Origin of the sequence: Paenibacillus sp. GbtcB18 (assembly GCF_019091125.1) — a bacterium.
GTDB lineage: Bacteria > Bacillota > Bacilli > Paenibacillales > NBRC-103111 > Paenibacillus_F > Paenibacillus_F chitinolyticus.
Genome location: NZ_JAGXJX010000006.1, coordinates 288,357 through 346,027, shown reverse-complemented (window position 1 = coordinate 346,027; position 57,671 = coordinate 288,357). Strand labels below are relative to the sequence as shown.

At 55.9% G+C, this 57,671-nt stretch carries 49 protein-coding genes and 2 riboswitches (1 of these 51 only partly in view); of the genes, 12 read left to right on the top strand and 37 right to left on the bottom strand.

Annotated elements, in window-relative coordinates:
- Positions 1 to 23: 23 nt before the first annotated feature.
- The 7 genes from KVT34_RS31900 to KVT34_RS19320 all read right to left on the bottom strand — a co-directional run bounded on the left by KVT34_RS31900 (position 24) and on the right by KVT34_RS19320 (position 5,734).
- Entirely contained in the window at positions 24 to 1,049 is a 1,026-nt protein-coding gene (locus tag KVT34_RS31900) for a TolB-like translocation protein (RefSeq protein ID WP_254634994.1), read from the bottom strand.
- A 211-nt stretch (positions 1,050 to 1,260) separates the two neighbouring features.
- The gene (gene tsaD / locus KVT34_RS19345) at positions 1,261 to 2,286 is read right to left on the bottom strand and encodes a tRNA (adenosine(37)-N6)-threonylcarbamoyltransferase complex transferase subunit TsaD (protein WP_217560448.1); all 1,026 of its coding nucleotides are present in this window, start codon (positions 2,284 to 2,286) and stop codon (positions 1,261 to 1,263) included.
- A 47-nt stretch (positions 2,287 to 2,333) separates the two neighbouring features.
- Positions 2,334 to 2,777, bottom strand: coding sequence for a ribosomal protein S18-alanine N-acetyltransferase (gene rimI, locus KVT34_RS19340; protein WP_217560522.1), 444 nt, complete (start codon positions 2,775 to 2,777; stop codon positions 2,334 to 2,336).
- Between the two features lie 70 nt (positions 2,778 to 2,847).
- Positions 2,848 to 3,855, bottom strand: a complete 1,008-nt coding sequence (gene tsaB, locus KVT34_RS19335) for a tRNA (adenosine(37)-N6)-threonylcarbamoyltransferase complex dimerization subunit type 1 TsaB (protein ID WP_254634993.1) — start codon at positions 3,853 to 3,855, stop codon at positions 2,848 to 2,850.
- The gene (gene tsaE / locus KVT34_RS19330; RefSeq protein WP_217560446.1) at positions 3,852 to 4,325 is read right to left on the bottom strand and encodes a tRNA (adenosine(37)-N6)-threonylcarbamoyltransferase complex ATPase subunit type 1 TsaE; all 474 of its coding nucleotides are present in this window, start codon (positions 4,323 to 4,325) and stop codon (positions 3,852 to 3,854) included. Before tsaE ends, tsaB begins: the two co-directional genes overlap by 4 nt.
- Positions 4,326 to 4,340: 15 nt before the next feature.
- Positions 4,341 to 5,372: a thiamine-phosphate kinase gene (gene thiL, locus KVT34_RS19325; RefSeq protein WP_217560445.1), complete on the bottom strand. Its 1,032-nt coding sequence runs from the start codon at positions 5,370 to 5,372 to the stop codon at positions 4,341 to 4,343.
- A gap of 164 nt (positions 5,373 to 5,536) precedes the next feature.
- Positions 5,537 to 5,734 (bottom strand): hypothetical protein, encoded by a 198-nt coding sequence (locus KVT34_RS19320; RefSeq protein WP_217560521.1) that lies wholly within the window; start codon positions 5,732 to 5,734, stop codon positions 5,537 to 5,539.
- Positions 5,735 to 5,925: 191 nt separating this feature from the next.
- Between KVT34_RS19320 and ku the strand changes: the two genes are divergently transcribed.
- A complete protein-coding gene (gene ku / locus KVT34_RS19315; RefSeq protein WP_217560444.1) occupies positions 5,926 to 6,792 on the top strand; it encodes a non-homologous end joining protein Ku in 867 nt (288 codons plus the stop codon).
- 99 nt (positions 6,793 to 6,891) lie between these two features.
- Here the strand turns inward: ku and KVT34_RS19310 are convergent, their stop codons facing one another.
- Complete coding sequence (locus KVT34_RS19310) at positions 6,892 to 7,839, bottom strand: ATP-dependent DNA ligase (protein WP_217560443.1); 948 nt, start codon at positions 7,837 to 7,839, stop codon at positions 6,892 to 6,894.
- A gap of 157 nt (positions 7,840 to 7,996) precedes the next feature.
- Between KVT34_RS19310 and ligD the strand changes: the two genes are divergently transcribed.
- Together ligD and KVT34_RS19300 are read left to right on the top strand one after the other, a co-directional pair.
- On the top strand, positions 7,997 to 8,890 hold the full coding sequence (gene ligD / locus KVT34_RS19305) for a non-homologous end-joining DNA ligase (protein ID WP_217560442.1): 894 nt from the start codon (positions 7,997 to 7,999) through the stop codon (positions 8,888 to 8,890).
- A gap of 206 nt (positions 8,891 to 9,096) precedes the next feature.
- Positions 9,097 to 9,504 (top strand): hypothetical protein, encoded by a 408-nt coding sequence (locus tag KVT34_RS19300; RefSeq protein ID WP_217560441.1) that lies wholly within the window; start codon positions 9,097 to 9,099, stop codon positions 9,502 to 9,504.
- Between the two features lie 77 nt (positions 9,505 to 9,581).
- Here the strand turns inward: KVT34_RS19300 and cls are convergent, their stop codons facing one another.
- Positions 9,582 to 11,012 (bottom strand): cardiolipin synthase, encoded by a 1,431-nt coding sequence (cls, locus tag KVT34_RS19295; protein WP_217560439.1) that lies wholly within the window; start codon positions 11,010 to 11,012, stop codon positions 9,582 to 9,584.
- A 203-nt stretch (positions 11,013 to 11,215) separates the two neighbouring features.
- On the opposite strand from cls, the gene KVT34_RS19290 reads away from it, so the two are divergent.
- Entirely contained in the window at positions 11,216 to 11,962 is a 747-nt protein-coding gene (locus tag KVT34_RS19290; RefSeq protein ID WP_217560438.1) for an HAD family hydrolase, read from the top strand.
- Positions 11,963 to 12,218: 256 nt separating this feature from the next.
- Here the strand turns inward: KVT34_RS19290 and KVT34_RS19285 are convergent, their stop codons facing one another.
- From KVT34_RS19285 to KVT34_RS19275, 3 genes are all read right to left on the bottom strand, one after another.
- On the bottom strand, positions 12,219 to 13,703 hold the full coding sequence (locus KVT34_RS19285; RefSeq protein ID WP_217560437.1) for a glutamate synthase subunit beta: 1,485 nt from the start codon (positions 13,701 to 13,703) through the stop codon (positions 12,219 to 12,221).
- Between the two features lie 43 nt (positions 13,704 to 13,746).
- On the bottom strand, positions 13,747 to 18,336 hold the full coding sequence (gltB, locus tag KVT34_RS19280; protein WP_217560436.1) for a glutamate synthase large subunit: 4,590 nt from the start codon (positions 18,334 to 18,336) through the stop codon (positions 13,747 to 13,749).
- A 382-nt stretch (positions 18,337 to 18,718) separates the two neighbouring features.
- Positions 18,719 to 19,348, bottom strand: a complete 630-nt coding sequence (locus KVT34_RS19275; protein ID WP_217560435.1) for a YdcF family protein — start codon at positions 19,346 to 19,348, stop codon at positions 18,719 to 18,721.
- Positions 19,349 to 19,594: 246 nt separating this feature from the next.
- On the opposite strand from KVT34_RS19275, the gene KVT34_RS19270 reads away from it, so the two are divergent.
- The 6 genes from KVT34_RS19270 to KVT34_RS19245 all read left to right on the top strand — a co-directional run bounded on the left by KVT34_RS19270 (position 19,595) and on the right by KVT34_RS19245 (position 25,459).
- Positions 19,595 to 20,173: a thymidine kinase gene (locus tag KVT34_RS19270; RefSeq protein ID WP_042234117.1), complete on the top strand. Its 579-nt coding sequence runs from the start codon at positions 19,595 to 19,597 to the stop codon at positions 20,171 to 20,173.
- Between the two features lie 106 nt (positions 20,174 to 20,279).
- Positions 20,280 to 21,386 (top strand): MGDG synthase family glycosyltransferase, encoded by a 1,107-nt coding sequence (locus KVT34_RS19265; protein WP_217560434.1) that lies wholly within the window; start codon positions 20,280 to 20,282, stop codon positions 21,384 to 21,386.
- A gap of 249 nt (positions 21,387 to 21,635) precedes the next feature.
- Entirely contained in the window at positions 21,636 to 22,619 is a 984-nt protein-coding gene (locus KVT34_RS19260; protein WP_217560433.1) for a M23 family metallopeptidase, read from the top strand.
- Between the two features lies 1 nt (position 22,620).
- Complete coding sequence (locus KVT34_RS19255) at positions 22,621 to 23,061, top strand: bactofilin family protein (RefSeq protein ID WP_217560432.1); 441 nt, start codon at positions 22,621 to 22,623, stop codon at positions 23,059 to 23,061.
- A gap of 85 nt (positions 23,062 to 23,146) precedes the next feature.
- Positions 23,147 to 24,025, top strand: coding sequence for a DUF2935 domain-containing protein (locus tag KVT34_RS19250; RefSeq protein ID WP_217560431.1), 879 nt, complete (start codon positions 23,147 to 23,149; stop codon positions 24,023 to 24,025).
- An 84-nt stretch (positions 24,026 to 24,109) separates the two neighbouring features.
- Positions 24,110 to 25,459: a hydroxysqualene dehydroxylase gene (locus tag KVT34_RS19245; RefSeq protein ID WP_217560430.1), complete on the top strand. Its 1,350-nt coding sequence runs from the start codon at positions 24,110 to 24,112 to the stop codon at positions 25,457 to 25,459.
- 100 nt (positions 25,460 to 25,559) lie between these two features.
- On the opposite strand, the gene KVT34_RS19240 is transcribed toward KVT34_RS19245, so the two are convergent.
- From KVT34_RS19240 to KVT34_RS19195, 10 genes are all read right to left on the bottom strand, one after another.
- The gene (locus KVT34_RS19240) at positions 25,560 to 26,609 is read right to left on the bottom strand and encodes an ABC transporter substrate-binding protein (protein WP_217560429.1); all 1,050 of its coding nucleotides are present in this window, start codon (positions 26,607 to 26,609) and stop codon (positions 25,560 to 25,562) included.
- Positions 26,610 to 26,645: 36 nt separating this feature from the next.
- Positions 26,646 to 27,410 (bottom strand): ABC transporter permease, encoded by a 765-nt coding sequence (locus KVT34_RS19235; protein ID WP_254634991.1) that lies wholly within the window; start codon positions 27,408 to 27,410, stop codon positions 26,646 to 26,648.
- The gene (locus KVT34_RS19230; RefSeq protein WP_009674680.1) at positions 27,343 to 28,182 is read right to left on the bottom strand and encodes an ABC transporter ATP-binding protein; all 840 of its coding nucleotides are present in this window, start codon (positions 28,180 to 28,182) and stop codon (positions 27,343 to 27,345) included. The genes KVT34_RS19235 and KVT34_RS19230 overlap by 68 nt, the downstream gene beginning before the upstream one ends.
- A 213-nt stretch (positions 28,183 to 28,395) precedes the next feature.
- Complete coding sequence (locus KVT34_RS19225; RefSeq protein ID WP_217560428.1) at positions 28,396 to 28,557, bottom strand: hypothetical protein; 162 nt, start codon at positions 28,555 to 28,557, stop codon at positions 28,396 to 28,398.
- Between the two features lie 28 nt (positions 28,558 to 28,585).
- Complete coding sequence (locus tag KVT34_RS19220) at positions 28,586 to 30,940, bottom strand: histidine kinase (RefSeq protein WP_217560427.1); 2,355 nt, start codon at positions 30,938 to 30,940, stop codon at positions 28,586 to 28,588.
- Positions 30,941 to 31,282: 342 nt separating this feature from the next.
- A complete protein-coding gene (gene kdpC, locus KVT34_RS19215) occupies positions 31,283 to 31,900 on the bottom strand; it encodes a potassium-transporting ATPase subunit KdpC (protein ID WP_217560425.1) in 618 nt (205 codons plus the stop codon).
- A 136-nt stretch (positions 31,901 to 32,036) separates the two neighbouring features.
- Complete coding sequence (gene kdpB / locus KVT34_RS19210; protein ID WP_217560424.1) at positions 32,037 to 34,082, bottom strand: potassium-transporting ATPase subunit KdpB; 2,046 nt, start codon at positions 34,080 to 34,082, stop codon at positions 32,037 to 32,039.
- A gap of 20 nt (positions 34,083 to 34,102) precedes the next feature.
- Positions 34,103 to 35,782: a potassium-transporting ATPase subunit KdpA gene (gene kdpA / locus KVT34_RS19205; protein WP_217560422.1), complete on the bottom strand. Its 1,680-nt coding sequence runs from the start codon at positions 35,780 to 35,782 to the stop codon at positions 34,103 to 34,105.
- A 59-nt stretch (positions 35,783 to 35,841) separates the two neighbouring features.
- The gene (gene kdpF, locus KVT34_RS32755) at positions 35,842 to 35,916 is read right to left on the bottom strand and encodes a K(+)-transporting ATPase subunit F (RefSeq protein ID WP_009674691.1); all 75 of its coding nucleotides are present in this window, start codon (positions 35,914 to 35,916) and stop codon (positions 35,842 to 35,844) included.
- 190 nt (positions 35,917 to 36,106) lie between these two features.
- Positions 36,107 to 36,547 carry a hypothetical protein gene (locus tag KVT34_RS19195; RefSeq protein ID WP_217560420.1) on the bottom strand — a complete coding sequence of 147 codons (441 nt, stop codon included), beginning with the start codon at positions 36,545 to 36,547 and terminating at the stop codon, positions 36,107 to 36,109.
- Positions 36,548 to 36,664: 117 nt separating this feature from the next.
- Positions 36,665 to 36,845, bottom strand: a riboswitch (cyclic di-AMP (ydaO/yuaA leader).
- 108 nt (positions 36,846 to 36,953) lie between these two features.
- Positions 36,954 to 37,146, bottom strand: a riboswitch (cyclic di-AMP (ydaO/yuaA leader).
- Positions 37,147 to 37,408: 262 nt separating this feature from the next.
- Here KVT34_RS19195 and KVT34_RS19190 point away from each other — a divergent pair.
- A complete protein-coding gene (locus tag KVT34_RS19190; RefSeq protein WP_217560419.1) occupies positions 37,409 to 39,499 on the top strand; it encodes a carbon starvation CstA family protein in 2,091 nt (696 codons plus the stop codon).
- Positions 39,492 to 39,695, top strand: coding sequence for a YbdD/YjiX family protein (locus tag KVT34_RS19185; protein ID WP_042234145.1), 204 nt, complete (start codon positions 39,492 to 39,494; stop codon positions 39,693 to 39,695). The genes KVT34_RS19190 and KVT34_RS19185 overlap by 8 nt, the downstream gene beginning before the upstream one ends.
- A gap of 144 nt (positions 39,696 to 39,839) precedes the next feature.
- Here the strand turns inward: KVT34_RS19185 and KVT34_RS19180 are convergent, their stop codons facing one another.
- From KVT34_RS19180 to KVT34_RS19110, 15 genes are all read right to left on the bottom strand, one after another.
- A complete protein-coding gene (locus tag KVT34_RS19180) occupies positions 39,840 to 40,736 on the bottom strand; it encodes a YitT family protein (RefSeq protein WP_217560418.1) in 897 nt (298 codons plus the stop codon).
- A gap of 353 nt (positions 40,737 to 41,089) precedes the next feature.
- Positions 41,090 to 41,479, bottom strand: coding sequence for an MmcQ/YjbR family DNA-binding protein (locus KVT34_RS19175; RefSeq protein ID WP_217560417.1), 390 nt, complete (start codon positions 41,477 to 41,479; stop codon positions 41,090 to 41,092).
- Between the two features lie 221 nt (positions 41,480 to 41,700).
- Complete coding sequence (ptsP, locus tag KVT34_RS19170) at positions 41,701 to 43,419, bottom strand: phosphoenolpyruvate--protein phosphotransferase (protein WP_217560416.1); 1,719 nt, start codon at positions 43,417 to 43,419, stop codon at positions 41,701 to 41,703.
- Entirely contained in the window at positions 43,412 to 43,684 is a 273-nt protein-coding gene (locus KVT34_RS19165) for a phosphocarrier protein HPr (RefSeq protein ID WP_217560415.1), read from the bottom strand. The genes ptsP and KVT34_RS19165 overlap by 8 nt, the downstream gene beginning before the upstream one ends.
- 96 nt (positions 43,685 to 43,780) lie before the next feature.
- Positions 43,781 to 45,841 carry a glucose-specific PTS transporter subunit IIBC gene (gene ptsG, locus KVT34_RS19160; RefSeq protein WP_217560414.1) on the bottom strand — a complete coding sequence of 687 codons (2,061 nt, stop codon included), beginning with the start codon at positions 45,839 to 45,841 and terminating at the stop codon, positions 43,781 to 43,783.
- A 609-nt stretch (positions 45,842 to 46,450) separates the two neighbouring features.
- A complete protein-coding gene (locus KVT34_RS19155; protein ID WP_217560413.1) occupies positions 46,451 to 46,852 on the bottom strand; it encodes a 4Fe-4S dicluster domain-containing protein in 402 nt (133 codons plus the stop codon).
- On the bottom strand, positions 46,849 to 48,546 hold the full coding sequence (locus KVT34_RS19150; protein ID WP_217560412.1) for an FAD-dependent oxidoreductase: 1,698 nt from the start codon (positions 48,544 to 48,546) through the stop codon (positions 46,849 to 46,851). The genes KVT34_RS19155 and KVT34_RS19150 overlap by 4 nt, the downstream gene beginning before the upstream one ends.
- A gap of 94 nt (positions 48,547 to 48,640) precedes the next feature.
- Positions 48,641 to 49,657, bottom strand: a complete 1,017-nt coding sequence (locus tag KVT34_RS19145; RefSeq protein ID WP_217560410.1) for an ABC transporter substrate-binding protein — start codon at positions 49,655 to 49,657, stop codon at positions 48,641 to 48,643.
- A 79-nt stretch (positions 49,658 to 49,736) separates the two neighbouring features.
- Positions 49,737 to 50,588, bottom strand: coding sequence for an ABC transporter permease (locus tag KVT34_RS19140; RefSeq protein WP_217560409.1), 852 nt, complete (start codon positions 50,586 to 50,588; stop codon positions 49,737 to 49,739).
- 15 nt (positions 50,589 to 50,603) lie between these two features.
- Positions 50,604 to 51,455, bottom strand: a complete 852-nt coding sequence (locus KVT34_RS19135; protein ID WP_483311445.1) for an ABC transporter permease — start codon at positions 51,453 to 51,455, stop codon at positions 50,604 to 50,606.
- A 37-nt stretch (positions 51,456 to 51,492) separates the two neighbouring features.
- Entirely contained in the window at positions 51,493 to 52,269 is a 777-nt protein-coding gene (locus KVT34_RS19130; RefSeq protein ID WP_042234161.1) for an ABC transporter ATP-binding protein, read from the bottom strand.
- Between the two features lie 303 nt (positions 52,270 to 52,572).
- Positions 52,573 to 53,454, bottom strand: a complete 882-nt coding sequence (glcT, locus tag KVT34_RS19125) for a glucose PTS transporter transcription antiterminator GlcT (protein ID WP_217560408.1) — start codon at positions 53,452 to 53,454, stop codon at positions 52,573 to 52,575.
- Positions 53,455 to 53,563: 109 nt separating this feature from the next.
- Positions 53,564 to 55,330, bottom strand: coding sequence for a polysaccharide deacetylase family protein (locus tag KVT34_RS32620; RefSeq protein WP_309244108.1), 1,767 nt, complete (start codon positions 55,328 to 55,330; stop codon positions 53,564 to 53,566).
- Entirely contained in the window at positions 55,323 to 56,537 is a 1,215-nt protein-coding gene (locus tag KVT34_RS19115) for an MFS transporter (protein ID WP_217560407.1), read from the bottom strand. Before KVT34_RS19115 ends, KVT34_RS32620 begins: the two co-directional genes overlap by 8 nt.
- A 5-nt stretch (positions 56,538 to 56,542) precedes the next feature.
- Positions 56,543 to 57,671: the 3' portion of an MGDG synthase family glycosyltransferase gene (locus tag KVT34_RS19110; RefSeq protein ID WP_217560406.1), read on the bottom strand. 20 nt of this gene lie beyond the right edge of the window; only the last 1,129 of its 1,149 coding nucleotides appear in the window; its start codon lies beyond the right edge, outside the window; it ends in the stop codon at positions 56,543 to 56,545.

Here is a 57,671-nt window from a genome sequence, read left to right as displayed (position 1 = left end):
ATTCCCGAATTTCTACCCTTGAGTTACTTGGAAATCAGCATAAATTGATTGATAAACCCGGCCTTTTGAATAAAAATATCGTCCATTTGCTTGCTTTCAAAATCATAATAATAAATCCCTCTGGCCGATTTCGATTCGTCCGTACTGCTGGAACCAAGGAGATAAATTCCTTTGGCCTCTTGGCTGAGAAAAGCCCCGCTTCGCGCTTTTACCGGTAAATCCAGCTTTTCTCTTGTTCCCGATTTTAAATCGAGCATACTATAATCCAACGGTTCTTTATTGAAATAAGGTGAAGTGGCCAAAAAAAGTTTATCTCCCCGTGCAGATAGGGTGAGAACATCCTCTTTTTCCAGTTCAATGACTTTCTTCGTTTCCTTTGTTACGTTATCGATCTCAAAGATGGTTCGCTTGGATGCAGTCATGGGAGTTTGGGACTCATTTGCAGCCAAAAGATTGTTTCGGTCCTCTTCGTCCGAGAATCGGACTACGTAAGTCTTGTTGGTCTCCGGGTTAACAGAGATTCTCGAGTTCTGGGTGCTCTGATCGTCGTCGTCCAGAACGGTTAATTTTTTACCCTCTTTATCGTAAAACATCGTTTTTAGCATTCGTTCCCCATTCTTTACGGCCAGAAGTACCAAAGATCGATTGTCGGGAGTCGGCAAAATAAAATTGATGGCAAACAAATTGGAAGATAGCTGTTCGGTCGCAGCGGTTGATAAACGATAAACACTTAATTGATCACCTTTCTGCGTATTTGAAGAAGCCGGGTAATAGATCGAGCTATCCGTTAAAGAAAGAAAAGAGAGGGGTGATTGGGACGTATACGGAAGATTGCCGGCCTTGGTCAACTTCTTATCCGTAATTCCATATGAATAAATGTTCATGACCATCCCGTCTTTCGAATCTACACCGTTTACGTATTCCGTGTTTGTTAGGCTGATATAGTCATCCGCAGCTGTCTTTTCTTTACTTAAAGGTGTCGTAACAGTTATAGGTGAATGTTGAGGTTGCTGGCTGGTATTCGGTTTTTCAGCTGTACAACCTACCATTATCCCACTGGCAATTGTAAACAGTGAGAAGCACGTCTTCGTGCGGTTCAACCTATTAAAAAGCATAATAGTATCTGTCGTTCAAATTCAAAAAACATCTCCTTTTCCTCTCCTTCTATGAAATAGTATAGCGGCATTTTCTTACAAAAAAAACCAGCCCCAAAAACGTTTATCGTTTTAAGACTGGTTGTTTCATTCTTTTATGGCAAACTCAGTATCCCCACTTCTCCAGGCTCAGCACCGGCTCCGCCTTAAACTCCGGCCCCGTGATATCCCCGCGGTTCCACCTGAGGAACGCGGCGGCGCCGATCATTGCGGCATTGTCGGAGCAGAGGTCCATCGGCGGCAGCAGCAGAGGCACGCCAAGCTCTGCGCAGCGCTTCGTCAGCCCTTCGCGCAGTCCGCGGTTAGCCGCCACTCCTCCGGCCAGCAGAAGCTGCTTGGCGCCGTATTCCCGGACGGCCCGTGCGGCCTTCTCTACCAGCACGTCCACCACAGAGGACTGGAAGCCTTTGGCGACGTGGGCCGCCACGGGCTCCTCTCCGCGCATACGCGACTGGTTAAGGACGTTAAGCACCGCCGATTTCAAGCCGCTGAAGCTGAAATCGTAGGAGTCGTCCAGCCAGGCGCGGGGCATCGGAATTTCTCCGTCCACTTCCTGGGCCAGACGGTCGATGTGTGGGCCGCCCGGATAGGGCAGCTTCAAGGCCCGTGCCACTTTGTCGTACGCCTCTCCGGCCGCGTCGTCGCGCGTCTGGCCGATGATCTTGAAGCTTCCTTCGCTCTCCATATACACCAGCTCGGTGTGGCCGCCGGAAACGACAAGCGAAATCAGCGGATATTCCAGCTTGTGGACAAGCTGATTCGCATAAATATGCCCGGCGATATGATGGACGCCGATCAGGGGCAGGTCAAGCGAGAAAGCCAGCGCTTTCGCGGCCACTACGCCGACGAGCAGCGAACCGACCAGACCGGGCCCCTGGGTGACCGCGATAGCGGACATGTCTCTCATCGCCAGTCCCGCCTGATCGAGCGCTTCCTGCAAAATCCAGGTAATGCTCTCGACATGCTGGCGGGACGCGATTTCGGGCACGACGCCGCCGAAGCGCCGATGAGTTTCGATCTGGCTGGAAACCACATTGGACCGGATAACGGTCCCGTTCTCTATCACGGCTGCGGACGTCTCGTCGCAGCTTGTTTCAATGGCCAGAATGTACACAGGCTTTGTAGTGTTCATGACGTTTTTTCATTCCCTTTTATCAAATGCGAACAGGACGCCGCCGCTCAGGCGGGTTGATTCGTGTGGGGCAAATCCGCCCACATAATGATCGCGTCTTCGTTATTGTCGGTATAATAGCCTTTGCGGACGCCGGCATACTGGAAGCCCATTTTGTCGTAGAGGCGCTGAGCCACGTAATTCGACGCGCGGACCTCCAGGGTCATGCGGACCGCCCCCAGCGACCTTGCCTTGGATTGCAGCTGGTGGACAAGCGAAACGCCCAGCTTGCGGCCGCGGAAACGGCCGGATATCGCGATGTTCGTCACATGGGCCTCATCCATAATGAGCCACATGCCCCCGTACCCCGCTATGACCCCGTCTACCATCATCACCGTATAATGGGCAAAATGATTGCTCGTCAGCTCGTTGTGAAAAGCTCCCGCCGACCAGGGCGTCGTAAAGGCTTCCTGCTCGATTTCGCAAATGTGCGGGATGTCGTCCAGCCTCATCGCACGGAAAATCGGGGTAGAAACAGGCTGCTCCCATCTTCGTTCGTCCAAAGAGCCCCTCCCCTTTCCGTCAGGATTTGGCCTTAGCCATCAGATTCACTTCAGCTTCCGTAAGCTGGGTATAGTTCGGAACGAATGTATACTTGTCGATCGTTTCCCCGCGTTTTAACCGCCGCAAACCAAGCAGACCCACTTCGGCCGCCGTCAAATCGTAAGGGAGGACGCGCACAGGAACGCTCAGCTCTGCCGCGGCCTGACCGATCGTTTCTTCGAATAAAGAAGTCTCGCCGACGAAAACGATCTCCTTCGGCTTGGCAAACCCGGATGGCACGGCGAAAGTTCCGGCTTCGTCCGCGGACTGCGCCCCGGTCGTCGCTGCGGCTTCCGCTCCCGACGCAGCGTCCCCAATGTGCCGCGCAAAATCCGCCACGAGGCGGATGCCGTCCGGCTGAAGCCGGGCCCATCTGCTGCCTGTGTTGTCCGGTGCCACATCGCCGCTTGCGCCTGCAGAGCCCAAAAGCTGAGCGGCCGGTTCATTCCCTGCCGATGCGTAAAGCGCGGTAAATGCCTGCCCCCGCCTTGCATTCATCAGGGGCACGAACCAGCGCACGGCACCGTCCGAACCGGCACCCGCCGATTCCGCGAGCAAAGCCGTCCGCGCACCCAGCGCCAGCGCCTCCAGACTGGAGACGGCCGCAGCCGGAATGCCGAGCGACCAGGCGAACGTTTTCGCTGCGGTTACGGCAATCCGTACGCCGGTATAGGAACCCGGCCCCTGGCCCGCCACGACCGCGCTAAGATCGTTCGGCCGGATGCCGCTGGAAGCAAGCAGCTCCTGCAAGTGAGGCATGAGGTGAATGGAATGATTGCGCTCCACGATCGTGTGCTTTTCGGCGACTACTCGGCCGCCCTGAAGCAGGGCAACAGCCAGTGAAGCCGTGGACGTATCCAGTGCAAGCACATACCCGTTTTCGTCGAATCCGGACCGGCTGCTTTCACGACCTTCACTATCCCCCGCAACCGGAGAGTCCTGCGCCTTTACCCGCTCCCGCGTACTATTTTCGTTCCCGCTGCTCATACTAACCATCCGTTCTCTTTCAAATTTGCGCACCAGCTCTCGTAAGGCTCTCCGGTAGGATTCAAGCGGAACACCCGCTCGTCTCCCCCGCTGTGCTCGATATAAATTTCAAGCCGGTTCGGCGGCAATAGCTCCTCCACCAGACTCGCCCATTCAATCAAAGTCAAACCTTCCCCGTAAAAATATTCATCCAGCCCCAAATCCTCGGCTTCTTCCAAAGAAATCCGATAAACATCCATATGATAGAGAGGGAACTCTCGTCCCTCGTATTCTTTAATCAGCGTAAAAGTCGGGGAATTGACAACGCCTTGCACCCCGATCGATTTAGCCACCGCCTGCGAAAAACGCGTTTTGCCCGCGCCAAGATCGCCGTCCAGCGCGATTACGGCGCCGGGACCCGCAAGCACTGCCAGTTGGGCAGCCAATGCTTCCGTGTCCCGTTCGTCTGCGGCTTTATATTGGTAAGCCATCTCCGTCGCTTCCTCTCATTTCGCAGCAAAGTGATTGTAGCCCCGCTTCGGCAGCGGCTGCACAGTCCCGTCCGGACGCTGCAGCCGCACCCCTTCATCCGCGGCCGTCACACGTCCGATGACGTGCAAGGGCAGCCCCTCGCCCGAGAACGCCTCGCGCAGGGCTGCCAGATCCGCTTCTGCCGCCGTGCCCAGAAGCTGGTAGTCCTCGCCGCCGTACAGCACCCACTCCAGCGGGTCGGCGGCCAGCTTCTCCGCGCAGGCGCGAAGCCCTTCGGCCAGCGGCAGCTTCTCCTCCGCGATGAGGAGCCCGACTCCCGAAGCCTCGGCGATTTCGCCGGCTTCGCTCGCGAGCCCGTCGCTGATGTCGTTCAGCGCCCGGCACAAGCCCGTGCGCTGAAGCAGCTCCCCGGCCGCAGCCTGCGGCAGAGGCCGGGTGTGGGCGCGGACGAGCTCCGCGGCCTCTGCGGGGAGCTCGCCCCATAGCGCCGCGTCCGTGCCGCGGTGCAGGAGGTAGCTCAGCCCTGCGGCCGAGCCGCCGAGCGGCCCCGTCACGAAGACGGCGTCGCCCGGCTTCGCGCCGCTGCGCAGCAGGGCCCGGCCTGCGGGGACTTCGCCCAGAATCGTGACGGTCAGCACGATTCCGCCGCGCGTGGACGTCGTGTCGCCGCCGATGACGGCCACACCGAACAAGTCCGCGCACTCATACAATCCGGCGTAGATGCGCCGGATCTGTTCCGTGTCGGCATCCTTCGGCAAAGATAGCGCGACAAGCGCATAACGTGCTTTCGCGCCCATCGCGGCCATGTCGCTGATATTCGAAGCCATCGCCTTGAATCCGATGTCCTCGTCCCGCATCGTCACAGGCAGGAAATGAATCCCTTCGGTCATCGTGTCGCAAGAGGCGACAAGCTGCATGCCGGGAGACAGGGCGGTAACGGCCGCATCGTCTCCGATGCCGACCACCACTCCTTGCGAACGCATTCCGTCCGCTTGTTGTCTGTCCCCCGTCAGCAGGCGGATCAGGCCGAATTCGTCATGCTGCATAGATGCCGCTCCTCCGGTTTGGTTTGCCTCCTATTATAGCCCTCTATCCTCCCTCTAGCAACCGGGATATGCGTGTTGCGGCAAGGCGCGGGGGCTTTTTCGGGTCCTTCTCCGCCCAGCAAAAAAAGCGCCTGCATGTGCTTTCCTTCATGCAGGCGCCGTCCTTACTCTTGCTCATTATCCGTTACGGATTCGGGATATCCCATCGTATCCGTGGTGGTTTCCTCGATCAGACCGTTATGAACCGTAACCTGTCCGCCGCCGAGCCCTTCATTGATCATCCGGTCGATGTCCATGTAATAGTCGTCCCGGCCTTGATGGGTCCCGTCTTTGAGTTCTTTTTGCTGCTTGTCGTCTCCCATTTCATTCACCTCCACTCTCCGGAGTAAACCTGGCTCCGGTTAGCGTGGCACAAATCCGCCAAAAGCATTCATATCCGGCGAATTTTTTGGACATACTGATGCTAAAAAGAAGTTAGGTCACAGAGCGGCCGGTCCCGTGCGGATTCAATAAAATAAGCCCGTTACGCGGGCTCCCTAGGAGGTTTTCCCTCATGCATACGGTCTGGAAAGGCGCCATCAGCTTCGGTCTGGTGCACGTTCCCGTCAAAATGTTCTCGGCTACGGAAGAGAAAGACATCTCCATGCGTTACATTCACAAACGCTGCACCACCCCGCTTTCTTACGTAAGAAAATGCACCACCTGCGACACGGAAGTGGAGTGGGGAGAAATTACGAAGGGCTATGAATACGAGCCCGGCCGCTTCGTTCTTTTCGAGAAAGAAGAATTGGAGAAAATCTCCGGCGAAGCGACTAAAGAGATTAAAATCTTGGATTTTGTCAACTTGACCGACATCGATCCGATTTATTTTCAGAAGACGTACTACCTCTCCCCCGGAGATACGGGTGCCAACGCCTATAACCTGCTGCTCGAATCCATCAAACAGACCGGCAAAATCGGCATCGCCACCATTTCCATCCGTTCCAAGAGCAGTCTGGCGGCCGTCCGAGTTATCGATAACTGCATCGCTTTGGAGACGATATTTTATCCTGACGAGATTCGCGCGATCAGTCAGGTTCCCAATCTCCCCGAAGCCTCGAACGTCAATGACAAAGAGCTGACGATGGCCAAAATGCTGATCGAACAGTTGTCTACCCCATTCGAGCCGGAGAAATACCAGGACGAATACCGCACAGCGCTGATGGAAGCGATCCAGCAGAAAGTGGCCGGCGAAGAGGTCCAGGTCGCTCCGGAGCAGAAACGCACCAACGTGATCGACCTGATGTCCGCGCTGCAAGCGAGCCTCGAAGCCGTCAAGCCCGTCGCGGCGGACAAGTCGGACGCCAAGGCCAAAGCGAAGCCCAAAGCCGCGGCCAAACCGCGCAAGCCGAAGGAAAAGGCCAAGGAAACGGTATCCTGAGTGAGCCTTCTTCAAGAGAACGACAGCAGAAACGAGCCGCCGGCATCGGAGGAGGCTCGTTTTTTTCGGGCTGTTTTCAGAGGGGAGTGGGGACTGTCTTCACTTTTCCCGCAAAAAGGTGCATTCCTCAGGCGCGACGGACAGAAAAGCCTGGATACTCGGCTGCCTCAGGGTCAAATACCGGGTCCATTCCATGAACCGGATCTTCACGGTAAGCCGCGGCTGCAGCCAGGCAGCCTCCCTGCTCCGCTCCGGTTCGTTGACGAACGGCTTCTCCGGCACGATAAGAGGCCTTGTTAAAGCCGTCAGGTCGATCCAATCCTGGCGGCTCAGCTTGCCCGTCCCCGCGTGTCCGATGTACACAAGCCGCCCCTCTTCGTTGTACAACCCGAGCAGAATCGCGTTCACAACTCCCGAGCGATAAGTTACGCCCCCGATCACCGCGTTCACATCCTGGTAGTTTTTATGCTTGCGCCAGCGTTGATCTTTGCCTTTGAGCGCGTAGGTGCTCCCCAAGTCTTTGTACACGACTCCTTCCAAACCGTGCGCCTGGGCAATGCCGAACAGTTCTTCCGTCTGCGTAAAGCTTTGGACGATTTGGACCCGGTCATCTGGGATGACCAGTTCTTCAAGGAGCGCCTGTCTTTCCGACAGCGGCTTGTCGATGACCCATTCGTCGTTGCAATATAAGATGTCAAACAGCATGTAGACGACCGGAACCTTCTGCACGGAGCCCGCCAAAGATTTCCCGCTGCGCAAGCCGTCCCTTTTCATAACTTGATGAAAGGAAGGCTTCCCGTTTTCCAATGCGATTATTTCCCCGTCCAGAATGAATTTCCTCGCTTGGCAATAATCCGTGACGGCCTGATATTCCGGGTATTGGAGCGTTCTTTCGTTGAGCCTTCGGTTAAACAACCGCACGTCCGTTCCGTCATAGTAAGTGAGCACGCGGACCCCGTCCCATTTGAACTGGGCAATCCATTCCTCGCCCGAAGGCGCCCGTTCCGTGGAAACCGGCTCGAATGGAACAACCGGTGGTAGATTCATGTAAGGTGCCTCGCTTCCGGTACTTTTTACCTTCCATTATTACCAAAAGCTCCACGCGGAATCCCGTTTAGGGTCTTGTTCTGCCGCAAAGAATAGTCCGCCTCTTTTTCGTCCACAATGGGGATAAATGCTTGTACGTCCGGAAGGAGTGCGCAGGATGCCCTCAGGGTACAAAAAAACGCAAGGCACGATCATGGTCGAAGGGCAGGAGCTGACCATTACCAACCCCGAGAAGCCTCTCTGGCCTGAGGCGGGAATTACGAAGCTTGATTTTCTCCAAAAGCTGATTGAACTGTCCCCCTATTTGCTGCGCTACTGCAGAGACCGGCATTTGACGACGATCCGTTTCCCTCACGGCATTCACGACAAATCGTTTTACCAGAAAAATACCCCCGAGCCCGTTCCGGATTTCGTGAATCTCGCTCCGCTGGACGGCATCCGGTATGTGAATCTGGATTCGCTTCCGACGCTGATCTGGCTCGGCAACCTGGCCTGCCTGGAATTTCATCCTTCGTTCCACCGCATCGGGGAGACACTGCCGGCCGAGTGGCTCATAGATATCGACCCCAGCTTGGAAGTCGAACCGCGGATTATGGAAGCGGCTCACCTGATCGGAGAAGTGCTGGATTCGCTTCATATCCAGTCCGTGCCCAAAACGTCCGGAGCGACCGGCGTACAAATTTACGTGCCTATCCAGCACGGGTACACCTTCGAGCAGCTTCGCAAAATCGGCTATTTTATCGGCTCCTTCGTCGTCAAAAAATATCCGAAGCTGTTTACGATCGAGCGCCTGAAAAAGAATCGCGGCGATCTCATTTACTTCGATTACCTGCAGCACTGGTACGGCAAAACGCTCTCCGCCCCCTATACACCGCGGGCCAAAATCCACGGAACCGTCTCCACTCCGCTGCTTTGGGAGGAAGTCGAGCGGCGCTGTGATCCGAGAGATTTTACCCTGCACGTCATTGTGGAGCGAATCAAAAAGATGGGCGATCTGATCGAGAAGGTGCCTCCTCAGAACCTCGATGCCGTTTTGTCTCATCTGGAATAGCATGGCAGGCCGCTCGGCCCCCGGTAAGATCTTTCACTTTCCAGTGGAAGATCTTTTTGGCATGGAGTCTGCAACATTCTAAATTTTATTTTCCAATACTTGTATAGATGAGGTAAACTAATAACGACCATTAAATAACAATTTTGGATTCCGTATTTGAATGGTGTATTGATTTACTGAACCTTTATAGGGAGGCGATGGCTGCCATGAACTTTAAAGAGGCTTTGAGGGGCAGAACATTCATGCTGCTCGGTTTGCTGTTACTGCTGTTCGTTTCGTTTAAAATGGTTCCGCTGCTGGATGCCGGTCAGCCTACCTTTTGGCCCACCATAATTTTCGTTGTATGCATTCTGATGAACATATCGTGCGACATTTATTTATCCCCATTCCTTAAAAAACCGGATGAACGGATGAAAGCGATCCGGTCTCGAGCTTATTTCTATTCCTATTTTGCCACCCTGATTTATATTGCTGCGGCTGCGGTTCTTGTTCTAATGGAATTGACTCCAATTCCCGTTCCTCTGATTTTCTTGGATCTGGTCGGTTTTGCGGGCCTGACCCCCAACCTCCTCCTGATTCTGTTTTTCAAACGGTCCGCCAAGCTCTCATCGTGATGCTTTCGGATCTGTGCGCCAAAAAGCCCCGCATCACTTTTTTAAGTGAACAGGGCTTTTTACATTTGCCTTGCCTTTTAGAACAAAGGCGACAGCAATCTTCCCAGCACTTCTTTGCCGCGCTGGAAGCGGGAGCGTTTTTCGAACTCCGACAGGATGATCCGCTTGCTGTTTTTCAGATCCTCCAGGAAATCATGCTCCAGCCGCTCGATCGATTCTTTGTCGTAAAGGATAGCGTTCAGCTCGAAGTTGCTGTAAAAGCTGCGCATGTCCATATTGGCCGTCCCCACGGTGGCGAACAAATCGTCAATGATGGTCACCTTCGCATGCACGAATCCGGGCTGGTACTGATAGAATCTCACCCCTGTCTGCATGAGTTCATGAATATAGGACAGCGAAGCGTAATGGACGATCCAGGAATCGGGAATTTGCGGAAAAATGATTTTTACATCGACGCCGCTTATGGCCGCCGTTTTGAGCCCCATGATCAGACTCGCGTCGGGGATAAAGTACGGGGTCGTAATGTAGATCCGCTTCTTGGCCGTCGTAATGCCCCCGAAATAGGATTCTAAAATCGAGTCCCAATGGGCGTCGGGTCCGCTTGCCACGATTTGAACGGGCTTCTGGCCCTCACATGCGTGCTCGGGGAAAAAGTTCGTGTCCACCAGCTTTTGACGGCAAACAAATTCCCAATCGGACAAGAAAGTGCTCTGCAAATAGTACACGGAATCCCCTACAAGCTTCAGGTGGGTATCCCTCCAAAACCCGAGGACCGGATGCTTCCCAAGGTATTCGTCTCCTATGTTGATCCCGCCTACGAAACCGACCGTTCCGTCTACCACGATAATTTTGCGGTGATTGCGGTAGTTCATCCGTTTATCGAAAAAGGCAATGAAGGCCGGAAGAAAACAGTAGGTATCTATTCCCGCTTCGACAAATTCGCGTATGTAAGAGGAGGCCAGCTTGTAACTGCCGATTCCGTCATAAATGACGCGGACTTTAACGCCCTCGCGCGCTTTCCGGATAAGCAGTTCCTGAAATTTTTTGCCGGTGCCGTCGTGCCGTACGATATAAAACTCAAAATGAATATGGTGCTTCGCATTCTCCATCGCCGCGAACATAGCCTCGTATGCCGCCTCGGCGTTGGTCAGTACCTCCACCTCGTTGTTACGGGTAATCGGCGAGCTGGGAATGTTGCTCAGCAGCCCGAACAAACGCGGTTCTTTGACAATGCTGGGGACGGGATAATCCCGGCCTTTCTTCGTGTTCTCCAGCTCCCGGCGCATTTCCCGCTGCATTTCCCCGAGCACCCGCCGGTTTTTACGTTTCACGTGGCGGCGCTGCGAGTACTCTTTGGCCAGAAAATAATACATAATAAATCCGATAACCGGTAGGATAAACAATATCATAAGCCAGGCGACCGTTTTGTTCGGGTTTCGGAACTCCACCACAACGATCGTGACGATTTGGAAAATAAATAACAGCAGTGCAATGACAAGCCACAGCATCGGCCGGTTCTCCCCCTTCTCTATTCCATGGCCGGCCCTTGCCGGCCGGGATTGCCGTATCGTTAGGTTTTACGTACTCTTAATCCACTATTCGGACCCTATAAACATAAGCCGATCACATTGTCTTGTAAAGCTGGGTTATCTAAACCGGACATGGTATAATAATCGTTAAACCTATCTATAGAGACCAGGAGAGAAAGCACATGAGACAAACCATTTTGTTCGATCTGGATGACACCCTCATTCACTGCAACAAATATTTTAATGTCGTGATTCAGCAGTTCGTGGATACGATGCTGACCTGGTTCGCGGGCCATCGCCTTTCGGATGAAGACATTAAACACAAACAGCTTGAAATAGATTTGGCGGGTGTGGAAATCCACGGTTTCAAAGCGGAGCGTTTTCCGCAGTCGTTTATCGAAACGTATCATTTTTATTCCGATTTTTATGACAGAACTCCTCGAAAAGAAGAGGAAGAGTGGCTTTATCAGCTCGGCAACAGCGTCTACGAACATTCGATCGAACCATATCCGATGATGGACACGACTCTTCAATCCCTGACGGACCAGGGGCATGAGCTGTACCTGTACACAGGCGGCGACGCAACGATCCAGATGCGTAAAATCGAGGAAGCCGGGCTTCACCGCTACTTCGGCGAACGGATTTTCGTCGCGCTGCACAAAACCCGTGAATTTATGGAAACTCTTATCCATACCCAGCAGTTCGAGCGCGCCCGCACCTGGATGATCGGCAACTCCGTACGGACCGACGTCCTTCCGGCCATCGAGGCGGGGATCAACGCCATTCACATTCCGGCTCAGCTGGAGTGGAAATACAACATTGTCGATATTACCGCCACGCCGAAAGGCGCCTTCTTCACGCTGCCTTCCCTGACGGAAGTTCCGAAGGTCATATCCGACTACAGCGGCAAACAGGCCGTTAATCTGTAAAAAAGTTCAAACGCCTATAAAGCAACCTGCCCAGGCTGCTTTATAGGCGTTTTTGCCGTTTAGGGGACGGGCTTTGGGTCGACCACCGTCATTTGACATCGAGTACCGCGCGCCGGGAGCTTCACGCGGAGACGGAAGGAGCTTTCCGTCAGATGTGGCAGGGAAACGGGCAGTGTGGATGTCCGGACCGTTTCACGCCTATTCCCTATTCTTGCACGCAAAAAAGGAGCCATTCGGCTCCTTTTGTTAGTTTTCCTTATGGAAGGTTCGAGCTGCCCATCAAGAAACGGTCCACTTCGCGTGCCGCTTCCCGTCCTTCGTTGATGGCCCAGACGACCAGGCTCTGTCCGCGGCGAACGTCGCCGGCGGCGAAGATGCCTTCCACGTTCGTCTTGTACTTGCCGTACTGCGCTTTCGCATTCGAACGCACGTCTCTTTCAATGCCAAGCTGGTCGAGCAGACTCTGCTCGGGACCCGCAAAGCCCATGGCCAGGAAGACCAGCTGAGCCGGATAAACCTTCTCGCTGCCTTCCACTTCCTCAGGAACAAGACGGCCTTGATCATCGCTTCTCCAGCGGACTTTGACGGTTTTGAGCCCCGTCAGGTTGCCGTTCTCGTCGCCGACAAAGTTTTCACTCAGCGTCAGGTACTCGCGCGGATCTTTGCCATGGACGGCTTTCGCTTCCTCGTGGCCGTACTCCAGCTTGTAAACCTTCGGCCATTCCGGCCAAGGGTTGCTCACCGCACGGGTTTCCGGCGGCTTCTCGCGGTATTGGAACTGCACGACGCTTTTCGCTTTGTGGCGAACGGCGGTCGCCACGCAGTCGGTACCGGTATCGCCGCCGCCGATGACGATCACGTCTTTGCCTTCGGCGTTGATGTACTCGCCGTCGGCCAGGTTGGAATCGAGCAGACTCTTGGTGTTCTTATGCAGGAACTCCATCGCCGGGTAGATACCTTTAAACTCGCGTCCTTTAATATCCAGTTCACGGGGACGAGTAGCGCCGATAGCCAGAATAACGGCATCGAACTCTTCCTTCAACTGATCGACCGGCACATTTTTGCCGATTTCCGCATTGGTTACGAAGTTAACGCCTTCCGCCGCCAGCAGGTCTACCCGGCGCTGCACGAGATGCTTCTCGAGCTTCATGTTCGGGATGCCGTAGGTCAACAGTCCGCCGATCCGGTCGTCACGCTCGTAAACGGTCACGGTGTGACCCGCTTTGTTGAGCTGCGCCGCCGCCGCGAGTCCGGTCGGGCCGGAGCCGATGACGGCGACTTTCTTGCCCGTACGCGTTTTCGGCGGTTCCGGTACGATCCAGCCTTCTTCGAAACCGCGGTCAACGATCGCCTTCTCGATGTCCTTGATCGTAACCGGAGAATCGATCAGCCCCACCGTACAAGAGCCTTCGCATGGAGCGGGACAGACCCGGCCGGTGAATTCCGGGAAGTTGTTCGTCTTGTGGAGCCGGTCAAGGGCTTCGCGCCATTGACCGCGATAGACGAGGTCATTCCATTCCGGAATGAGGTTGTTTACCGGACAACCAGTCGTTGATCCGGCAATAATTTTGCCTGTATGACAATACGGAATGCCGCAGTCCATACAGCGCGCTCCCTGAACCTGCAGTTTCTCTTCGGAATTTTTGTTGTAAAATTCCTTCCAGTCCTGAATCCGCTGCAGAGGGGCGCGCTCGGCGGGCAGCTCGCGTTGAAACTCGATAAATCCGGTAGGTTTTCCCATTGCGCTTCCTCCATCGTATAGAATCTGTCCTGCTCGTTATGAATTAGTTACCGCCGACACGGGCCAGATCGCGCGTGTTTTCTTCGAACGCCTTCATAACGGCATCCTGCTGGCTCAGCCCGGATCTCTTCATCCGCTCGATAGCATCGAACATCCGTTTATAATCCTTCGGAATGACTTTTACGAATTTCCAGATATATTCATCCCAACGGCCCAGCACGCGGTGTGCGATCGAGCTGTCGGTAAAGGTTGCGTGATACTGAATCATCAGCTTCAGTTCGTTGATTTCGTAACTTTCTTCCACTTGCTCCAGCGACACCATCTCGGTGTTGCAGCGGCTGGCCATCGTGCCGTCCTCGTCGAGGACGTACGCTACGCCGCCGGACATCCCCGCCGCGAAGTTGCGGCCGGTCTTGCCGAGGATGACGACGCGTCCGCCCGTCATGTACTCGCAGCCGTGGTCGCCCACGCCTTCGACAACGACGCGCACGCCGGAGTTGCGGACAGCGAAGCGTTCGCCCGCGATACCGCGGATATACGCTTCCCCGTCGGTAGCGCCGTAGAAGCCCACGTTGCCGATGACGATGTTCTCTTCCGGCACGAATGTCGATTCGCTCGGCGGGAAGATGATGACTTTACCGCCGGACAATCCCTTGCCGACGTAATCGTTGGCGTCGCCTTCCAGCGACAAGGTCACGCCCTTCGGCACGAATGCGCCGAAGCTTTGGCCGGCGGAGCCGGTGAAATGCAGGCGGATCGTGTCGTGCGGGAGCCCTTTCGCGCCGTAACGGCGGGTCACTTCGCTGCCGAGAATCGTGCCGACAACCCGGTTCGTGTTGTTGATCGGCAGTTCGATGCGGACGTGATCCTGGTACTCCAGCGCAGGTTGACAGAGCGGAAGAATCTCGCGCATGTCGAGCGATTTCTCCAGGCCGTGATCCTGCTGCATCTGGTTGTAACGGCCGACCTCTTCCGGCATCTCCGGCTGGTGAAGCAGCGGGCTCAGATCGAGGCCTTGAAGCTTCCAGTGGCCCGCTTCTTCTTCCTGGGCCAGGAATTCGGTACGGCCGATCATCTCTTCCAGCGTGCGGAAGCCAAGCTCCGCCATCGTTTCGCGGACATCCTGCGCGATGAAGTGCATGAAGTTCACGACATGCTCCGGTTCGCCCATGAAATGCTTGCGAAGCTCCGGATTTTGCGTCGCTACGCCGACCGGGCACGTGTCGAGGTGACACACGCGCATCATGATGCAGCCCAGCGAGATGAGCGGAGCCGTGGAGAAGCCGTATTCCTCGGCTCCCAGCAGCGCTGCGACGATCACGTCGCGACCGGTCATCATTTTGCCGTCGGATTCCAGCACGACGCGGCTTCTCAGGTTGTTCAGGATGAGCGTCTGGTGAGCTTCGGCCAGGCCCAGCTCCCAAGGAAGTCCCGCGTGGCGGATGCTCGTCTGCGGCGAAGCGCCCGTACCGCCGTCGTAGCCGCTGATCAGGATAACGTCCGCCTTGCCCTTGGCCACGCCGGCCGCGATGGTGCCGACACCGACTTCGGAGACGAGCTTCACGCTGATGCGGGCCTGAGGGTTCGCATTCTTGAGATCGTGGATCAGTTCCGCCAGATCCTCGATGGAATAGATGTCATGGTGCGGAGGCGGGGAGATAAGGCCGACGCCGGCCGTCGTACCGCGCACTTCCGCTACCCAAGGGTATACTTTCTTGCCCGGCAGCTGCCCGCCTTCTCCCGGCTTGGCGCCTTGGGCCATCTTGATCTGAATCTCGTCGGCATTGACGAGGTAATTGCTCGTTACGCCGAACCGGCCGGAAGCTACCTGCTTGATGGAGCTTCTGCGCAGATCGCCGTTCTCATCCGGCGTGAAGCGGTTCGGATGCTCTCCGCCCTCGCCGGTGTTGCTGCGGCCGCCGATACGGTTCATGGCGATGGCAAGCGCTTCGTGCGCTTCCTTGCTGATGGAACCGAAAGACATGGCGCCGGTTTTGAACCGCTTGAAGATCGCTTCGATCGGCTCGACTTCCGACACCGGAACCGGCGAGCGGTCCGATTTCAGCTTAAGCAGTCCGCGCAGCGAAGCCGCTTTCTTGGACTCGCGGTTGATGAGCTCAGCGAATTTTTTGTACATGGAATAGTCATTGTTCCGCACCGCGGTTTGCAGCGAGTGGATCGTCTCCGGCGTGAACACGTGATCCTCGCCGTCCTGACGCCATTGCAGTTCTCCGCCGGCATCCAGAACACGGTCGCGTCCGTCACGCGGGGAATAAGCCCGCTCATGGCGATGCAGCGTCTCCTGCGCCACTCCGTCGAGGCCGATGCCTTCGACAGGCGTGTAGGTCCAGGTGAAGTAACGGTCCACGAATTCCTGGCTGAGGCCGACCGCTTCGAAAATCTGCGCGCCCCGGTAACTCTGGATGGTCGAAATCCCCATTTTCGCCAGGACTTTGACGACCCCTTTGGTCGATGCCTTGATGTAGTTATAGGAAGCTTTCTCTTCCGTGATATCTCTAATTTGACCGTGGCCGATCATATCTTTAAGCGTCTCGAAAGCGAGATACGGGTTGATCGCGCCCGCTCCATAGCCAAGCAGCAGAGCGAAATGATGCACTTCGCGCGGTTCGCCGGACTCGACGATCAGGCTCGCTTTGGTTCTTGTTCCCTGACGGATCAGATGATGGTGCAGGCCCGCAACGGCCAGCAGGGCCGGAATAGCCGCCTGTTCCCCGTCCATGTCTCTGTCGGAGAGGATCAGGAAAGTTGCTCCGTCTGCAATCGCTTCATCGGCAGCCGTGTACAGCTCCTCCATCGCCTGCTCAAGCCCTTGGCTTCCCGACGATGCCCGGAAGAGAGTCTTAAGCGTGACGGATTTAAAGCCCTCACGCTTGATGTGACGCAGCTTCGCCAGTTCCTCGTTGGAGATAACCGGAGTCGGAATCCGGATCTGACGACAACTTTCCGCTTCCGGACGGATCAGGTTGCGCTCCGGTCCGATCGTCGTCTCCTGCGCCGTGACGATTTCCTCGAAGTTGGAGTCGATCGGCGGGTTCGTTACTTGAGCGAACAACTGCTTGAAGTAGCTGTAAAGCAGCTGCGGACGTTCCGACAGAACGGCCAAAGGCGCGTCATACCCCATGGAACCGATCGGGTCGACGCCGGTTTTGGCCATCGGCTCAAGAAATTTACGGAGATACTCGAATGTGTATCCGAATGCCTGCTGGCGCTGAACGAGCAGATCGTGTTCCGGCTGCGGCTCGGAAGCGGCTTCCGGCAGTTCTCCGATGGAAACGAGATGCTTCTTGATCCATTCCTGGTAAGGCTGCTCGTTAACGATCTGTCCTTTGATCTCCTCATCGGTCAGAATGCGGCCTGCCACCGTATCGACGACAAGCATGCGTCCCGGCTGCAGACGTTCTTTGCGCGCAATGCGCTCCGGTTCGATGCTGAGCACGCCGACTTCGGATGAAAGGACGATAAGATCGTCATGCGTGACATAATAACGGGCCGGGCGAAGACCGTTGCGGTCAAGCAAGGCGCCGATAATGCGGCCGTCCGTGAACGAAATCGCGGCAGGACCGTCCCAAGGCTCCATCAAGGTGCTGTGGTATTCGTAAAAAGCGCGTTTGGCCGGATCCATCGTTTCATGCTTGGACCACGGCTCCGGAACCATCATCATGGCCGCGTGCGGCAAAGAACGTCCGGATAGCGTAAGGAATTCGAGCGTGTTATCGAGAATTTGAGAATCCGATCCGTCGTTATCGACAATCGGGAGCAGACTTTGGAAATTTTCACCGAACAAATCCGTTTGGATCATAGCTTGACGGGCGTGCATCCAGTTAACGTTGCCCCGCAGGGTATTGATTTCACCGTTGTGGATGACGTAGCGGTAAGGGTGGGCGCGTTCCCAGCTTGGAAAAGTGTTGGTACTGAAACGGGAGTGAACGAGGGCCATTGCTGTCTCGAAGGACGGGTCTTGCAGTTCCGTGTAATAAGCGTCTACCTGCTCGGGAGTGAGCATGCCTTTATATACGATGGTACGGCTGGATAAGCTGGGGAAGTAAAGCGGCGTGTTATCCAGGGCGCGGGTTTCATTCTCGATCCGCTTGCGGATGACATACAGTTTGCGTTCGAAGTTCAGTTCGTCCTGGATATCTCCGCTGCGGGCGATGAACAACTGACGCACGAAAGGCTCGGAAGCTTTGGCCGATTCGCCGAGAGTGGCATTCTCGGTAGGAACCGTTCGCCAGCCCAGGAACTGCTGGCCTTCCTCCTTGATAATCCGCTCCGCGATGCGCTCGCACTGCTGTCTGGCTTCCAGCTCTTGCGGGAGGAAAGCCATGCCGACGCCGTAAGTACCGGCTTCCGGCAGAGATATGTTTTCTTCGGCGCAAACCTTGCTGAGAAAACCGTGCGGAATCTGCAGCAGGATACCGGCGCCGTCACCCGTATTGGCTTCGCTGCCCTGGCCACCCCGGTGGTCCAGATTGCAAAGCACATTCAACGCCTGCCCGACGATTTCGTGGGAAGGCCTGCCTTTCATATTCGCAACAAAACCAATCCCGCAGGCATCATGCTCGAACCGCGGATCGTACAAACCTTGTTTGGAAGGGGAAGCGTTTCTGTTCATGATTGTGCAACCTTTCCTTTTGTTTATTTGGGTACATCAACGTTTCATGCCTGCATTAAAGGGGTGAAGTCCGGAAATACGCGCGTAACTTGCCAAATTCACCCGTATTTGTCCAAAAACCGAATCTTTTAGCGATTCGCCTCGATATTTTTCTATTATATTAACATTAGACTTTCTAGAGTGCAATTTAAAAAAAGGTTATGGGTTGAAAAAAAAATTTAATGGGAAACCCTGGACAGGGCTTGAAACTCAGAGATTCCGGGGGAAAATATCGTTTTTTTCGAATCTACAAATCTACCATTTAATGTTAGTTTACAAAATTTTCAAATCCGAAAGTTAACATGGACTTACCCTCGAAATGTTTGTGTTTGGACAGAAAGCATTAACCGATTCCGATCGTCTTTAAAAGGCGTTCGCCCATAAAATAAGTAATTCCGGCACATTCTCGCAGCGTATAATAGTAAATTTTCACGGGTTTGATCCGGACCGGCTTAGCCGTTACGTTCATGTTTAGACTCTTTGCCATAAGCAGGGAACGGTACGTATGAAAACCGTGCGTTACGATAATCGCCGTGTCCCACTTCTCCCTCTCCATGATCTTACGGCTGTTGTCCAAATTCTCTATCGTGGATGTGGATTCATCCTCCAAAAAGACCGCCGACTCCGGGATGCCTTTGCCGACGAGGTAGCTCCGCATCACACTGGCTTCCGTCGGTTCGCTTGTCGTCGTTCCGCCCGTTGCGATGATATTTTTGGCCAGTCCGCCGCGGTAAGCCTCAACAGCGGTATCCAGCCGCTCTTTCATCGCGTTGCTGGGCTTTCCGTTCCAGACGGCCGCGCCCAGAATAATGATCGTATCGCTCTCGGTAACATGGGAATTCTCGCCCACATAATAAATCCATCCGCTCATTCCTACTATATATAATAGGAGAGCTCCCATGCAGGACAAGACGCCGTACAACCATCGTTTCCATCGTTTGTTCTTCCGTCTGCCTTCCCGTACGGCCTTCATTCCGCCTTCATCCTGCCTCTCTTCTCCGGTACCGCTCCGCCGGACGGAGGCCCGTCCCGAACGGCCGTGTCTTTATTCTTCTATCATAACTTGACGTTATGAAGTTATCTACACAAAAAGGCAGGTTTTACCACTTTCCTCCATCTCTCGGATTCCGCTTCCATCCATGCCCTTTTTTCCGACGCATAAAACATGCTATGATAGCATATACCTGATGGTTTATTGGTAACAGAGAGGACGACACCTGTGGCTAAATTATATTTTCGATACGGAACCATGAACAGCGGTAAATCCATTGAAGTGCTGCGCACTGTTCACAACTACGAAGAACAGGGTAAGAAAGTATTACTCTTCACCCCCTCGGTGGATGACCGGAGCGGAGTCGGTATCGTTGCCTCCCGAATCGGTATGCAGAAGAGCGCCATCGTCATTCAAGACGGGGTAAATATGAAAGAACTTGCGGCCAAAGAACGGCCGAATTGTATTTTGATCGACGAAGCTCAATTTCTTAATGCCGGACAGATCGAACAGCTTGCCGAAATCGCGGACGACCTTAATATACCGGTTATCGCCTACGGGCTGCGGGCAGATTTTATGGGACAGCTTTTCGAAGGAAGCGCCAGTTTGTTCGCCATCGCCGATAAAATCGAGGAAATCAAAACCGTGTGCTGGTATTGCGATAAAAAAGCTACGATGAACATGCGCTGCAAAGACGGCGTCCCTATTTTTCACGGGGAGCAAATCCAGATCGGCGGCAACGAGAGCTACATTCCCGTCTGCCGGAAATGTTACACAGATAAGAAAAGAGAGGCGGGTCAGCACTGACCGCCGAACGCAGAATGCCCGATCCGGCGCCAGACCTCCATTCAGAATTCAGAGCCTGCACGCGCGCTTCCCGGCTATTTTGTCGATTAAGGAAAGGTGAGGTTTCTTGAGAAAAAAACGAATTCTGCTCCTTTCGGAGGGATTCGGATCCGGACATACCCAGGCGGCTCACGCATTAGCGTCCGCTCTGCGCAGGACGAATCCCGGGCTGATCATCCGCGTGCTGGAACTCGGTGCGTTTCTTCATCCGACGATAGCACCCTGGATCTTTACGGCTTATCGCAAAACAGTCGTTTCCCAACCGAAGCTGTACGGGAAGCTTTACCGCTCCCAGTCGAAAAAGCCGCTGAACGGTTTTTTGCAGCATGCCCTGCACCGCATTTTCTACCGCAAGGCGGAAGCCGTGATCGAGCAGCTGCGGCCGGACATTATCATCTGTACCCATCCTTTTCCGAACTTGATCGTATCGCGATTGAAGAAACAACATGGGCTCCATATCCCGCTCTGCACGCTGCTGACGGACTATGATGCCCACGGATCGTGGATCAACGATGAAGTGGACAGGTATTTCGTCTCGGCCCCCGACGTCAAACGCAGACTTGTGGCGAAAGGCGTTTCTTCCCGCAGAATCAAAGTGACGGGCCTGCCCGTTCACCCGAGTATCAGCGAGCAGTATTCGGTCGATGAGATTTACCTGGAGTTCGGGCTCCGGGATATGCCGACCGTGATGCTGATGGGCGGCGGCTGGGGCCTTCTCGACGAGAAGCTGCTGAAGCGCATCGTCCAGTGGCGCGACCGCGTCCAACTGCTCTTCTGTCTCGGCACGAACGAGAAGGCGCGCCAGCAGCTTCTGTCGAATGAGCTGTACCGGCATCCGAACATTCATCTGTTCGGGTACACCCGGGAGATCGGCAAGCTCATGGAGGTGTCCGACCTCCTGATCACCAAGCCGGGCGGCATGACCTGCACGGAGGCCATGATCAAAGGCGTGCCGATGCTTTTCTATAATCCGATTCCGGGCCAGGAGGAAGAGAACTGCCAATACTTCACGGAGCACGGCTACGGGGAGGAATTGACTTCCCTGAGTGAGCTGGACGGTTATTTCACCCGGTTTATGGAAAATAGGCGCGATAAAAATAAAAACACCCGTAAAGGCAGCAGCCGGCGCTTATCCAGCCTGTTCGCCAAAAGCGTCATGCAGATGCTGCGCTGACGTACTTGTGTCTTGGAATTCACACTATACTCACATCATATGGAAGAGCTATGACCACTCCTTCAAAAAGGGAGAAGTCAGAGCTCTTTTTTCGTTTACCTTCTTTTTTTCAGGTTCTGTTTTTAGCGTAAGAACAGGCATTTCAGCCTCTTTGCCCGTTATTTGTCCGAATTTATGCGGCATGTACGCCAAAAGTCCTGAATACAATTCGATAGGGGTTCGGTTTCGCGCGAAAGGAAGGTTCATCGCATGAAGACCAAAGAGGACAAGAAAGAACTGACGCTTATGTTCATTCCCGGCGCCGACAAGCGGGTCGTCCGTTTCAAGATTCCCCGCATCAGCCTGTATGCCGTTCCATCCGCCGCCGCCCTTGTCATCCTCGGCTTCTCCCTGACCATCTACGTCCAGAACACCAGCCACCGGAGCACAACGGAGCAGCTTACCGAAACGTTTACCGGTCAGGAAAAGCAGCTTACCGAACAGTTGATGCTGAAAGATTCGGAGCTTGAAAAGCTGCAGATCGAACTGATCGATTTATCCAAGCAGGCCGAGCAGTTCAAAAGCAAGCTGGAAGAAATCCGCAAGTTGGAGAATAAGATCAGTCCGGGCACTGCGGTTTCTTCCGGAAAAAACACTGCTGCCCCGCCTTCATCCCTTCCCGATGTCGGCGGCACGGAAATACCGGTCGGCACCCGCGAAATGAACGAACTGGCGGCGCAAACAAGGTCCAGCCTCTCCGGGATGATCGGCGACATCGACGGTCTCCTTGTCCAGTTGACGGAGAGCGAGCGGAAGCTGGAGGAAGCCCGCCGGCTGAAACGAATCACCCCCACCATCTGGCCGTCGGATTCCCGCACGGTCACCTCGGGTTTCGGGGTGAGGCAGGATCCTTTCACCGGGAGGCCCAATGTGCACACCGGCCTCGACATTGACGGCGAGTTGAACGATCCCGTCTATGCCGCTGCCGACGGCACGGTCACTGCGGCCGGTTACGATTCCCAACACGGGAATCATATCCGCATCGACCATACGAGAGGCATCGAAACCGAATACCTCCATCTGAACAAGATGGAGGTACAGACAGGCAGCACCGTCCGGAAGGGCCAAATTATCGGATGCGTCGGAACGACCGGACGCAGCACCGGGACACATCTGCATTACGAAGTCCACAAAAACGGCACGAAAATCAACCCCTCTCCTTACCTTATTTCCGATCGAAAGGATGATAACTGACATGGTATTCGATAAAAAACGGAATACGGACAACAAAACGACCGACACCATCATCGGAGAAAGCACGGTCTGCGAAGGAAAGATTATTTCGGAAGCCAGTCTTCGTATCGAAGGACAGGTGCTGGGAGACATCGAATGCTCAGGCGATATTGTCATCGGGGAAAATGCGGTCGTTCATTCATCCATCCAGGCAAGGGACGTCACGATAGCGGGTAAAGTCAAAGGCGATGTCGCGACAAAAGGCAAGCTGACCGTGATGAGCACCGGAGAATTGATCGGCAACATTCAGGTCCGGGCTTTCATCATGCAGGAAGGCGGCGTGTTCCAGGGAACGAGCACAATGACGGCTTCCGGGCAGGACGACAAAGCGCCGAGTCCGATCTCAAGCGCCCCTTCGGCCAAGAACCGCAAAGAAGAGCAGTCCCTCGCCAGCGCCAACTAACAGAAGGACTGCATCTAAGGCGCATCGTCGCGCGCACACCTTGCAGTCATCGGTCAGGCATACCAAAGAACGGGAGGTTTTTACGGTGGCCCCAACACCCAAGCTCAGCGTATGGACGGAGCACCGTTTCTGGCTAGGCATTCTTTATGATCATGCGACCTTCGTATGGCAGGCCCTCGCACCGAGCGAGCAGCCCCTTATTCAGACCGCAAACGGATTCCGCCAAGCTTTCGCCGCCCTTATCAAGCAAGTCGAACTGACTCCGCAGGATCTGCCGGTATCTTCACCGGTGATGATCAAGCTGGCCCAGGATATCCTACCGGCCGCAAGCGGCTACTACCAGTTCGAAGGACACATCCAAAGCCTGCGGATAAGCAACAAAATCGTACTGGAGCTGACTCCCTCTTACTTTAACGGCACGTTAATCGAGAACGAGGAATATCTCCGGCTGCTGTCATTCTGGACCCGGGGCGTCGAGGCGGAAGAATTGACGCTCTACGGACTGCTGGACATGTGGCTGGAGGATCAACTCGGCCATGCCGTTCTGCTCTGGGACCACCTGGACCCCGTAGAAATCGAATTGTCGGAGCAGGCCCGCCGGTATTCCAATACCTTTCAGGCTTACATGGTCAAAAATCGCGCCATGGGCGGCTATCTCCGCTTCACCCCTCCGGGTTTCCCGGCCCAGCGCCGTTTTGCGGCGGATGTGGCGGTAGCCATCATCAAGTTCTATGACTTTGTCGTTCAAGTCATCGACATGTATGTCGATGAAGAACTTCTCAGCCGCTTGACGCTCCGGTTCCTGGATCACCATCTGCCGGAAAGCTGCTATTTTCTCAATAAACTGGCCGTCTATGAACCGAACCTGAAGATTCCGGGCAACTGCTTTCTCTACAAGCCGATAGCACCCAATGAAAATATCCCGTACCCGCAGCTTATGCCTCCGCAGCCCCGGGAGGATTAATCCGCACTTCCCCGGGGTAAAGGGGTATAGATGCGGGTAAGGCCATGTCCCCCGCTTACTTACAGAAAAGAGGCGGTGGAGATCGTGAACGATTCGCAATTCGATACGCTTATTGTCGGTTCGGGCCTGGCGGGCCTTAGCTGCGCGTTTGAGCTAGCCGAACAAGGACAACGCGTACATATTATAGAAGCGGCGCCTTTCGCCGGAGGCCGAACATCGAACTGGTCGGATGCCGGTATGGAAGTCGAATCGGGCTTTCATAAATTTATCGGATTTTATGAAGCGCTCCCGAATCTGCTGAGAAGAGCAAGGATTAAACCGAACAGTATGCTGACTTGGGAAAAAACGTTCGAGATCCGGCTCCCCGACCGGGAAACGGCCGGAGAATTCGGAATCGCCCCTTTGAAATCCCCCATCAAAACGATTGCGGGAGCTTTCACCAACAACGATATTATTTCTCCGGCCGACAAAGCTTCCCTGATGCCCTTTGTGGCCGAGGGCCTCAAGCTGCTGTCGGAGAACCGGATGGAGCTGGATACGTACAGCGTAGCCGAATTCGCCCGCAAGCACGGCGTCAAGGACGAGGCGCTGCGCCATGTGCTGGGGCCGCTTACGTCCGGCGTGCTGTTCCTCCCGCCGGAGGACTATTCCGCGCTCGTCTTCTTCGGGCTTTTTGCGCCGGGGGTGCCGAAGTTTTACAAGATGCAGATCGGCGGGTTCAACGGCGGCATGACCGACGTCATGATCAACCCTCTGCTCGCGGCGCTGGAAAAAAGGGGCTGCCGGATCAGCCTGAGCACTCCGGCCGAGGGACTCAGCCTTGAAGACGGCCGAGTCACAGGCGTCTCCTTGCAGGAAGGCGGAACTCTGCGCGCCACTCATGTCGTCATCGCCACGGAAATCTCGGCGGCCAAGCGGCTGCTCCAGCCGCCTTTCGGAGGAGAGGCGTGGTATCAGCCTCTAGGGGAGCTGCCGACGATGCCCGACGTGACGATTCAGTTGGAGCTCAGCGAGCCGCTCCTTCCGCAGGACCGCGTTACTTTCGGTCCGGGCACGTGCATCGGCAGCTTCAGCGAGCAGTCGCGCACGACGTTTCCGCACCTACCCGGCCGCCTCTCCATGATCCTCTCACCCCCGGACGAATTCATCGACATGCCCGATGATCTCGTTTTCGAGCGGGTGTGCGCGGATGCGGACAAGCTCGGCCTCGACCTGCGCGCGAAGGCCAAGGATTACCGGGTGATCCGCAGACCGGATCACTTCTATTCCGTCCGACCCGGAAGCGAGAAGCTCCGCCCCGAGCAGCGCACGCCGGTGCCCGGCCTCGCCCTTGCCGGCGACTATACGCGCCAGCCGATGTTCGCGACGATGGAAGGCGCGGTCCTCTCGGGGCGTAAGGCGGCCGAAGCCGTGCTGGGCCGGGAGCTGAGCTGAGCCCAGGAGCAGGCCCTGCGTCACGAAGCGGACACCGCCTTCCAACCAAAAAGGACAGCCGAATAACCGGCTGTCCTTTTTTTCAACTCTTTTATAAAATTTACTTCTTCTCTTTCTTCACTTCGTCCAGAAGCGACAGATCCAGGAACTTGCTCAGATCCAGCTCTTCTTTCTTCACGTTCTTGATGAAGCCGGCATCGATCGAGACTTTTGCCATCTCTTCAATCGCTTCCTTGCTCACATCCGGCGTCAGATTGAGACGAGAGAGCGCCGCTTTGATCAGTTCGTTATCGAGCCCTTTCCCGCTCAGCTTTTTAAGCTGATTGTTAATCAGGTCGTAGGACTTATCGGGGTTGCTTTTGATGAAGTTAATGGCATCGATATTCGCCTGGATCGCGCCTTTGGCCATATCGCGGTGGTCTTTCAGGAACTTGTCGCCCGCGACCAGGATCGTAAGCGGGTAGTTGCCGTTGTTCGGCGGGATTTTGTCCCAATCCACGAGGATTTGACCGATGCCTTCCTTCTCCATCTGCGTTCCCCACGGTTCCGGGATAAGCGTAGCGTCGACTTCTTTCTGGCGCATCGCAACCAGCGTATCCGCCGGAGCGCGGGCGATAATCTCCACGCCGGATTTATCCGTCGTCACTTTCAGCCCTTCCTGCTGGAGAAGCAGGCGCAGCGAAATTTCGTTCGTGCTGCCGCGCGTCGGGATGGCGACGGTTTTGCCTACAAGATCTTTTACGCTCGAAATTCCCGCGTCTTTACGGACAGCCAATACGGCGCCGCCGTTGTTGGAACCGGAAATGACTTTGAAGTTTTTGCTTTTCAGGTATTGGTTGGTGGAGGGTCCGGGACCGACGAAGCCAAGGTCAATCTGATCCGTAGCCAGTGCGGTCGAAAAGTCCGAGCCGTTATCGAATGCCGTAACTTCCACTTTGACGCCCTCGCCCCAATACTTCTCGAAATATTTATTTTCGAGCGCCACATAACCGGCGGCATGCGTAACGTTTTTGAAAATACCGACGCGGACGGTTTCCGGCTTCTTGCCGTCGCCGCTTCCGCCGGAGCTTTTGGAATCCCCGCCGCCGCATGCGGTGAGCACCGTACCGACCAGCAGAATGAGTGCAAGCAGCCAAGCTGTTTTTTTCATTGTAAACTCCCCTTTATCTGTTCTTCTATTTCTTGCTTATTTGCCGCTTGTGGCAAGACCGTAGCGGAGCAGAATTTTATCTTCGAGCTTCTTAAAGCAGAGATGGTCGGAAATCGTGCCGAGCACCGCAATGATAATGACGATGCAAAGCATAAGCGCCGTATCCGCAATATCGCGGCCCTGCTGAAGCAATTGGCCCAGGCCGACGCCTTTGGCGATGAGTTCTCCGGCTACCAGCGCCCGCCAGGCGAACGCCCAGGCTACCCGCACCCCGTTGATGAGATGAGGGAAGGCGGCCGGAACCATGATCTGCCAGAACATTCGCAGCCCGTTGCCCGTGCCCATCGTCTGGGCCGCTTTCAAATAAATCGGCGGAATGTTCATAATGCCCGTACGGCTCGACATGGCCATCGTCCAGGTAGCCCCGAGCGCCGTGATGAAAATAACGGAGGTGTCCGTGAGTCCGAACCAGATGATCGCGAACGGCAGCCAGGCGATACTCGGAACCGTCTGCAAGGCAACGACGACAAATCCGAGCGTATCGTCCAGAAACCGGAAACGTGCGAAAAGAAAACCGAGCAAAGTCCCTACAACGAGGGAGATACAGAAGCCGGTCAGCAGCCGTCCGAGCGATCTCAGTGTCGCTTCCACAAGCTGTCCGTCCGTAAAACCGAGGCGGAAAGCGTCCAGGGTCTGGAACAGAGACGGGAATTTCCATCCCCATTCGAAAATTCTATATCCCGCCTCCCACGCTATCAGCAGAATCACGAGAAAAATCGTTCTTCTTAAGGCTGTACTCATCGCCCATCTCCTCCTTTACCACTTTCTCGAGCTCCTCGGCAAGCACGTCCATGATCGCACTCTCGACATGATGGATAACGGAGTCGGCATTATCGCGCGGGCGCGCGGCTTGCACGGCGAATTCCTTCTTGATCGTTCCCGGACGGGTCGACATGACGACGACGCGGTCGGACAGGATAACGGCTTCACGGATGTTGTGGGTAATAAACAAGATCGTTTTGCCGGTTTTCATCCAGATTTCTTCGAGTTCTTTATGCAAAATGAGACGAGTCTGTTCATCGAGCGCCGCGAAGGGCTCGTCCATGAGAAGAATTTCCGGGTCCATGGCAAGCGCACGTGCAATAGCGGCACGCTGCTTCATGCCTCCGGACAGCTCGTGCGGATAACGGTCCGCAAATTTGCTGAGGTGGACCGTCTTGATCTGCTCCATCGCTTTCTCGTACCGTTCCTTCTTCGGAATGCCCTTCTGCTTAAGGCCGAAGGCAACATTGTCGAGCACGGTCAGCCAAGGAAACAGCGCATGCTCCTGAAAAACGACGACGCGGTCGGAGCCCGGTCCGGTCACTTTCGTTCCATTCACTTCAATCGTACCTTCATCATAGCCTTCCAACCCGGCCACCATGTTGAGCACCGTCGACTTGCCGCAGCCCGAAGGGCCGAGCAGAGACACGAACTCGCCTTTTCTGATAGTCAGCGAAACATCGTCAATAGCGGTAAATGATCCGCTGCTGCGCTGCTTGAAGGTTTTGCGAACATGCTTGATTTGTATCATCGCTTGATCTCTCCTTCAGGCTCGGACGAAAGCAGAAGCTTCGTATATCCCGTTCCTATTCTTATACCAACTTATTTTATCGGAATTATGTAATTTGTCAACCTTTAATTGCATAAAATTCTAATAAAAAAAGCCCCTAACGGGGCGTTTCGGGGTGATAAAAGCCGGGTGGCCGCTTAAAGGGCGGTGCGTAATAATCGGCGGGCGCGCGGGTTATGTCGTGGCCGTATCTTCCGGCGTCTGAGCGCCGGGACTGCGGCCGGTTTCACACTGGGCGCTTGCCGGAGGCGGGGTTTCCGAGCGGAGGCAGGTATGCGTGCGGGGCTGATCGGGTGCGAGTGCGGCCTCCGCCGACGGCATCCGCGATCCTCGCACACCTGACGCTCCCGCCAACGCCAAGCGCTCATCCGCGGGTCCGGAGGCCCCGCCGGGCTTTGGCGGACTCGGACTCCGCCACGACGAGCACGTCCATGCTGCGCGCCCCGCGCATGATCCGTTTCACGATGGACCCGTGAAACAGCCGCTCCCACAGCGACTCGCGCGCCTGGCCGATGATGAGCTGCGTAGCGCTCAGCTCCAAGGCCCGCGCGAGCAGCCCGTCCGCGGTGCGCCTCCGCCCCGCGGCGCCTAGCACTTCGAAGCGGCCGCCGAGCCGCTCCGTCAAGGTCTGCAGCGCGGCGATCCGCGCTTCCTCATCGCCGGCGGCCGAGCCGCAGCGGATGTAAGCGACGTGCCAGCGCGCTTTCAACCGGTATGCGATGCGGAAGCCGCGGCGGATGATGCGCTCCGCGTGCTGGTTCAGCTTCACGCAGACGAAGATCACTTCCTCGCGCCGCCAAGGGCCGCGCAGGGAGCCGACGCGTTCCCACGCCTCCAGGCGTTCGTCCACGTCGTCGGCGATTTCGCGCAGCGCGAGTTCCCGCAGGGCAATCAGATTGACGGTTTTGAAAAAGTGGCCGAGCGCCTGATCCACTTTGTCCATCCCGTAAATCTTGCCCTCCTTCATGCGCTGCCGCAGCGTTTGCGGCGTGACGTCGATGAGCTCCACCTCATCGGCCAGCCGAAGGATGCTGTCCGGGACCGTTTCCCGGACCCGCACGCCCGTCAGCTGCTCGACGGCATCGTTCAAGCTTTCGAGGTGCTGGACGTTCACGGTTGAGATGACCGAAATGCCCGCATTGAGGATTTCCAGTATATCTTCGTATCTCTTCTTATTGACACTCTGCGGCACATTCGTGTGAGCCAGCTCATCCACAAGAACCAGATCCGGCATCCGTCGAATCACCGCTTCGGTATCCATTTCTTGCAGTTCGGTTCCCCGGTACGTACTGATTTTCCGGGGAATCAGCTCCAGATCGCCGATCTGATCCGCCGTTTCTTTACGACCATACAGCTCGAGAAGTCCGATGACCACATCAATATTTTTACGCAGCAGATCGTTGCCTTCCCGCAGCATGCTGTAGGTTTTGCCCACACCCGGCGCGGCTCCGATATAAACCTTGAAGCGGCCGCGCCGCGCTTTACTGATTTGACGCTCCATCTCCTGGGGACTGGGGCGGCGGTAAAGCTCGACCGGCTGCCGGGCATCGCTCTTTCGTTTGACGGGAAGAATCCGCTCTCCGTCCTTCTCCGCCCGGTCGGCAACCACGAACAGATCGATCCCTTGCAGACGGCTTACCGCATCGTTAAGCACCGAGCCCTGCCAAAACTCCTGCCAACGGCTGTGCTTGGAGTGGCCCAGCACGATCCGGGTCACTTTGCGGTCGATCCCGTAACGGATGAGCGCCTGGGCAAGCTTTCGCCTCCCCGGGAAAGGAAGTTCATCGAAAGTGCCGCCCACTTTCTCGACCAGCTTGATGATCGAACGGCGGAACGTAGCCGCATCCTTGGATAGAGCTTTCCCCGGGGCGGCAAAAGAAACGACGAATAAATCGCCGCTCAGCCGGTCCGCTATCTGCTGCCCCCGCCGGACATAGATCGACCCGTTCCAATGGTACTGGGCGGAAACCAAAATCCGCTCGTCGGCCCCCGAAGGTCCGGTCATCCCCATTTCCCCCCGGTGCTTCTCCAAAGATTCGTTGACTCCTTCCGCCACGAGCCTAAGGGCCAGCTCACGCAGCACGCCGATGTTCCCCCGTTCCAGCACCTTGCGCTCGTGCCACTGGCAGCCCTTCATCCCGCCTTCCTCAAGCCGGTTGAGAATCGTTTCAGGCGTGGCGTCGATAAGCCTCACTTCATCGGCCAGCTCCAGAGTATCCGTCGGCACCGTATGTTCCGCTACGATCCCCGTCATTTTGCGGGCAAGCTCACGCACTCCCTCCAATTCATACACGTTCACGGTTGCCAGCACGCTAATCCCTTTGCTCAGCAGAAATTTGATATCCTCCAGCCTCGTCGGGTAAAGTGCCCCCGGCCGGTTGCGATGAGCGAGTCCATCGGTCAGTACCACTTCCGGATTACGGGCAACAAGATCATCGAGCGGCAAGTCCTGCTGCCTCAGCCCATCCTTCCTCCATTCGATGCTTTCAACCCGTTCCAGCCCGCCGGCCTGTTCCATCGTCTCGGGGCGCCCCTCCATGGAAATCGCGCACAACACGACATCGATTCCCTGTTCCCGGAGTGTCTGCCCTTCCCGCAGCATGTGATACGTTTTCCCCGAACCGCTGACGGCCCCGATATAGATTTTCAGCCGGCCCCGGTGAATGTCCGAAATCGACAGCAAAATTTCTTCGGGCGTTTTTCTCCGGAAATTATCCATTCCCCGGCTCCCTTTCCGTTCCTTCTCCCTTATACCTCACATTATTCTCCCACGAAATTCCCGTTGTTCTGTAAGCATCATGCGATCTTTTAGCGAGACAAAACTTGATCGGGATCCTCTGCCCCAAAGGAAGCATATAAGGAGGCATATATAATAGTAGAAACACAATTTTTCTTACGAGTAAAATCCGCTTTCCCGCACTCCGAAAACTTGTAAAACGCATGCCCTCCTTACCGGAAAGAGCATGCGTTTATAAGTGGCTGCCAGCGGTCTCTGGAATCCTGCCGCGTCAAGAGCCTCTACCGTTACCGTATAAATGGCTCCCGATCTGGCGGTTACCGGTTATTTCCCGGCTAATTTCTTCACATCCAGGTTTAATTCCAGCACATTCACGCGAGGTTCGCCGAATAGGCCCAGATCGCGGCCGTCCGTGTTCTTTTTAACCAATTCCTGGAGCTGGGCGGTCGATATTCCCGTCATTTTGGCAATACGGGGAATCTGGACTTGGGCCGATTCCGGCGTAATATGAGGATCGAGGCCCGAAGCGGAGTTCGTGAGCAAGGAAATCGGCACCTGATTGACGGGCACGTCCGGATTTTCCTTTTTCCATGTATCCATGGATTCCTGCGTGCGTTTTACCAGTTCAGGGTTGGAAGGCGCATAGTTGTTGGAGCCCGAAGCTTCCGCTTTATACTCGATGGAGGAAACGCGGCCGTGGAAATATTTCGGATCCGCAAACAATTGCCCGATCAGCTCCGAACCGATGATTTCCCCCTGTTCGTTCTTAATGACGCTGCCGTTGGCCTGTTTGGGGAAAATGACCTGCGCCAGCCCTGTCGATAGGAGCGGGTATATGATTCCGCACAGGACGATTGATAATATGCTGATACGGACAGCGACAGACAAGACGGACCCGTTCCACTCGCCGTTTTCTTTAGGTACCGAAGCGCCTGGATTCATCCTTTTTCAATCCTCTCTCTTATACCGGGAGAAGCCCTTGAAAGGCATTCCCGGCATGTGGTTGTTCTTTGTTTCGGGGCACTTTCATGCCGTTTATATCCACGTGCATGTGCTTCCGTTTCCATGGAACAGGTTTCTAGATCCAGACATGGACGACAAGGTCAATGATCTTGATTCCGATAAAAGGAACGACGACCCCGCCCAGCCCGTAAACAAAAAGATTGCGGCTGAGCAGCTTTGTCGAGCTCATCGGGCGGTATTTGACACCCTTCATCGCAAGTGGAATGAGCAGCGGAATGATAACCGCGTTGAAAATAAGAGCGGACAGCACCGCCGACAGGGGCGACCCCAGCTTCATGATATTGAGAGCTTCCATCTGCGGGATCGCCAGCATGAACATCGCCGGAATGATCGCGAAATATTTGGCGATATCGTTGGCGATCGAGAAGGTGGTGAGCGCCCCGCGCGTCATCAGCAGCTGCTTGCCGATGCCGACCACTTCGATGATCTTGGACGGATCGGAGTCCAGATCGACCATGTTGGCTGCTTCCTTGGCGGCGATGGTGCCGCTGTTCATCGCGAGACCCACGTCGGCCTGGGCAAGCGCCGGGGCATCGTTCGTGCCGTCGCCGGTCATCGCGACCAGCTTGCCCTCCGCCTGCTCTTTACGGATCACGGCGATCTTATCCTCCGGCTTGCTTTCGGCGATAAAGCCGTCCACACCGGCTTCTTTGGCGATGGTAGCCGCCGTAAGCGGGTTGTCGCCGGTACACATGATCGTTTTGATCCCCATTTGGCGCAAGGTATCGAACCGTTCTTTCATGCCGGGCTTCACGGTATCTTTCAAGTAAATCAGGCCGTATACTTTTCCGTCCACGGCTACGGCGAGCGGAGTCCCGCCTTCCGTCGCGATCGCGTCTCCGTTGGCCTTAAGATCGGCGGGAACCGTTCCGCCCTGCTCCTGCACCCACCGGACGACGGCGTCCACGGCGCCTTTGCGCACTTTTCTGCCGTCTTTCAAGTCAATGCCGCTCATCCGTGTTTCCGCTTTGAAGTCGATGAACTCTCCGCCTTCCGCGAGAGAAGCCTCGTAAACCAGGTTCTGTTTCTTCATCAGCTCCAGCACGGAGCGTCCTTCCGGCGTTTCGTCTTTCACCGAGCTGACGGCCGCCCAAGCAGCCGCTTCACCCGTGGAGGCGCCGCCTACCGGGATAAATTCACTGGCCATCCGGTTTCCGAACGTGATGGTTCCCGTTTTGTCCAGAATGATCGTATTGATGTCTCCGGCCGCTTCGACCGCTTTCCCCGACATCGCCAGGACGTTGAACTGGGTGACCCGGTCCATCCCCGCGATCCCGATCGCCGACAGCAGAGCGCCAATCGTCGTCGGAATGAGGCAGACGAGCAGGGCGATCAGTACGGCCGTATCCAGCTCGACATTCACGAACCCCGCGATAGGCTTCAGCGTAACGACCACGATCAGAAAAATAAGCGTCAGCGTGATCAGCAGCGTGTTCAGCGCGATTTCGTTCGGTGTTTTCTGACGGGACGCTCCCTCGACGAGGGAAATCATCCGGTCGATGAACGATTCGCCGGGATCGCTCGTAATCCGTACCCGGATCGCGTCGCTCACGACTCGCGTCCCGCCCGTGACGGAGCTGAAATCGCCGCCCGCTTCTTTAATGACCGGCGCCGATTCCCCCGTGATCGCCGATTCATCGACGGAGGCCAGCCCTTCTATCACTTCCCCGTCTCCGGGGATCATTTCTCCCTGGGCGACGGTAACGACATCGCCCTTGCGGAGTTCCGTGGACGGAACGACTTTAATGCCGCTGCCGACCACTTTGTTGGCCTTAATTTCCTGCTTGGACTTTTTAAGCGAATCCGCCTGGGCTTTCCCCCTGCCCTCCGCCAGCGCCTCGGCAAAATTGGCGAACAGCACCGTGAAGAGCAAAATCAGAAACACGGTCAGGTTAAAACCGATCCGGTCCTGCGTTCCGAAGTAGCCCGGCAGAACCGTCATCAGAAGGACAATGAAGGTTCCGATTTCTACCACGAACATAACGGGATTTTTCATCATCGTAACCGGATTTAATTTAAGAAAGCTTTGCGCAACCGCCTGTTTGACGATATCCCCGCTCAGCATCGATTTACGTTTCGTTTGAGAAGCAGTTGAGCTCATCCGTTTTCACCCCATCGTTATTAACGCAATGTCAAATATTCGGCTACCGGACCGAGCGCGATTACCGGCAGGAAGGTGAGCGCCCCAATGATGACGACCGTACCTACCACGATTCCGGTAAACAAGGCATTGTCCGTGCGGAACGTTCCGATTGTTTCCGGAACCCACTGCTTGCGGCCCAGCGAGCCGGCCACACCCAAAAGGGCGATGATCGACACGTAACGGCCAAGCAGCATTACAATTCCTGTGGAAATGTTCCAGAACGGCGTATTGTCCGCCAGCCCCTCGAAGCCGGAGCCGTTATTGGCCGCCGACGACGTGAACTCGTACAGCACCTGGGAAATTCCGTGGAATCCCGGGTTGGTAACGGCGCCTTTGCCCAGCTCCGTCATGAAGGCGATCGCTGTCGGTGCCAGGATGATAAGCGGATGCGCCAGAATCGCGACGGCGATCAGTTTCATCTCGCGGGACTCGATTTTGCGTCCCAGAAACTCCGGCGTCCGGCCGACCATGAGGCCCGCCAGGAAGACCGCCAGAATCGCGTACATGAGCATATTGACCAGCCCGACTCCGTCGCCGCCGAATACGCAGTTCAGCATCATTTGAGCGAGCGGAACCATTCCGCCCAGCGGGGTGAGCGTGTCGTGCATATTGTTGACGGTTCCCGTCGTCGCCGCCGTCGTTACCGTGGTGAACAGCGCGGACTGGGCAATACCGAACCGCACCTCTTTGCCTTCCATACTGCCGATGGACGAATCCGCGCCAAGGGCGTTCAAGGCAGGGTTACCGGCCTTTTCCGAAAAGAAAGCGACCGATAGAAATACCAGGAACAAGGTCATCATCGCTGTGAAAATGACCCATCCCTGCTTCCGGTTCTTCGCAAACCGCCCGAAGGTATAGGTCAATGAGGCCGGAATGCACCACATCGACAGCATTTCAATCACGTTAGTCAGCGGAGACGGATTTTCAAACGGGTGCGAAGAGTTCACCCCGAAGAAACCGCCGCCGTTCGTGCCCAGATGCTTGATGGACACAAGCGACGCCACCGGACCGATGGCGATTTGCTGCTCCCCGCCTTCAAGCGTCTTCGCGGCCACGGTCGGATCCAGCGTTTGCGGCACCTTCAGGCCGACAAGCACGAGCGTAACCACGATAGCCAGCGGCAGCAGCAGGCGCGTGTGTCCTTTTACGAAATCCGCAAAAAAGTTGCCGATGGTGCTGCCTTTGGACGTCAGTCCGCGGATAAACGCAATCGCGACCACGATTCCCGTTACGGCGGACGTGAACATCATCATCATAATGACCGCCATCTGTGAGAAATAGGACAGGCCCGTTTCCCCGCTGTAGTGCTGCAGGTTGGTGTTCGTCATAAAGCTGATGATCGTATTGAACGACAGCGTCGCTTCCATATTGTCGATCCCGTTCGGGTTCAAAGGAAGAGCACGCTGCAGACGCAGGATCAGATACCCCACCGCCACCAGCACAAGGTTGGTCAGCACAAGGCTGCCCGCATACTTCTTCCACGTCATGCCCTTCTCGCTGCGGATGCCCGCAAGCTTGTAAATGGGTCTTTCCAGCCAGCCGAACCATTTGTCCGTCCGGTTTTTTTCATTCGAAAAAACATGATACATATAAGTTCCAAGCGGTTTCACCAGCAGGCAAAGCACCGCGATTACGATTACGATCTGCACAATCTCCATGGATTCCTATCCTCCTCAAACAACTCCGCGCTAGCAGTCACCGGCTGCCCGAAGGCGCCCTAAAATTTTTCGGGATGTATGAGCGCGTATATCAGATACAGGAAAAGCCCTGCCGTAAAAAGCGCGATAATCATCATATACGGCCGCCTTCCGAGCCTTGCACAACATGGTCGCACCAGGTCAGAAAACCGTAAAAGATGAAATAAATGACTGCCAACAGCAGAACCATATAAAGGTCCGTCATGTGTTTCGGCTCCTTTCTTTCCTATCTATAGGTTCATTTCATAGGTTCATTCATTATCGTTCGGACCGTGAATTAAATCGTTAGCGCAAAACTTCCTCGGGCACTTGGCCCGGTGCTGCTCCAAGCAGGAAAGAGACCTGACGGGTATTCGTATGCACCACATGGTCGGCGCCGAGCGCTTTATAAATCAGCCGCGGCGAGGCATTCGTTTTGACCACGAAAATCGTTCCGGTTGTCCAGCTTCGGACCATCTGAAGATACCGGCAGCAGAGCGGCAGGCTGTCTTCGAAAAGATAGACGTCACCGATGGGAAGTCCCGGGACTTCCCAGGCTTCGTGGTGCACGGTATCCACTTCCACGATGTGCCGGACTCCCAGCTTCTTCATCCGCTGTCCTTCCGCGGGGTTGTTCACAAGCGCCGCGAAGGGCCTGCGGTAAATATTCAGCAGTTTAATAAAGTTCTCGCCGGTGACATTCGGTGCGGAAACCAACGTATAGGTTTGGATCTTTCTCTCGTCCACTTTTTATCCCTCTTTCATGTTTTGGGCAGCAAAAAAAGAAGCCTGCGGAAGAGGAACTCTTCACGCGGCTTCTTGACGGTCACAGCCTAAAAAGACTATAGCCGAAGCGCGATAGCAGTCGCCTCTCTCGGTACGCTTACGAGGTTAGCTGTCGGATTCGGGCGTGAGAGTCGCCCTACCATTACGGCACGGATGCCGCTTCTGGATTCACCCCATGAGGACCGGGCCGTCAGGCCTGCAAGTCCTCGTTTGGTTCCCCCGTTTTCCGCTTGACACGGAAACTCAGCGATAAAAACGCATGTTCATTTGTTTGGCACATTTTTCATTTTCGGATGTTTTTGAACATAACAAAACCACAGCGAAACGAAGTCCCTGTGGTCGATGCCGATCACAAGCTTCTTCAACCCCTCCCGAACTCATGCGCTTACGAGGTTAGCTGTCGGATTCGGACGGTGAGAGTCGCCCTACCTGATTGCCGGGTCCATGGATTCCGGCGCTTCAGGATTCACCCCTGCAGACACGGCCCCGGCTCTCACACCGGATCAATGCTGCGATGGTTCCCCCGCTTCCCCGGTTGGGGAATTCAGCGAAAGCAAGAAACTGTTTTTTTCAATTGATGGAATGAATGTTACACCTCCGCACGTGCTTTGTAAAGATATGGCGAGATTGGTTTTAAACCGATTTAAGCCAAAGAAATCCCCTAATGCGCTTACATTTCTGCTTTTTGTGCGCTAGCTTGTTAATACGTCGAAAATCTCGCGTTTTTGAAAATGGTTTGGACATCCAGCCTCTTCCCACACCGGAAAAACCTGCTATACTACTTGTAAACGCTCCCATATTAACCAGTAAGGAGGCATGTTTATGAAAATCGGATGGAAATCAATCTTGCTCTGGGGGGTGATTTCCATTGTCGGCGCGTTTGCTTTTGGGCTTGTCGCACTTAATCGCGGCGAAACGATCAATGCCGCCTGGCTCGTTATCGCAGCCGTGAGCTGCTATGCGGTCGCCTACCGGTTCTACAGCCGTTTTCTCGCCCGTAAAGTTTTCGTGCTCGACGATAATCGGAAAACACCCGCAGAGCTAAACAACGACGGCAAGGACTATGTGCCGACGAACAAATGGGTGCTGTTCGGGCACCATTTCGCGGCCATTGCCGGCGCGGGCCCTCTCGTAGGCCCCGTACTTGCCGCCCAGATGGGCTATTTGCCCGGAACACTGTGGATTATTCTCGGCGTTATTCTGGGAGGCGCCGTCCAGGATTTCGTCATTCTTTTCGCTTCGACACGCAGAAACGGCAAATCGCTGGGCGATATGATCAAGGACGAGATCGGCAAAGTGACCGGCACGATCGCCATGCTCGGCATTCTGGGCATTATGATCATTCTTCTCGCCGTGCTCGGGCTCGTCGTCGTCAAAGCGCTGATCGGTAGCCCGTGGGGCATGTTCACGATTGCCGCCACCATTCCGATCGCCCTCCTGATGGGCGTGTATATGCGCTACATACGGCCCGGCCGAGTCGGGGAAGCTTCCCTTATCGGCGTCGTTCTGCTGATTCTGTCCCTCATCGGGGGCAAATTCGTCGCCGAGAGCGCCGTTCTGGCCCCGCTTTTCTCCTTCAGCGGGGAAACCATCGCTCTGATGATGATCGCCTACGGCTTTTTCGCTTCGGTCATGCCGGTCTGGCTGCTTCTGGCGCCACGCGACTATCTCAGCACGTTCCTCAAAGTCGGAACGATCATCGGACTCGCGCTCGGCATTATTTTCGTTCTGCCGGATCTGTCCATGCCGGCCACGACCCGGTTCATCGACGGAACCGGTCCCGTCTTCGCCGGGAACTTGTTCCCGTTCCTGTTCATCACCATCGCCTGCGGCTCCGTATCGGGCTTCCATGCGCTGATCTCCTCCGGAACGACGCCCAAAATGCTGGAGCGCGAATCCCACGCGCGTCCGATCGGCTACGGCGCGATGCTGGTCGAATCGTTCGTCGCCATCATGGCGCTGATCGCCGCCTGCATCATCACGCCCGGTACCTACTTCGCGATCAACTCGTCTGCGGCTGCCCTGGGCGGTACCGATGTGGCGACCGCGGCGGCAACCATCACGAACTGGGGCTTCACCATCACGCCCGAGCAGTTGACCACGCTATCCAAGAATATCGGCGAGAGTACCATCCTCTCGCGGACGGGCGGCGCGCCGACCTTCGCCATCGGCATGGCGCAAATCTTGTCCGGCGTGATCGGCGGCAAAACGATGATGGCGTTCTGGTACCACTTCGCCATCCTGTTCGAAGCGTTGTTCATCTTGACGACGATCGACGCAGGTACCCGCGTGGGCCGTTTCCTCATCCAGGATCTGCTGGGTTATGCCAGCAAGTCGCTGGGGGATACCCGGTCCACGGTCGGCAATCTGATCGCCACGGCCCTCTGCGTGGGAGGCTGGGGGTACTTCCTCTACCAAGGTGTTGTGGACCCTCTGGGAGGCATCAACTCCTTGTGGGCGCTCTTCGGCATCGCCAACCAGATGCTGGCCGGCATCGCGCTTGTGCTGGGGACGACAATTTTGTTCAAAATGGGCAAAAAGGCGTACGCCTGGGTCACGCTCCTGCCCACAACGTGGCTGCTTATCGTGACCATGTCCGCCGGCTGGCAGAAGCTGTTCCACGAGAAAGCGAACATCGGCTTTCTTTCTCACGCCAAGCAGTTCCAGAACGCGCTGGACAGCGGCAAAATCGTGGCCCCGGCCAAAACGGCCGCACAGATGAAGCAGATCGTGATGAACGATTACATCGACGCGGCCTTGTGCGGATTTTTCATGATCGTGGTGCTGATCGTGTTTATCTCGGCCATCCGCGTCTGGCTGAAGGCGATTTCGAACAAACCGCTGGATCTCTACGAAGCCCCGTATATCCCGCGCGGCGAGCAGGGCAGATCCGAGGCAACGAAATATGTTTAAGCGCCTGAAACTCATCTGGAGCTACCGCAATCAGTTTATCCATCTGATGGTGGGCGTCCCCCACTACGAGACCTATGTGGCTCATATGAAAAGCGCCCACAAAGACCAGCCTGTCCTGAGCCGGGCGGAGTTTTTCCGGCAAGCCCAGGACAACCGCTACGACGCCAAGGACGGGAAAATCTCCCGCTGCTGCTAGGTGTTTGCGGCGGCACGCCAAGGCGGCACGCCAAGGCGGCACGCCAAGGCGGCACGCCAAGGCGGCACAAAAAAACCAGCAGGCCATTACGGCCGCTGGTTTTTTCATGTTCCCGCGTTTGCGGGGAGAAGCTTTTGGCAAGGATCAGTGGATATCCTTCTTCTTGAATTGTCCGCCCTTCACATCGTGAATATTGCCGACGGCGATAAAGGCGTTTCCGTCCCATTCTTCGACGATGGATTTCAGCTTCGCTTCTTCCAGACGTGTAATGACGGTGAAAATCACCTTCTTGTCGTCGCCGGTATAAGCGCCTTCCCCATGAAGGTAAGTCACGCCACGGCCCAGACGCTGAGTCAGCGCATCGCCGATTTCTTTATATTTTTCACTGATGATCCATACGGATTTCGACTGATCGAGACCTTCGATCGTCACATCAATCATTTTCATCGCAATGTAATACGCAATCAGGGAATACATCGCATGATCCCAACCGAATACGAACCCGGCGCTGCCGAGAATGAACAGGTTGATGAACAAGACGATTTCACCGACGGAAAACGGTGATTTTTTATTGATCAGAATAGCTACGATCTCCGTACCGTCAAGGGAACCGCCCGAACGGATAACGAGCCCGATCCCGACGCCGAGAATAACCCCGCCGAAAACGGCGGCCAGCAGCGGATCGATTGTGACAGCCGGTACCGGATGAAGAAGGGAAGTGCCGACTGACATTGCGATAACACCGAACAACGTCGAAATGGCGAACGTTTTACCGATTTGTTTGTAACCCAGGAACAGAAAAGGAAGATTCAAAAGGGTCAAGAAAATACCGAGAGGAAGATGGAAAAAGTGGGACAGCATAATCGAAATACCGGTGATACCGCCGTCGATAATATTGTTGGGAACGAGGAAAACTTCCAACCCTATCGAAAATAAAGCCGCCCCTAGCGTAATAAATACGATTCGTTGCAGAAGCTTTGCCGCTGTAGCCGTACGTTTACCTGATTTCTCACCTTGAAAAGTCGATTTTTCTACACTCAATGGCCGACACCCCTTTAATTTGTATGTATCTAAAGTCTGCCTTAATCCGAAAAAGGAGCCTGTTTGCAACAGACTCCAGAACAGCGACCGGCAAACAAACATCGAATACATGTATTATACCATATTATTCGCCTAGGATCACTGAATTTACCGAAATACGGTCAAAAACGGCGATCGGCATTCTTGACAAGCGTTGCGGGAGTCTAACCGAAGCCTCTTTCATGTTCTCCTTCAAGAAGGAAAACACGGCACAAAACGCCTCTCTTTGAATCTGTTCCGGCCGCAAACTCTCGTCACAAGCTGTTTCATCAGCCATCAAGCCGGTTCAAGCTTCGCTTAGTTTTCCCGCGGTTTCAGCTTTCATTCCAATCCGAACCACTGTACTGCAGGATGTGCTGCTGCATTTTCTTGCTTAAACTGCCGCGGACCAGCATATAGGAAACGTCCACCATATCCATGATTTCCTGGGGGTCCAGGCTTCCGTCCAGCCGGACGGTATTCCAGTGGCGTTTGTTCATGTGATAACCGGGCCTTACCGCCTCCGGGTACTGCATACGCAGCAGCTCCGCTTCCTCCGGCGGACATTTTAGCGTTACACTTCCCTCACCCGGAGCCGCTCCCGAAGGCAGCAGAGCGAACATTTTACCTCCTACGCGGAGCACATCGGTCTCATTGTCGAAGGGACGGTCCGCGGTAGCCCCCGGTTTGGATAAAGCGTATTCCATAACCTCATCTGTATTCATGGCAAAATTGCCCCTTTCACGATAAAAGTTTTGTCTAACACCGGATTCGCTTCGTAAAGCGGAATTCCTTTTCGGCCAAAAAAAGAACACCCCTCGTCCGCCTCAGGCCTATGCCTTTCGACTTGTCAGGGGTGTTCTTGCCGTTGACTTTCAACCTATCCTTGCGGATGATAGTCCAAAAGCAGGCGCTTTTATAAGTAATCCGTCTGCCGATCTATGTTTTACGCTTTCGGCTGATGCCCGTTTACGAGCGCCACGACTTCTTCCGCCGTCGACAGCTCGATCGCGCGGGCGGCGAGCTCTCGCATCTCCGACAGGGAGAGCTTCACAATCTGGCTGCGCGCAGGCAGAATGGAAGTGGCGCTCATGCTGAACTCATCGAGACCGAGTCCGAGCAGAAGCGGAATCGCGGTCGTATCCCCCGCCATCTCGCCGCACATGCCGGCCCATTTGCCTTCGCGGTGTGCCGCGTCGATCACCATCTTAACCAGGCGCAGAATGGCCGGATTGTAAGGCTGATACAGATAAGAGACGCGTTCGTTCATCCGGTCTGCCGCCATCGTATATTGAATGAGGTCATTAGTACCGATGCTGAAAAAGTCCACTTCTTTGGCAAACTGGTCGGCCATGACAGCCGTCGACGGGATTTCCACCATGATACCGAGCTGAATCTCGTTGGATGCCGGCGTTCCCTCCGCCGCAAGTTTCGCCTTCTCTTCGAGAAGAAGCGCCTTCGCCTGACGGAACTCGTCCAGCGTAGCGATCATCGGGAACATAATCCGAAGCGAGCCGTGCACGCTGGCGCGCAGTAGGGCGCGCAGTTGGGTACGGAAGATGTCCTCGCGCTCCAGGCACAAGCGGATCGCCCGGAAGCCGAGGAACGGGTTCATCTCCTTCGGAAGCTGCAGATAAGGCAGCTCCTTGTCGCCGCCGATGTCCAACGTACGGACCACGACCGGCTTGCCTTCCATCTTCTCCAGGACCGCCTTGTACGCCTTGTACTGCTCTTCCTCGGTCGGCAGCTGATCGCGTCCCATATACAGGAATTCGGTCCGGTACAGGCCGACAGCCTCGCCGCCGTTCTCCAGCACGCCCGCCACGTCGGCAGGTGTGCCGATGTTCGCCGCAAGTTCGACATGGTGACCGTCCGGAGTCACCGTCGGCTCGTTGCGCAGCTTGGCCCATTCGGCACGCTGCTCCGCGTAGCGCTGCTGCTTCGCGCGGTATTCTTCGACCACCGCTGGCTCCGGATTGATCAGAACGTCGCCGTCCAATCCGTCCACAATCAACAGATCTCCGTCCTTGACAAGATCCAGCACGTTCTTCGTCCCGACGACGGCCGGGATTTCAAGCGAGCGCGCCATGATCGCGGAATGGGACGTGCGCCCGCCGATGTTGGTCGTAAAGCCTTTCACGTACGTGCGGTTAAGCTGGGCCGTATCCGACGGAGTCAAATCCTCCGCCACGACAACCGTCTCCTCCGAGATCGACGACGGGCTCACGAATTTGACGCCGAGCAAATGAGCGAGCACCCGCTTCGTCACATCGCGCATATCCGCCGCACGTTCCTTAAGATAGTCGCTGTTCATGTTCTCGAACATTTCGACGAACGTCATCGCAACTTCGTTCATCGCAAATTCCGCGTTAACCTTCTCGTCGCGGATTTTCGCTTTCACCGGATCGACCAGCTCGGGATCACCGAGCACAAGCAGGTGAGATTCGAAAATCTCCGCTTTCTCTTCTCCCATCTCCCGGAGCGTCTGTTCCTTGATAGCCTCGAGCTCGGCGCTGGATTTCTCCAGAGCCTGCTCGAATTTGGCAACCTCGGCTTCCGTATCCTCCACGGTTTTGCGGACGACGGTCAAGTCGGGGTGTTCCAGACGGAACGCCCGGGCGATGGCAATTCCCGCCGAAGCGGCAATGCCACGTATATTAGCCATGAAGCTCGCCCAGCCCTTCTTTAGTCATAATTTCTTCCAAAGCCGCGATCGCTTCCGCCGCATCTTCACCTTCTGCGGAGAAAGTAATTACATCGTTTTCTTCCAGCCCCAGGGAAAGCACGCCCAGAATCGATTTCATCGTCACTTTCTTGCCTTTGCTCTCGGCGAATACGTCCGCTTTGAATTTATTGGATGTGTTAACAAGTGCTGTAGCCGGACGTGCGTGAATTCCTGTATCGCTGGTCACTTTAAATGTTTTTTGCATAGTTGGTCATCTCCACTCAATAATTTAGTTGCTTCTTCTATCTTAACCGAAAAAGAGGGGGTTAGAAAAATACGGCCCTTCCTCCCCCGCACCTCTTTACTTAATCGTAATAATGTTTTTGTCGCCCGATTTAACGTCGCCTTGTTTATTCAAACGAATTTCAGTGCCTTCCGGCAGGTTCGTAAAAATAACCGGTGAGATGATGGAAGGAGCATGCTCTTTCACATAATCCAGGTCGACTTTCATGATCGGCTGGCCGGCTTCCACAATATCCCCTTCGGAAACGAGCACTTCAAAGCCTTGTCCTTTCAGTTTTACCGTGTTGACGCCGATATGAACCAGCAGTTCTTTACCCGCGTCGGACTGGATGCCGATGGCATGCTTACTCGGGAATACGTTGAAAATTTTGCCGTTTACCGGAGAAACAATCGTTCCGTTTTTCGGCAGGATAGCAAACCCGTCGCCCGTCATTTTCTGGGAAAAAACTTCGTCCGGAACGAGCGTGATATCCATCAGTTCGCCGTCAGCCGGAGCTACGATCGTTTCTTCTTTCATCAGCTCGCTGCCGCCCGTATCGGGAGATTCCACAACCGGCACGCTCGCCGTGGAAGGAATGCGGCCCGCCATAACGTCTTGAATCTGATTTTTCAAGGAATCGGAACGGGTTCCGAAAATAGCTTGTACATTGTTGCCGACTTCAAGAACGCCCGAAGCGCCCAGTTTTTTGAGACGCTCTTTGTCCACGACGCCTTTGTCTTTCACCTGAACACGCAGCCGCGTGATACAAGCGTCAAGGTTCGAAATGTTCGGCGCGCCGCCCAGTGCCGCGAGAATGCTGCTCGGCAGGTCGCCCGTACCGCTAGCATTGCTTGCGCCGCTGACGGGAGCATCGTCCGTATCGGCTTCCGTTTTCACTTCTTCGCGACCCGGCGTTCTCAGATTGAATTTCGTAATCGCGAAGCGGAACACCACATAGTAGATGACTGCGAAAACAAGGCCGACCAGAATCGCAAGCCACCACGGCGTGCGGTTCGGAAGGACGCCGAGCAGCAGGAAGTCGATCGAGCCGCCGGAGAACGTAAAGCCGAGCTTAACATCAAGCAGAGTCATAATCGCGAAGGACAGACCCGCGAGCAGAGCATGGAAAACGTAGAGAAGAGGGGCAACGAACAAGAACGAAAACTCGATCGGCTCCGTAATCCCCGTAAGGAAAGCCGTCAAAGCCGCGGAGCCCATAATACCGGCAACCAGCTTTTTGTTCTCGGGACGTGCCGTATGGTAAATGGCCAGACACGCGGCCGGCAGACCGAACATCATGAACGGGAAGTTACCGCTCATAAACGTACCGGCCGTAAGCGGTACGCCGTCTTTCAGCTGAGCGAAGAAGATTTTCATATCTCCGCGCACCAGAACGCCCGATTTATCAATATATTCCCCGAACTCGTACCAGAACGGCGCATTCCAGATGTGATGCAGACCGAACGGAATGAGAGAGCGGACACCGACCCCGAACAAGAAGGAAGCCAGAACCGGATTCGCATCGAGCACGGAACGGGAGAACGTGCTCAGTCCTTGCTGTACCGGAGGCCAGATAAAGATCAGGATAAGCCCGGTCAGCAGCGCGGCAAGGGAGGTAATGATCGGAACGAACCGCTTGCCCGCAAAAAAGCCGAGGTACGACGGAAGTTCGATTTTATGGTACCTCTTGTAAAGGAGCGCCGCTATGACACCCATGATAATCCCGCCGAAAACGCCCGTTTGCAGGGTCGGTATACCTAGCACGCTCGCGTAAGAAGGATCTTTCAGCGTCAGCGAGAAAGGGGTTACACCCGCCAGAACGCCCATGGTCACGTTCATAATCAAGTAACCGATCGTGGCTGCGATACCGGCAACGCCGTCTCCGCCCGCCAGACCGATCGCTACCCCGATGGCGAAAAGCAATGCCAGGTTCGCGAAAATAATGTCGCCTGCGCTCGACATGAGGTGAGCCGCAACCTGAAACCCGTTTCCGCTGAGGAAAGGCATAAGCTCAATCGTATCCGGGTTTTGCATGGCCGAACCGAACGCCAGCAGAAGGCCCGCGGCAGGAAGAATGGAAACCGGAAGCATGAGCGCCTTACCTACTTGTTGGAGCGCGCCGAAAACGCCTTTTAACATGTGCTTCACTTCCTTTATCTGGTCATAGTGTCTATGGATTATTCAACCCCACAGGCAAGGCCGAAACAGCAAAAAAGGCATAAGCAATCAAGGAATGCCGGAAGTAGCTGCCGGATAAGGGTTAATATAACCCAACTCGGAGCGTTTCCATTCATTCTCTTTCTTGCTCATGCCTGATCGTATCAGTCACACGCGCATATCGCCTGTTCAGTTGTATAATACCTAAGCTCCGTCATTATAGCATGACAAATCTCAACAGACAATACCATTTTTCACACTCTCATCCCGTCAAAAAGGAGACCTCCCGCACGGGAAATCTCCGGTTATAAAGCGGAAGTGGGTGCGTTCCGTGAAAGGAACGTCGCCCCTTCCAAAGGGGATATCGGTCTATAAGATACGTGCAAGATACCTGCAGGATACCTGCAAGATATCTGAAAAGCAGCTGCTTAAGTCGTCTGTGGAAGATAACTGCCGCTATAGCAGAAGCGGAGGGCCTTTCGGATCGGCCGGGTCGACCAGATCAGGCCGATCGGTCAGAGCGGTCGGATCGCTCGCCCGGTCGGATCGATAACCGCCTAAGGCGGCTATGCGGATTCGGGCGGCACAAGCCTAACCGGCGGGTTTCCGAGGATAGTCCGGAGTCAGAATAAACGCCGTCTCCTCCTCATCCAGAGGTGGCTGCAGGGGAAGCACCCGGTCGATAAACGGGGTCGTATCCAGCTTGGCAAGCTTGACGCGCCCCGGTCCCCAGCCGATCTTCTCTCTCCAGCTCCCGAGCACGCCGGATTCCGCAAGCTCCCGCTCATCGACGATTACGGACTCGTCGCCATATGGAGACACGTAGAGCGCGTCGACCGGACAGTAAACCTCGCAGATAAAGCAGGTCTGACAGTCGTTTTGCCGGGCGATAACCGGTACCCGGTCCGGTCCTTCGTCGAACACGTTCGTGGGGCAGACCTTGACGCACATGCTGCAGCCTACGCAGCGGGCGGTACTGACCAGCTCGATCATACCGGCGTCACCTCCCTCCGCACGGCATCTCCGCCGGACGGCTGAAGCGCTTCCTGTCCCCGCTGCCCCGTCGGCCCGGAATGCGCCGCCGGGGAAGGGTCCGGACGGGGCGGGACTTCCCCGCCTCCCTCGAACTTGACGCGGATGTCGTCCAGCCCCGACACGAGCAGGCGGCGCTGGTAGGCCGGATCGGTATGCGGGTATTCCGCGAGCGTGTGCATGCCGCGGGTTTCCCGCCTCGCCAATCCGGCGGTATGGATCCAGCGGGCCGCCGCCACCATGGCGGCCGCTTCTCGGGCACGGACGCGCTCCCTCGCATCCCCGCTGGGGATACCGCCCTGAACGAGGGGCCACAGTCCGTGCAGTCTTTGAAGAGACTCCCGGAGCACGGGCTCGCTTCGGAAGTAGTTGATCTCCAGCGGGAACACTTCCCGCTGGACAGCCCCGATAATCCCCGGGACATCCGTCATTGCGGATGTCCCCGGGGTCCCTGCGAGCCCGGCGCCGCCTGCCGGGCGGAGACTGCGCTGTCCGGTCCGGCCGCCCAGGGCCAGCGCATACCCCGCCGCGGCTCTGCCGGACCAGGTGCCGGACGAGATCGCCCACGAGGCGTTGAAAGCGCCGCCTCCGGATTGAGCGCCCGTGACTCTCTCCCGGGTGGCCGCATCGCCGGCGGCATAGAGCCCGGCCACGGTCGTCGAGCAGTCTTCGCCGACGAGCCGGATGCCGCCCGTTCCCCGCACGGTTCCCTCGTACCGGAGGGTCAGCGGGAACGGCTGCGTGAACGGGTCGATGCCGGCCCGGTCAAGCGGCAGGAAGAAGATCGCGTGCGAGCTGCGCAGGATCGCCCGCTTCTCCGGGGTGTCCGCCTTGTCCATGACGGCGTACACGGGCCCTTTGCTCAGCATCTTCGGGAGGAAATCGTGCGGCCTGGGCCCCTCCGAATGCAGCGGCGTGCCGTCCTCGGCATAGAAGGTCGCCCAGTTCAGCAGACGCCCCCGCGTGTTCGTGGCGAAGGCCGCGCTCGGCGCATACTGGCGGCTGAACTCCATGCCGGAGAGCTCCACGCCGAGCTCGGCGGCCATCAGCAAGCCGTCGCCGGTCAGGACGTTGCAGCCGAGGCCCTTGCTCAGGAAGGCGCAGCCTCCCGTGGCGATCACGACGGCGCCCGCCCGCACTTCCCAATCCCGGTCATCAAGCCGGGATACGCCTCTGGCTCCGCCGACGCCATGCTCGTCGACGAGAAGCTCCAAGGCCGGAGACTGGTCCAGGATGCGGGCCCCCGCCTTGATCACGGCCCGGCGCATAAGCTTCATGTACTCCGGCCCCTGGAGGTGGTCTCTCATGGGCACTCCGTTCTCGTCCCGGCGGAACGGGTAGCCCCAGGATTCCACCAATTCCAGGCTTTCGTACACCTGATCGAGCACGCCGTGAATCCAGGAAGGTTCGGACAGGAAGCCGCCTCCCTTCATTCTCTTCCTGACTGCTTCTTCCCTCAAAGCGGGATCGGGCGGCAGGTAAAGCAGATTGGTTCCTCCAGGCGCCGTCGCTCCGCTGGAACCGAGAAAGCCCTTGTCGGCCACGACTACCCTGGCACCGCGGGAAGCCGCACTCCATGCCGCCCAGGCGCCTGCGGGTCCGCCGCCGATCACCAGGACATCGGCCGTTAATTGAAGCGGCTGTTTCTGACTCATGGTTCTCCCTCCCTGTTCTGCCGCTTATTTTATCGCTGCCGGTTTTTACGCCGGTCGGCTTACCGGGCTTACCGGGCTTACCGAGCTTACCGGCTTATTTCACCAGCCAGTCATCGACTTTGAAATCCGTATCGGCCAATTTATCCTGGACCAGAAAATCTTTGGTCGCCTTTAGAGCCTGAATACCGCTGTCCGTGAACGACTCTCTCTGAATCCGGGAGACGGCGCTCGTTTTCTTAACTAAATCCAGCGGAGTTCCCGTATTCTCCACGACAAAAGCATAATAAGCGTCTTCCTGCGTTTTCAGATCATCCAGTGCTTTGATTCTGAGGTCATTCCACACTTTTGCGATATCCGGCACTCTCTTCAAATAACTCTCCGACACGACGGTTACGCCGGCGCCTACGAGAGCGGGATGATCCTTGGCGGCTTCGTCCAGAACGGGAAAGCCTTGGGGAATCATTTTGAGCCCGCGCACTTCCGTCGTGGCGATAGCATCCACCTCTCCTCTGACAAGAGCGGCATCCGCGTCTTCATCCAGCAGATGGATCAGTTGGACGTCTTTAATGCCCTGCTCTTTGAGCAGCCCCGCCAGATAGCGGTGCATATAGGAGCCTTTTTTCACGGAGACTTTCTTGCCCTTCAGATCGGCCAGCGTCGTCGGTCCGTTCTTCTTCCCGAGAATAAACGCATTGCTCCCGGAGGAATTCAGGGTGATGACTTTGGACGGCGCTCCTGCGGAACGGGCCAATATGGCCGGCGTATCGCCCAGCGAGCCGATATCGATCCGTCCGCTGATCAGCGATTCGCTCAAATCCGGACCGTTGGGAAAACCGACAAACTGCACGTCCGTGATCCCCAGTTTTTTCAGCTCCTCCTTCGCCCCGCCTTTGTAGAACCCCCAGCCTTCGGCGCCGCTCGGAAGGTTCAGCTTGTTCGCGCCGATATAGCCCACGCGCAGCACGGAAGACGCCTTGCCACCCGGGTCCGCTCCCCCGGACGGATCGGCCTCCGCCCTGCCGCAGGCCGAAGCCAGTAGAACCAGCACCGCCAGAAGCAGAACAAAGCCGATGAGATGCGTGTATTTTTTCGTGTATGCCGTATGTGTCATGCTTATCCCCCTCTGTTATGTAGAAATCCTCTCCGACATGCTTTTCGCCTCGCCCGACTTTAAGCGCGAACGGCACTTATCAGCCTTCAAAGCTGTCTCTCCACTGTAGCAGCTTCGCTTCCAGCAGCCTGACGAACGTATCCACAAGCTTGCCGACGACCGCAAACAGGATCACCCCGACGAAAATAATTTCCGTCGCCGAGTTCTGCTTCGCGAAGTTGATCAGGAAGCCGATGCCCGACTGGGAGCCGATCAGCTCCGCTACGACTAGCCCCAGCCAAGAAACGGCCAACGAAAGCCGCAGCCCGAGCAGGATGTTCGGCAGAGAAGCGGGAATGATCAGCCGGAGCAGCTGTTTGTACGGACTGAACCGCAGCACCTTGGCTACGTCGAACAGTTTGTTATCCACACTTCGGATGCCGAGGTAAGTGTGGACATAGAGCGGGAAGAAAGCTCCGTTCGCGATAATGAGCGTTTTGGACGTTTCTCCGAATCCGAACCAGAGGATAATCAGCGGAGCCGCCGCCAAGTGCGGAACGAGACGGATCATCTGCAGCGTCGGATCGAGCAGTTGCTCGGCTTTGCGGAAGTACCCGGTCAACAGACCGAACAACAGGCCGAGACTGCCCCCGAGCAGGAAGCCCGTTAAAGCCCGCCACAGCGAAATTCCCACATGCTCCGTCAGCTCTCCGCTTACGGCCAGCTCTTTGAGTGCCGCGCCGATCATCAGCGGAGTCGGCAGAAAAAACGTCGAAATCCAGCCGAAGTCGCCTGCCGCCTGCCACACAATGAGCACAAGCACCGGAAGAACGGCACCCAGGGCAAAATCGCCTGTCTTGGCTTTCAGCAGCGTTTGCCCGTATTTGCGCAGGCTTCCCGGCTGTTCATGTGTTCCGGTGAGACGTCGAAGCGCTTCCCCGCTACCGTTCATAGTCGCTCCCTCCTTTTACTTGCCTCCATAACTGTCCTGCCATTGCAGAAGGCGCCTTTCCAGCAGCCGGACCCCTGAATCCGCCGCCTTGCCGATCACGGCAAACAAGATAATGCCCACATACACCACGGCGGTTTTGTTAAACTGCCGGGCTTCCGACATCAGATAACCGAGCCCGGATGATGCCCCCATCAATTCGGCGACGACCAGTCCGAGCCAGGCGATGCCTAGCGACACTCTTAGGCCGAGAAAAATATTCGGGAGCGCCGACGGCACAATAAGACGCATCAGTTGTTGGAACGTGCTGAACCCCAGCACCCTCGTCACTTCAAACAATTTCTTGTCCGCGCCCCGGATCCCCAGAAAAGTATTGATATAAAGCGGGAAAAAGGCCCCTTTGGCAATTAACAGTACTTTCGAGGGCTCGCCGAATCCGAACCAGAGAATAAACAAGGGCGCGATCGCCAAATGGGGAATCATCCGGATCATCTGCACGGAGGGATCGAGCACTTTTTCCGTTCTGCGGAAAAAGCCGACCAGCATGCCCAGCAGAAGACCGAGTCCTCCTCCAAGCGCAAAACCTGCGGCCGCCCTCAGTATGCTGATGCCCACATTCTCCGCAAGCGCGCCGGATTCCAGCAGGCTGCGAAACGATTTGGCGATGGTCCATGGGGTCGGAAAAAGCAGCCGGGAGATATAGCCCGCGTCACCCAGCACCTGCCACAAAATGAGCGCGGCCGCAGGCACGATCGCTCCCAGCAGGAACGATTCCAGCCGCCGCCTCCGCTTGGAAGAGCCGGCGGGAGTCGGTACTGCCGGGACAGAGTCAGGAGAAGCAGCCAATAAAGTCGCGCCTGTACCTTGCAGCAGATTTGAAGGCTTGCTCATGATACCCCCTCCTTCGTCAAATTCCTGCGCTTTCAACGAGTTCGAGTTCATCCAGCTTCTCGAATTCGTTTAAAATTTTGTAGCGGATTTCCTGAAACGACGTGCTCGATTTCTTTCGCGGAAAAGGCAGATCCACCGGAACGATATTCCGGATCGCGCCGGGGCGCGGTTTGAGAATCACGACGCGGTTCGCAAGGAAAACCGCTTCATCAATGTCGTGCGTGACGAACACCATAGTCGTCCGGTTCGCCTGCCAGATATCCAGCAGCACCTCCTGCATATGCGCTCTTGTAAAAGCATCCAGCGCCCCGAAAGGCTCATCCAGCAGCAAAATTTTCGGATTCCGGAGCAGGGCGCGGGCAATGGAAACACGCTGGGCCATCCCGCCCGAAAGCTCCCTCGGATAAGACTTCTCGAAGCCCTGCAGCTTAACCAGCTCGATAAGGTTATCCACCTTGGCGCGTACTTGCGGGTCTTTGAGCGAGAGATCGGCCGCAATATTTTTCTCGACCGTCAGCCACGGGAACAGGCGCGGTTCCTGAAAAATAAACCCTTTATCAATGCCGGGCCCCGTCACTTCCTCGCCTCCAAGCCGGACGTTCCCGTTGTGATCGGTATCCAGACCCGCCACGATTTTCAGCAATGTGCTTTTTCCGCACCCGCTCGGGCCGATGACCGTTATAAACTCGCCCTCTTTTATATCCAGATTGATATCGTGCAAGGCATGGACGAGCCCCTTCTTCGTCTCAAAAGCCTTGTTCAGCCTTCCGACTTCGAGCAGCAGATTTCCCATCGTGCATCCCCTTTCGTTTTAGGAAAAAATAAAAAAAGCGCATGCCGTACGGACGATATCTCGCATCCGAATCGCAGGCGCTTCTAGTTGACTAGTCAGCAGGTTTCAATTGGAGTTTTTTATTTCACACTATTCTTATAGGATTAGACAAATATTATCACTATAGCCCAGATCGGTCAAGACTGTTTCTCAAATAAAATGAACCAAAAAAAACAGGCCGCACGCAGCCGCGCCAACCCGTTTTAATAACTCCGGTATTTTAGGGAGAACGATTTTGGCCGTAAAATGCAGGCGCTCCGGGAATCAACTGTCTCCTGCAGGCTTTTCCTTCTCCAAGGAATCGTCTTTCTGCATCAGACGGATCAGGTGCATAGTCAGGTAAACCGCCTCCGCTTCGTACACCGGCTGCCGCAGCCGGCGCTGCATGACTTTCATCAAAGTCCAGGCGATGGAGTAAATCTCCGGATACTGCTGCTTAAGCAGCTCGCCCAGCTTGTCCGGCTCGTGAACCGTTTCTTTGCGCTTCGTCCGTTCTATGGCAAAACGGAGGTGGCGCAGAAGCCGGGAATACGCGATGGTGCTGCGATCGATCGTAATATGCATCTGCCTCTCGATCAGGCTAATGAGCTCTCCGATCAGGCGGGAGTATTCATTGACCTCCGATACCGGCCGGTTCGTGATCGCGCCATGAATATGAAGCGTTACGAAACCGACCTCCGCCGGCGGCAGATGCACGTTCATTTTATCGTTAATCGTACGGATGACATAGCTCGCTATGGCGTATTCCTTGGGATAGAGCTCGCGGGTTTCGAGCAGAAACGGATTTTGCAGCACGATACCCTGCTCCAGCCGTTTAATCGCAAACGCGATATGGTCCGTCAAGGCAATATGAATATGTTCATTCAGCGGCGCCCCGGCATGCTCCGAGATATACAAAATCACCTCGTTCATGACCTCGATCAGCTTCTCGTCGATTTGGGGAATCAGCTGCTGGTATTGTTCTTTTTCTTTTTCATTGGTCAAAATGAAGAGCTTCTCGACCGCTTCCGAAGGAATGCGATCTTTGGCCTTCCGGTTAAACCCGATGCCTTTACCGATCACCACAACTTCCCGATAGTCGGGATGCGCCGCAATGATCACATTGTTATTCAGCACCTTGACCACTTCTATGCCGCTGTTCTTCACTTCCGCACCTCTTCCGTGCCCCTGTTGATTCCTCCAGATTACTAGAAAAAGGCGCTTACATCAAGCTGCCGGAACAAAAGCAAGCAGGCAATCCCCGGACTCCCGGAAATTACCCGCCTTTTCCCGCCACTCCGTCCGGAAGCTCTTGAAGAACGGCACCGTAAGCTTCCTCCGGGTAATAAGCGCCGGAGGAAGGCTCTGCCGCGCTCAATCCGGGAGCATAACGTTTTTTCATCTGGCTGGTCGACATCGCGATAATACGCGGATTCAGCCGGGCCGTGTTCTCCTGCAGGCGTCCGAACCCACCGGGATGAAGCATCCCGAGCAGAACACGCAGGTACAGTGTCGAGGACCAGCGCCACAGGCGGTTATGCAGCGGCAGGACGGTAAATCCGAACTGCTTGGTGCCGCGGTGGATCATGGAAATACCGTACACGCCCTTTAGATCGGCAAGGGCCGGGTCCGTCAGCAGGCGGTGGGCCAGTCTGGGCATGGAATTGCCCATGGCCCGGATCATCTGCACGGCCAGCTTCATCATGGAGGAGTTTTGCGATCCGGCTTGGCGCAGCCATTCGTTGTCGAGATGGAGCTCCGCCACCTTGTCGCCCGGGCGGATGATCTCCCCGTCCTCGAGAACCAGCTCCTGCCCGTGATACGTCCGGATGCGGTAGTGGAGGAAGCGGTGCTCGGAATCTCCGGGCTGAATCCGGTACAGCCGGTGAAACAGCCGCTCCCACAGCATCCAAGCGCGCAGGGCCAAGCCCCGGTGCTTCTCCGGGGTCGGCGGCTGGCTTTGCGGCGTTTCACGGGCGGGCGCCGCTTCCACCGCGGGCTGCGGGAGCTGCGCGCTCGCGGCCGCTCGGTCTGCGGCCCTGGAGCCATGCTCAGCAGTCACCGCTCCACTTGCAGCCTGCGCGCTCGCCGCTGCTTCGCCGGCCGTCTGTGGGTCCCGCACGGTCGCAGCCGCTCGGTCTGCGGCCCGGGGGCCATGCGCGGCAGCCGCGGCTCCGCCTGCATCCTGTGCGCTCGCCGCTGCATCGCCTGCCGCCTGCGGGTCCCGCGCGTTCGCCGCCGCATCGGCGGCAGCCTGCGATGCCTGATCGCGCGTCGAGGACGCTGCCGGCAGGGCGGTCCGCTTCTCCGCGCTGCGGCGGACGAGCCGATCCGGAAGCCTCCGGCCCGGTAGATGCTCGTCAATACGCGCAAAACGGATGCCCCGCCGGCGGGCATCCTCCAGCACATCCGCGAGTGCCTCGATCATATAGCCCGGCGCATCGGGGTTCGCGCCCAGTGTATCGCCGCTGTCGTGCAGGAGAATGACGGCGCCGTCTTTCACTTTGCCGATCAGCTTCCGTTTGATCTTGTCGGTCCCCCCTCTGCTGCGCCAGTCAAAAGCGGCCATGGACCACAAGACGATACGAAATTTGCGGATCAGCAGAAAATCGAACACGTTGAAAACGCCCCACGGGGGACGGTAATGAACCGGCCGTATCCCGGTAATGCGTTCGATCACGTCTGCCGAATGTTCCAAGGTGCGGCGCACCTTCCAAGGAGACATGAGAGCATTGGAATGGTGCATATAGTTGTGCAGCCCGACCAGATGCCCTTCCTCGTGCATACGCCGAATCAGCTCCGGGTAGTGCTCCGCCTTGGCGCCCAGCACGAAAAAAGTGGCTCTCGTGCCTTTCCGGGCAAGCAGGTCCAGAAGTTGCGGCGTATACTGCGGATCGGGACCGTCGTCAAAAGTCAATGCGGCGCACGGGCTGTCGCTTCTGCTTTTAAACACGCCGTATCCGAGGCGCCGGATCAGGAAGGTAGGCACCAGCGTGTAGATCAGATAGAAAATAAAGACTACCCAGATAATTCCTTCAACCACGGTACGTCACCCCCTTTACGGCGGCTTTGCCGTCTGTCCTATCCGATGGTTGAAGCGGTACCAGTATGTACCACAGAGCGATGGCTCCCAGCAGAACCCCGCTTGATGTAATCACGAAAACCTCGCTGTACCGGTCGGCCAGCCAGCCTCCGAGAACCGGCCCGATAAAAGCGCCCAGTCCTTCGACACTGGAAAGCGTCCCCCAGCCCATCTCCTGGTGCCCTTTGGGAACGTAGAGAGCCATCAGGGCATTCCAGGCCGGCAGCACGCAGGCGTAAGAAACGCCAAGCAGCGCAGCCGTCAGCAGCGCAAATTCCAGTTCTTTTATAAACGTCATGACATACAAGGCCGCCGCCAGAAACGCAAACCCGAGGATCAGAAATCCGCGGAGCCCGAAGCGGTCGGAGAGCTTTCCCATCGGCATTAAACAAATGACCGTGCACAGCCCTCCGGCCAGCAGAACCATGGAATATTCCGCATACTGCAGGCCCATGACTCCGGAGGCGAACCCCGGTAGAACAGGGACGAGCAGACCGGCCGCAAGAGTCTGCAGCATCATCGGAGGCAGGAGCGGTTTCGCTGCGCCGAGCTGCTTTTTGAGAATTCCGGCCTGCACTTTCCACGTGACTTTTTTCCTCCGCATCCCTTCGGCCCTGCCCCCCATTCCCATAGAAAGCAGGCAGCCCAGCCCCCACAGTCCGAGCAGGATAAAATACGTGACCGACAAACTGTAATCCAGCACAAAATTGATAACAACGGGGCCGGCACCGAGTCCGGTGAGCCAAACGGTATACAGGACCCCCATTTGAAAAGCGCGCTGTTCGGCCGTTATGCGACTCAGACAAACGAGCCAGATCGGGGAAATTCCGACCCCGAATAGAGCCGCCGACAGGAGAAAAATAAACACGTTGTGCGGTCCTTGCAGCAGAAGCAGCCCGATCAGAGAGAAGAACATACCACCGCCGACAATAATCCGGGCGGGAAACCGGTCGAGAAGAAGCCCCGCCAGCCCTTTTACAATCATATCGATTACATAGTGAATGGAAATCGCCAGACCGACAACCGTTACGGGATAATGAAGTACATTCGCCGCATATACAGGCAAATAGGACAGCAGGTAAGCGCCCCGGACGAATTCCACGACAAATAGAATGAACGCGTACCCGATTAAACGGGCGGAAAGCCGGCGCTGTTTGCTCTCATCCATCGTTCTCACCTCGCTTGTTCGCTGCTGCGGGCAGGATGATGCCCGATCTCTTCTAGAATATGCGAGACAATCGTCTGGCCCGCATTTTTTTTGTGTAGATTGCGGGCGGACGTGCGGGCCGACTCCGGCGGCCATTCTCCGCGGATAACACGTCCGACCTGCCGGACAAGCTCATCCGGGTTAAAAGCGGCCAGCGCCGCGCCCTTTTTCACGAAATAATCGGCATTTTCTTTCTCCTGGCCCAAAAACGGGCGGTAAACGATAACGGGTACATCCAGCGCAAGCGCCTCGGACAAAGTAACCCCGCCCGCTTTCGTAATCATGCAGGCGGAAGCCGCCATCAACCGGTGGATGTCCTCCACAAAACCGTGCACGCACACGCGCTCCTGTCCGGCGAAAGCCGTTTCAAAATACCGCTTCAAGCGCTCATTGCGGCCGCATACGAGAACGATTCTCACATCCGGAACGTCCTGGAGGAGCTTGGCGCAGAGCCCGCGCAGACCCCTTAACACGCCGTACGCACCGGCCATCATAAGCACAAAGGGAGGCGCCTGCTCGGCCTCTCCGCTGGTTAACGCCGGGTTCCCGTCTCCTCCAGCTTGAAAGGAAGGACGCAGCGGGATGCCGCTGACTTTGATGTTATCCGCCGGTACGCCCTTTGCGACCAGCAGGGTTTTCAGTTCCTCCGAAGGAACGAAATAATGCTGTACATCCGGGTGAATCCACCGGGAGTGGAGATCGTAATCCGTCACGATCGAGAAAGTCGGAATCGTCTCCCCGCTGTGTGGTCCCGTATCCGGCAACCCCTTGAGGGGGAAGGTGTTCACCACCGCCGCCGGCTGATGTTCGCGGATCATTTGGCGGAGCTTGCGGTCTCCCAGGGAGTGAAGCCATCTGGAAAGCAGGGCGTCCGCCCGCATATCTTGAGTCAGGTAGTAGCTAAGGCCGTAAAGGCCGATGGAAGATGTTTTCAGATACACGAAGCGGGTGAAGGAATTGAACCAGGGATGCGCCTGTGCGAACAAGTCCACAAGCTCTACGTTGCTGACGCCTTGGGTTTCAAAGCTCTGCCGCAGGGCCCGGGATACTTGCAGATGGCCGTCTCCGTAACTGGCATAGAGGATGAGTATTTTC

Excerpts from the sequence above, each read along its gene's own strand:
- KVT34_RS31900 (WP_254634994.1), bottom strand. The coding sequence starts at position 1,049 with ATGGTAGGTTGTACAGCTGAAAAACCGAATACCAGCCAGCAACCTCAA.
- tsaD (WP_217560448.1), bottom strand. The coding sequence starts at position 2,286 with ATGAACACTACAAAGCCTGTGTACATTCTGGCCATTGAAACAAGCTGC.
- rimI (WP_217560522.1), bottom strand. The coding sequence starts at position 2,777 with ATGAGGCTGGACGACATCCCGCACATTTGCGAAATCGAGCAGGAAGCC.
- tsaB (WP_254634993.1), bottom strand. The coding sequence starts at position 3,855 with ATGAGCAGCGGGAACGAAAATAGTACGCGGGAGCGGGTAAAGGCGCAG.
- tsaE (WP_217560446.1), bottom strand. The coding sequence starts at position 4,325 with ATGGCTTACCAATATAAAGCCGCAGACGAACGGGACACGGAAGCATTG.
- thiL (WP_217560445.1), bottom strand. The coding sequence starts at position 5,372 with ATGCAGCATGACGAATTCGGCCTGATCCGCCTGCTGACGGGGGACAGA.
- KVT34_RS19320 (WP_217560521.1), bottom strand. The coding sequence starts at position 5,734 with ATGGGAGACGACAAGCAGCAAAAAGAACTCAAAGACGGGACCCATCAA.
- ku (WP_217560444.1), top strand. The coding sequence starts at position 5,926 with ATGCATACGGTCTGGAAAGGCGCCATCAGCTTCGGTCTGGTGCACGTT.
- KVT34_RS19310 (WP_217560443.1), bottom strand. The coding sequence starts at position 7,839 with ATGAATCTACCACCGGTTGTTCCATTCGAGCCGGTTTCCACGGAACGG.
- ligD (WP_217560442.1), top strand. The coding sequence starts at position 7,997 with ATGCCCTCAGGGTACAAAAAAACGCAAGGCACGATCATGGTCGAAGGG.
- KVT34_RS19300 (WP_217560441.1), top strand. The coding sequence starts at position 9,097 with ATGAACTTTAAAGAGGCTTTGAGGGGCAGAACATTCATGCTGCTCGGT.
- cls (WP_217560439.1), bottom strand. The coding sequence starts at position 11,012 with ATGCTGTGGCTTGTCATTGCACTGCTGTTATTTATTTTCCAAATCGTC.
- KVT34_RS19290 (WP_217560438.1), top strand. The coding sequence starts at position 11,216 with ATGAGACAAACCATTTTGTTCGATCTGGATGACACCCTCATTCACTGC.
- KVT34_RS19285 (WP_217560437.1), bottom strand. The coding sequence starts at position 13,703 with ATGGGAAAACCTACCGGATTTATCGAGTTTCAACGCGAGCTGCCCGCC.
- gltB (WP_217560436.1), bottom strand. The coding sequence starts at position 18,336 with ATGAACAGAAACGCTTCCCCTTCCAAACAAGGTTTGTACGATCCGCGG.
- KVT34_RS19275 (WP_217560435.1), bottom strand. The coding sequence starts at position 19,348 with ATGAAGGCCGTACGGGAAGGCAGACGGAAGAACAAACGATGGAAACGA.
- KVT34_RS19260 (WP_217560433.1), top strand. The coding sequence starts at position 21,636 with ATGAAGACCAAAGAGGACAAGAAAGAACTGACGCTTATGTTCATTCCC.
- KVT34_RS19255 (WP_217560432.1), top strand. The coding sequence starts at position 22,621 with ATGGTATTCGATAAAAAACGGAATACGGACAACAAAACGACCGACACC.
- KVT34_RS19240 (WP_217560429.1), bottom strand. The coding sequence starts at position 26,609 with ATGAAAAAAACAGCTTGGCTGCTTGCACTCATTCTGCTGGTCGGTACG.
- KVT34_RS19235 (WP_254634991.1), bottom strand. The coding sequence starts at position 27,410 with ATGAGTACAGCCTTAAGAAGAACGATTTTTCTCGTGATTCTGCTGATA.
- KVT34_RS19230 (WP_009674680.1), bottom strand. The coding sequence starts at position 28,182 with ATGATACAAATCAAGCATGTTCGCAAAACCTTCAAGCAGCGCAGCAGC.
- KVT34_RS19220 (WP_217560427.1), bottom strand. The coding sequence starts at position 30,940 with ATGGATAATTTCCGGAGAAAAACGCCCGAAGAAATTTTGCTGTCGATT.
- kdpC (WP_217560425.1), bottom strand. The coding sequence starts at position 31,900 with ATGAATCCAGGCGCTTCGGTACCTAAAGAAAACGGCGAGTGGAACGGG.
- kdpB (WP_217560424.1), bottom strand. The coding sequence starts at position 34,082 with ATGAGCTCAACTGCTTCTCAAACGAAACGTAAATCGATGCTGAGCGGG.
- kdpA (WP_217560422.1), bottom strand. The coding sequence starts at position 35,782 with ATGGAGATTGTGCAGATCGTAATCGTAATCGCGGTGCTTTGCCTGCTG.
- KVT34_RS19190 (WP_217560419.1), top strand. The coding sequence starts at position 37,409 with ATGAAAATCGGATGGAAATCAATCTTGCTCTGGGGGGTGATTTCCATT.
- KVT34_RS19185 (WP_042234145.1), top strand. The coding sequence starts at position 39,492 with ATGTTTAAGCGCCTGAAACTCATCTGGAGCTACCGCAATCAGTTTATC.
- KVT34_RS19175 (WP_217560417.1), bottom strand. The coding sequence starts at position 41,479 with ATGAATACAGATGAGGTTATGGAATACGCTTTATCCAAACCGGGGGCT.
- ptsP (WP_217560416.1), bottom strand. The coding sequence starts at position 43,419 with ATGGCTAATATACGTGGCATTGCCGCTTCGGCGGGAATTGCCATCGCC.
- KVT34_RS19165 (WP_217560415.1), bottom strand. The coding sequence starts at position 43,684 with ATGCAAAAAACATTTAAAGTGACCAGCGATACAGGAATTCACGCACGT.
- ptsG (WP_217560414.1), bottom strand. The coding sequence starts at position 45,841 with ATGTTAAAAGGCGTTTTCGGCGCGCTCCAACAAGTAGGTAAGGCGCTC.
- KVT34_RS19155 (WP_217560413.1), bottom strand. The coding sequence starts at position 46,852 with ATGATCGAGCTGGTCAGTACCGCCCGCTGCGTAGGCTGCAGCATGTGC.
- KVT34_RS19150 (WP_217560412.1), bottom strand. The coding sequence starts at position 48,546 with ATGAGTCAGAAACAGCCGCTTCAATTAACGGCCGATGTCCTGGTGATC.
- KVT34_RS19145 (WP_217560410.1), bottom strand. The coding sequence starts at position 49,657 with ATGACACATACGGCATACACGAAAAAATACACGCATCTCATCGGCTTT.
- KVT34_RS19140 (WP_217560409.1), bottom strand. The coding sequence starts at position 50,588 with ATGAACGGTAGCGGGGAAGCGCTTCGACGTCTCACCGGAACACATGAA.
- KVT34_RS19130 (WP_042234161.1), bottom strand. The coding sequence starts at position 52,269 with ATGGGAAATCTGCTGCTCGAAGTCGGAAGGCTGAACAAGGCTTTTGAG.
- KVT34_RS19115 (WP_217560407.1), bottom strand. The coding sequence starts at position 56,537 with ATGGATGAGAGCAAACAGCGCCGGCTTTCCGCCCGTTTAATCGGGTAC.